The sequence below is a fragment of the Mesorhizobium sp. WSM4817 genome (assembly GCF_055811135.1).
The window spans coordinates 54,977-110,160 of sequence record NZ_JBVVQQ010000014.1; the positions used below are offsets into that span (position 1 = coordinate 54,977).

Genomic DNA, 55,184 nt, shown 5'->3' on the forward strand with positions numbered 1-55,184 from the left:
ATGCCCATCCGGTTGAGATGGTTGAAGATGTGCTCGGAAATGCGATTGTTGAGCACGCCCTTGCCATCGACGATTTCGTGCTTCTTCTTGTTGAAAGCGGTCGCGTCGTCCTTGAAGAACTGGATCAGTGTTCCCGGCTCAGGGCCCTCATAGAGGATCTTGGCCTTGCCTTCATAAATGCGGCGGCGATTTTTCATCTGATCTTTTCTCTGGATTTCCGGGCAGGCGGCAAGCGACCAGTTCCTGTCCGTACGCCTAAATTAGTGCGGCAACGGTGGGGGTTCAATGCCGGTGTCTATCCCAATCGCAGTGTTTGCTCAATCGGCAAATCCTTTCAATCACCGCTTTCCGGAATGAAATGCCGCAGCGCAGCAAGTGATGTAGCATATTGACCGGCCCGCGGCCTTTTGGTTTGTGCTGGGCAATACACATATTTCGACTGCCAACCAAATCGGATTTGACCGGAGGGATGCCATGAGCAGCATGAAAGATCGCGAGGAGGGCTTCGAGCGCAAGTTCGTCATCGACGAGGAACTCCGGTTCAAGGCTGCGGCCCGCCGCAACAAGGCGCTCGGCCTGTGGGCCGCCGAAAAGCTCGGCAAGGCCGGGGCCGACGCCGAAGCCTATGCCAGCCAGGTCGTCCTCGCCGATATCGAGGAAGCCGGCGACCACGACGTTTTCCGCAAGATCCGCAAGGATTTCGACGAAGCTGGAGTCGCCCAGTCGGATCATCAGATTCGCCGCACCATGGACGATCTGATGGCGCAGGCAATCGAGCAGATCAAGAACACCTGACCCTTGCTCTGAGCCAATCGACACGCTGGACCAATCGACCGCCTCGCCCCTCCGGGCGGTTTTTCTTTGCCTTTGCAGCTGTTTCCGGCTGAACTGCATTAGAGCGACGTGCATCCATTCGGAAAGTACGAGGTACGCTCAACTTTGACTCCTCGCATCGGGCTTGCCGATTTTGGGCCGATGCGAGGTCGAATAAGGAAGGCGCCCATGTCCCTCAAGTCACGCCTTGTGGCCGATGAAACCTTGTGCACCGCATGGTCCGGCGTGCCTGATGCCCTGACGGTCGAGATTCTTGCCAGACAGGGTTTCGATGCCGTCACGCTCGACATGCAGCATGGCGGACATCATGAGGACAGCGTGCTGCGCGGCCTTGCGCCGGTGCTGGCCGCCAGCAAACCGGCGCTGGTGCGCATTCCGGTCGGCCGCTTCGACATGGCCAGCCGCGCGCTCGATTTCGGCGCCGAGGCGGTGATTGCGCCGATGGTGAATTCGGTGGCGGACGCCAGGCTATTCGCTGCCGCCATGAAGTATCCGCCGCTCGGCGAGCGTTCCTGGGGCCCGACTTACGCCTTTCCGCGTCATGGCAAGGGCGACTATGCCGACTGGCTGTGCGACAGCAACGCGCGCACCATGGCCTTCGCCATGGTCGAGACGCGCGCCGCGCTCGATGCACTCGACGGCATCCTCGACACGCCGGGTATCGACGGCATCTTCCTAGGCCCATCGGATTTTTCGATTGCCTGGTCGAACGGCGCCGCCGTCAACTCGACGCTCGAAAGCATGATGGAAACAGTCGCCTCGATCGCCGAGCGGACGCGCAAGGCCGGCAAGCATGCCGCGATCTACGTCATCGAGCCGGCCATCGCCGGCCGTGTGGTGTCGATGGGCTACCGGCTGCTGGCGATGGGCTCCGAGCATGCGCTGATCGGCCTGGGGGCAAAGACCCTGCTGAAGAGCGTGAGGGACTCGATCAGCGCCTAAAGCGCGTCGCATTGAAGGGAATGTAACGCGCTTAAAGTCTTTGTTTTATGCATGTCGTCCCAAAACCGCTTCGCACCCTCGGGTCAGGCCCGAGGGCATGCTTTTGGGCGACATGCACTAAAGGTCGGTCAGGAATTTCGCAAAAGTCATCGAGCCTTCCGGCCACGGGCCGAAGCCGGCATCGGCGTTGAGATGTCCGGCCTCGCCGGCGTCGATGAACAGCGAGCCCCAGGCGCCGGCAATGTCCTCGGCCACCTCGAAGGTGCAGAACGGGTCGTTGCGGCTGGCGATCACCACCGAGGGAAATGCCAGCGGCTCGCGCGGATAAGGTCCGAAGGTCATCAGGTGCCTGGGTTTTATCTCTGGGTTGGCGACGTCGGGCGGCGCCACGAAGAAGGCTCCGGCGACCGGACGCTGGAACTGCGGCATTGCCTGGATCACGGCAGCGACGCCGAGTGAGTGCGCGACGATGACGACCGGTCGCTCGGCCTCGTTGACCGCCTTCGCCACGCTCGCCGTCCAGTCTTCGCGCACTGGCTTCGACCATTCCGCCTGCTCGACGCGCCGCGCCGTCGACAATTTCGATTGCCAGCGGCTCTGCCAATGGTCGGGACCGGAATTGGTGTAGCCCGGCACGATGAGAATGTCTGCATCCCTGACTTTCATGGCGCGCATGTAGCGAGGGACACGGTTTCGTGCAACCGCGCATGATCCCAAAAAGTGTGAAGCGGTTTTTGAACAAGATCATGCGCAACTGGGTCTGATCATTTTGCGATTGCTCATAATTGTGAACACCATGTTCGCTTCTTGACGTCTTGTGTGAACGATCAAGAACGACGATCTGTCATCGGGAAAAGAAACAGCCGTGTACATGAGACCCAGGATTTGGAACTGACACGACGTACGATGGTAGGTGGCGCGGGCTCCTGGTTTTGGGGATCTCGTCGAAGGCCGGCCAAACGGAGACTTTGATGAGCGAATTGCCTTTTGCCGCCACGACCCCGATCAGCGTTGCCCGCGTCGGGCTGCGGGCGCGAGATGCCGAAAGCTTGGCCGCTTACTATCGCGATGTCATCGGGCTGCAGGAACTGAGCCGCACCGGTGGCACGATCACGCTGGGCGCCGCCAATCGTCCCTTGCTCGACATCGAAGCGGATGCAGCGGCGAAGCCTGACGATCCGCGCAGCGCCGGCCTGTTTCACACTGCCTTCCTGCTGCCCAGCCGGGCCGACCTCGGGCGCTGGATCAACCACGCCATCGCCAACAATATCGGCATCGACGGCGCTTCCGACCATCTGGTCAGCGAGGCGCTCTACCTGACCGATCCCGAAGGCAACGGCATCGAGATCTATTCCGACCGCCGCCATGAGGACTGGAAGTGGAATGGTGACAAGATAGCGATGGCGACCGACCGGCTGAATATTTCGTCGGTCGTCGCCGACGTGCCCGCCGGCAATGCCGCCTGGCAGGGCATGCCGGACAACAGCATCATCGGCCATGTCCATCTGCGCGTCGGACGGCCGGAAGACGCCGAGGCCTGGTGGCACCAGGAATTCGGCTTCGATACCATGGCGAAATATGGTGGCGCGGCGGTGTTCCTGTCGTCAGGCGGCTACCACCACCACATAGGCGCCAATTCGTGGCAGAGCGCCGGCGCCGGCCGTCGCGATCCTTCCCGGTCCGGCCTCGCCTGGGTCGAAATGCGGTCCGACAATGTGACTGATGCAGCGACGCGCGAGGACCCGTGGGGAACGGTGATCAGGACCGTTCCCGGCAAGGCTTGATTATTCGAACCTGACGGTGCGGCGAGGTCGATGCCGTCTTACCTTCTCCCCTTGTTTGTGGGAGAAGGTGGCCGCCCACGGGTCTTGCCTTCGGCAAGCCCGAGGATAGGCTCCGCGGTCCGATGAGGGTGCTCCAGCTTGGAACCGCCGGCTGGGACCGGTCAAAACCGCGTGGCCTCACGCTTCTCCGAACACCCGCTTGAAGATCGTGTCGACATGCTTGGTATGATAGCCAAGGTCGAATTTTTCACGAATTTCGGCCTCGGGCAAGGCTGCGGTGACCTCCTTGTCGGCCAAAAGTTCCTCAAGGAAATCAGCGCCTTGCTCCCATACCTTCATGGCGTTTCGCTGCACCAGCCGGTAGGCGTCCTCACGGCTGACGCCGGCCTGGGTCAGCGCCAGCAGCACACGCTGCGAATGCACGAGGCCGCGGAACTTGTTCATGTTCTTCAGCATGTTGTCGGGATAGACGAGCAATCTGTCGATGACACTGGTCAGCCGCGATAGCGCGAAATCGAGCGTCACAGTCGCATCCGGGCCGATCATGCGCTCGACCGACGAATGCGAAATGTCGCGCTCGTGCCAGAGCGCCACGTTCTCCATCGCCGGCAGCGCGAACGAACGCACCATGCGCGCAAGCCCGGTGAGGTTTTCGGTCAGCACCGGGTTACGCTTGTGCGGCATCGCTGACGAGCCCTTTTGCCCGGGCGAAAAATACTCTTCGGCCTCCAGCACCTCGGTGCGCTGCAGATGGCGGATTTCCGTCGCCAGCCGTTCGATCGACGAGGCGATGACAGCGAGCGTCGCAAAGAACATCGCATGGCGGTCGCGCGGGATCACCTGCGTCGACACCGGCTCCGGCTTCAATCCGAGTTGCTTCGCCACATGTTCTTCGACATAGGGATCGATATTGGCGAAGGTGCCGACTGCACCTGATATGGCGCATGTCCCAATATCCTCGCGCGCGTGCACCAGCCGCTCGCGGCAGCGCGAGAATTCGGCATAAGCCTGCGCCAGCTTGACGCCGAAGGTGGTCGGCTCGGCATGGATGCCGTGGCTGCGACCGATGGTGACGGTGTCCTTGTGTTCGAAGGCGCGGCGCTTGAGCGCCGCAAGCAGGCCGTCGATGTCGGCCAGAAGGATGTCGCTGGCGCGGGTGAGCTGCACGGCAAAGCAGGTGTCGAGAACGTCCGAGGAGGTCATGCCCTGATGAATGAAGCGGGCGTCCGGCCCGACGAATTCGCTGAGGTGGGTGAGGAAGGCGATGACGTCGTGCTTGGTGACGCGCTCGATCTCGTCGATCGCATCGACGTCGAACTTGGCGGCCCCGCCTTTTTCCCAGATGGTTTTGGCGGCCTCCTTCGGGATCACGCCGAGCTCGGCCAGCGCGTCGCAAGCGTGGGCCTCGATCTCGAACCAGATGCGGAACCGGTTTTCGGGCGACCAGATGGCCACCATTTCCGGCCGGGAGTAGCGAGGGATCATCGGTCAGTCCTGACTTGCGAGGGCGTTCGCCCGCGTCGTAACAGAGGCAGACAAAATGCTCAACGCTGCTGCCGTGCAAACCAGATGCTGGCGAGAGCAAGCGCGATGAAACCGAGCGGAAAATAAAGCCGGATGCCCAGCACGATGAATTGATAGAACGCCGTTGCCATGGTGTGCACGAACTGGATGGACCAGCCAATGGTCAGTGCAGGTTCATGCCATTGGGCATAGTAGGAACGGTATTGCAGCGCAAATAGCCCACCGGTGAAGCCGATCGTGGTGGCAAGAAGGCAGACAAAGGCGGCCGCCAAGGCTACTTGCCAATGCCGCCCGAGCGAGACGAGCCGCGCCAGGAACAGGCCAACCGGAAAGGCGAGCGCACCGCCCGCCGCATAGAGCAACGAGACGAAGCGGATATTTGCCGGGGTCACCCAGTCGTCCAGCAGCAGATTGACAAGTGCGCTGGCGCCCATCGCGGCGGCCCACAGCAGGGCGCCGCAAACTGCGGCGGACGGCGACGGCAAGGCCTTGCGGATGCGATCCAGGACGCCGCTGCGTATGGCGGGGAGCGACGTCACAGCCGGCCGGTCACCGCGATCCAGCGATAGTCAGGTCCTTCGAAGCCGTACTGGCGCACCGCGATCAGCACGGCATAGGCGCTGAGGCCCTGCATGGAAAATGTCTGCACCGCGCCGATTCGATAGCCGTTCGGGCAGCCTCTGCTTTTGGGGATCGACTTGTCTTCGTGCAGGAGTTCAGTCTTGCCGCCGCCTTTCGCCTCGATGCGCAACAGGCGAAAGCCGTTGATCTCGCCAAGGTTTTGGCAGGTTTCGGTATCGTTCATGCCGATCTCGTCGAGTCGGAACTCGAGCGGATCATCGACCGGCGAAAAGATCGGCCGCGGGTTGACCACCATGCGGAACGGATCGGCCGAAAGCTCGGTCACCGGGTTGGAGCCGGCGGTGATGCCGCGATTCGCCGTCAATTCCGCCTGTTTGATGATAGCTTCACCTTTCTGCCGGGCTGCAAGACGCGCCGCGTCGAGCGTTGCGTTCTCGTCGTCAAGCCGCACCCTGATCGGTGTGCCCTTGAGAAAACTGTCGTCGGCGGTGTTGATGTAATAGCGATTGGCATAGGGAAACCCCGACCCGTCCTGGACACCGTACTCCTCGAAGGCGAAGGCGCCGCCATCCCCGGTGAAGCCGAGGATTTCAAGCTCGGCAACATCGCCGGCATGCGCGGCGAGCGAAGTTGCAAACTGGGCAAGGAGGGACACAGCAAACAGGACGAGAATTCGCATCGGATTTCCGTTTGAGCAGCCAGCGTTGTTTCGATCACTATCACGACATCGTCAAAACGTCGTGCCCTCTGAGACGCAACCCGATGCATCCAATCGTGCCGTCATTTGTTTATGTTGGCAGCTTCACCGCATCGACCCGAAAATCGGAATCGATTTTCGGAAAGTACGATGCGTTGATTTAAAGTGTTAGAGCGTCCTTTGCGCGTCCAAAAGGACGCGCGGCGCTCTAATGGAGAACCCACAATGACCGATGCAGCCAGCATTCGCGAACATATGGAAGTGATCGGCGCCGACGGCGTCCATGTCGGCACTGTCGACAAAGTTGAGGGACAACGAATCAAGCTGACCAAGCGCGACAGCGGCGAGGGCGCCCACAGGGGGCATCACCACTTCATTCCGCTCAGCCTCGTAGCCGAAGTCGAGGGCCAGAAAGTCCGGCTGTCGGCAAATTCGGATGTCGCGGTCACGTTCGAGGAGGAAAAATCCGACCCCACCTGATGACGGGCCACGGCAGCCCGCATTCAGCGCGACGACCAGACCGGAAACAGGTCGCCATCGGCGGGCGTTGCGGCAAAGACGCCGCGGCTGATGGCGCGCGCCATGGTGGCGCCGGCCACGGCGTAAAGCTCGATGGCGTCGTTGGGCGCGAGCTCGATGCCGCTCTTGCCGGTCGCCACCGCGAAAACCAGATCGCCGTCGGCCGGCGTATGTGTCGGCCAAATGGCGCGCACGAAGCCGTCATGCGCTGATATCGCCAGGCGTTTTGCGGCGGCCTTGGTGAGAAGGGCGTCCGTGGCGATGACGGCGATGGTCGTGTTGCCTCCGACATGCTTGTCGCGAAATTTCAGCAGGATCCTTTTCGCGTCCTCCGGCATCGGCGCGGGATAACCAAGCCCGCCGAACTCGTCGCCGATCTCGAAGGGCGCTGCCCAGAAGTGCCTGCTTCGGGCGATCGTCACCGAGCCGGTCGGATTGACGGCGACGAGTGCGCCGATGGTGACGCCGCTGTCGAGCATCGTCGAGGCCGATCCGAGGCCGCCCTTGAGGCCGGAACTCAGGGCACCGGTGCCCGCGCCGACCGTGCCGAGCGGAAAATCGATGCCGACTGCCTGTGCCGCCTCATAGCCGAGATCGCGGTAGGGCGGATAGCGACCCCAGTCCTTGTCGCCGCCGTTGCGCAGGTCGAACAGGATCGCCGCCGGCACGATCGGCACGCGAAAGCCGCCGACCTCCACGCCGATGCCGTTCTCGCGCAGTGCCGCCTGTACGCCGGAGGCGGCATCGAGGCCGTAAGCCGAGCCACCCGAAAGCACCACGGCATGGATCGCCTCGATCGAATTGTGCGGCTCGAGCAGGTCGGTCTCGCGGGTGCCCGGGGCACCGCCCAGGATCTGCACACCGGCCACTGCCGGCTCGTCGCAGACGATGGTGGTCACCCCGGACTTCAGCCTCACATCGGAAGCGTTGCCGACACGCAGGCCGGCGACATCGGTGATGAGATTGCGCGGCCCGGTGCGAAACATCATTTGGCCTCCGCCGGCACGAAATTTGCGCCGTTGAAACGGAAGACCCGATAAACGTTTTCGGTCAAGTCGCCCTTGCCGTCAAAGCGGATCGGTCCGATCGCGGTGCTGAAGTCATGCGCGGCGAGCGCATCGGCCAGTGGCCTGCCGGGGGGGTCCGCCAGGGCTGTCGCCGCCTTGGCGATCTCGACCGCTGCATAGGCCGGCAGCGTGTAGCCCTCCGGCACGATCGTTTGTGCGGCAAAGCTTTCGAGCACCCTGGAGTCGGCGACATCGGCCCATTCGGGCGGCGCAAACATCAGCGTGCCCGTGGCATAAGGCACGTCGCCGGGCGCTGTGCGCAGCGCTTCGCCGCCGGCAAAAATGATGCCGGCGTCGAGCTGGCCGGCGTCGCGGCCCATGATGGCGATGTCTTCGCCGTCGCCGCCGGCAAAGACATGCGTTGCGCCGGCCTTCCTTAGCCGCCCGAGCAGCCCGATCTGGTTGTCGAGCTGCGGCCTGAATGTGTCGACGAACACCGGTTTCAGCGCCGCCTGCTCGGCTGCCGCCCGAAGCGTCTCGGCGATTTCGCGGCCGTAAATCGTGCCGTCGTCGATGATGGCGAACAGCTCGTTCTGCCATTGGCGGGTGAGATTGAAGGCGACGGCGTTCCGCTCGTCATCGCCGCGCGGCCCGAGCCGAAAGATCGGCCAGCCGGTCTTGGCGCGCCGGTCGGTCAGACTTTCGGTGCGCACGCCAACAGTGATGACCGGTATGTCGGCGTCCTTCAGGATCGGCAGTGCCGCCTCGATCGCCTCGGTGCAGAGGAAGCCGACGACCACGCCGACTTTCGACGCAACGAATTCCCTCGCCGCGGCAGCCCCGCCATCGGCCGTGCAGGCGTCGTCGACAACCTTGAGTTGAGCACCGTTCGCCGCTGCTGCCAGGCCGGCGCCCGCCTCGATCTGCTTGCCGAGGGTCGCCGACGGCCCGGACAGTGGTGCCGCGACACCGACCAGCAGCGTCTCAGCGTTCGCATCACCGGCGAGAGACAGCCAGGCCAGCACCGCTATTGTCGTTGTCGTGCCTATTGTCCGGGGTCGCATGCGAGCGAAGAATTCCTCCGCGCCGGTCGCGTGTTTGCCGGCGCCACTTCCTGCCAAGACCTAAAGGCTGGTCAGCTTTCACGCAACACGCGAAATTCAGGATGCGTGTCAACCACTTCGCTTGTGGCATGCAATATGCCGCCATATATAACGGTTGGGTTCATCTCGCTTCAAACCAATGGAAATCGCCGGTGCTGAAGAAGAACGACATAGGGCCGCAGGCCTATCGCGACGCGATGGCCCATTTTGCCGGCCACGTCCATGTGGTCACCACCGATGGTTCCGCCGGCAGGCGCGGTGCGACTGTCATTGCAGCCTGTTCGGTGTCGGACACGCCGCCGACCATCCTGGTCTGCCTCGATCGCGAAAATCCCAAGAACGAGCCGTTCGTGAAGAATGGCAGGTTCGCCTTGAACGCGCTGGCTTCGGACCAGGAGGCGCTGTCGGTGGGCTTTTCCGGCCTCACCGGCCTGCCCGTCGAGGAACGCTTCGCGCTCGCCGAGTGGGATATGATCTCGACCGGCGCGCCGACACTGAAGGGCGCGCTTGCCGTGTTCGACTGCGAACTGATCGATACCAAGGATCTGGCCACCCACCGTGTGCTTTTTGGCAAGGTGACAGGCCTGCGTATCGGCGATAATTTGCGGCCGCTAATCTATCACGACCGCGGCTATCACGCTCTGTAGAGGCTCTGGATGGGCCGCACGCACGGAGAGAGAATGACCGGGTTGAAACCACGCCCTACGCCGCGGACGATCGATGAGACGCTCGATCTCCTGACCGGCGCGGACTATGTGGCGGACCGGTCGCTGGCGACCGTGCTGTTCTTGTCTCTGCGCATGAATCGGCCGCTGTTCCTTGAGGGCGAGGCCGGCGTCGGCAAGACCGAGATCGCCAAGGTGCTGGCGCAAGCGCTCGGCCGCCGGCTGATCCGCCTGCAATGCTATGAAGGCCTTGATGTCTCTTCGGCCGTCTACGAGTGGAATTACGCCGCGCAGATGATCGAGATCCGCATGGAGGAGGCGGCCGGCAAGGTTGACCGCTCCGACATGGAGCGCAACGTCTTTTCCGAAAAATACCTGATCCGCCGCCCGGTGCTCGACGCGCTGACCGGCAAGGCGGGCGCCGCCCCGGTCTTTCTGATCGACGAGCTCGACCGCACCGACGAGGCCTTCGAGGCATTCCTGCTCGAAATTCTCTCCGACTTCCAGGTCACGGTGCCCGAGCTCGGCACGATCAAGGCGGAGGAGCCGCCGATCGTCATCATCACCACCAACCGCACCCGCGAGATCCATGACGCGCTGAAGCGCCGCTGCCTCTATCACTGGGTAGACTACCCGAATGCCGAGCGCGAGCTGGAGATCGTGCGCAGAAAAGTACCGCAGGCCAACAGCCGGCTGTCGGCAGAGGTGGTTTCGTTCATACAGAAGCTGCGCCAGATCGAGCTGTTCAAGGTGCCGGGGGTTGCCGAGACCATCGACTGGGCCAGCGCGCTGACCGAACTCGACAAGGTGGCGCTCGATCCGGAAACCGTTTCCGACACGATCGGCGTGCTGCTGAAATACCAAGACGACATTGCCCGTATAGAACAGGGCGAAGGCCGGCGCATCCTCAACGAGGTGAAGGCCGAGCTTTCGGCGGCGGAGTAGGCGATGGCAACGCCGCATCCCGAACCGAAAGAGGCCACGCCCGATGGGAGGATCGCCGATAACATCGTCTATTTCGCCCGCACCCTACGCAAGGCCGGCATGCGGGTCGGCCCGGCCTCGGTAAAGGATGCGATCGAGGCGGTGCTTGCCGCCGGTATCGGCTCTCGCGACGATTTCTACTGGACGCTGCACGCCGTACTGGTGTCGCGGCACGAAGATCACCCTACCTTCGACGAGACTTTCCGGCTGTTCTGGAAATCGCACGAGCTGATCGAAAAGATGCTGGCGATGTTTTCGCCGGTGGCGCCTGATATCAGAGAGAAGCAAAAGCCGCGGGCTGCGGAAAACCGCGTCAGCCAGGCAATGTTCGAGGGCCACCAGAAGAACCAGCCGGTGCAGGAAATCCCCGAGATCGAGGTCGACGCTCGCTTCACGTTTTCCGGCAACGAGGTGCTGAGGGGCAAGGATTTTGCCCAGATGAACGCCGCCGAGATGACTGACGCCAAGAAGGCGATCGCCGAGTTGCGGCTGCCCTTCGACATGGTCAGGACACGGCGTTTCAAATCCAACGCGCATGGCCGACGTATCGATCCGCGCGCCATGATGCGTTCGGCCGCGCGGACAGGCGGCGAACTGATCCTGCCGAAATTCCGGTCGCCGCGCGAGGTTCACCCGCCGCTGGTCGTGCTTGCCGATATTTCCGGTTCGATGAGCCAGTACACGCGCATTTTCCTGCATTTCCTGCATGCGCTGACGGAAAAGCGCCGGCGCGTGCACGCCTTCGTCTTCGGCACCAGGCTGACAAATCTGACGCGGCAGATGCGCCATCGCGATCCTGACGCGGCACTCGCCGATTGTTCGGCGGCGGTGATGGACTGGTCGGGCGGCACCCGCATCGGCGATACGCTGGCCGAATTCAACCGGTTGTGGTCGCGGCGTGTGCTGGGGCAGGGTGCGGTGGTTCTCCTGATCACCGACGGGCTGGAGCGCGACGACGTTGCCGGCCTGTCGGAGGAAATGGAGCGCCTGCGCAAATCCTGCCGGCGGCTGATCTGGCTGAACCCGCTGCTGCGCTTCGACGGCTTCGAGGCGCGCGCCCGCGGCGTCAAGGCGATGCTGCCGCATGTCGACGAATTCCGCTCGGTGCACAATCTCGATGCGCTCGCCGACCTGTGCGCGTCGCTGGACAAGACTTCGGCGCGCTCCGTCGACCCACGCAGATGGATTGAGGGTGGCGCGAGAGACGCCGCATAGTCATATGTTTTCTCCGGGAGAAACGGTGATGGAAAACAGCATTTATCTCGATGAGGCCCGCGATCCGCTGATCATCGCGGAAGGCTGGATGAAAGACGGCAAGGATGTCGCCATTGCCACCGTGGTCGAGACCTGGGGCTCGGCGCCGCGCCCGGTCGGCAGCCACCTTGTCATCGACGCGGACGGCAATTTCCACGGCTCCGTCTCTGGTGGCTGCGTCGAAGGCGCGGTGGTCACCGAGGCGGTCGACGTCATCGACAGCGGCAAGGCCAAGATGCTGGAGTTCGGCGTCGCCGACGAGACCGCCTGGCAGGTCGGCCTGTCCTGCGGTGGCCGCATCAAGGTCTATGTCGAGCGGTTGGGTTAGAAGCATGATCCCGCAAAGTGGGAACCGGTTTGCCGACAAGAATCATGCTTAAACAAGAGATATTTCGATGGATCCCTACGCGCTGAAAACGCTGAACGCCGAACGCCGCGCCCGCCGCGCGGTGATCCTGGTCACCGATCTCGGCGATGGCCGCGATCGCATCGTGAGGGAGGGCGATCAGGTCGCCGGCGAATTGGGCGCTGCGATCGCCAAGGCGTTTCGCTCAGGCAATTCCGGGTCCGTCGAGGCGGAAGGGCGAAGCTTCTTCCTCAACGCCTACCTGCCGCAGCCGCGCCTGGTGGTGATCGGCGCAGTCCATATCAGCCAGGCACTGGCGCCGATGGCCAGGATCGCCGGCTACCCCGTGGAGATCGTCGATCCGCGCACGGCCTTTGCCACCGCAGACCGCTTTCCCGATGTCGCGCTGCATGCCGAATGGCCGGAGGATATCCTGAAGCGCCAGCCGCTCGACAGCTTTACGGCGCTGGCCGCCGTCACCCATGATCCGAAGATCGACGATTTCGCGCTGAAGGCGGCGCTCGACGCCAACTGCTTCTTTGTCGGTGCGCTTGGCAGCCGCAAGACCCATGCGAAGCGGGTTGAGCGCCTGCTGGCGATGGGCGCGACCGCCGACCAGATCGCCCGCATCCACGCGCCGATCGGGCTCGACATCGGTGGGGCGAGCCCGGCCGAAATAGCTGTGGCGGTGTTGGCGCAAGCGATCCAGGCCTTTCGTTCGCGTGGCCTCGAATCCAAGGACGCGGTGGCGTGAAGTTCGGGCCAATCCCCATAGATACGGCCGAAGGCGCAGTGCTGGCGCATGCCACCACGGCCGGAGAACGGCGCTTGCGCAAGGCACACAGGCTGAGCGCCGAGGATGTGTCTTTGCTCAAGTCAGCAGGGATTTCGGAGGTTGTCGCGGCTGTTCTTGCTCCCGATGATTTGAGCGAGGACGCCGCCGCCGAAAAGATCGCCGAAAGCATGTTCCATCGCAATATCGAGGCGAAGCCCGCCGCGACCGGCCGGGTTAATCTGCACGCCCGGGCGGCCGGTATCTTCACGGTCGATGCCGCGATGATCAACGCGATCAACGCCGTCGATCCGACCATCACCATCGCCACGCTGGCGCAGCACGCACCGGTCGAAAATGGCCAGATGGTCGCAACCGTGAAGATCATTCCCTTCGCCGTTGCTTCCGCCCTGGTCGATGCGGTGGCAAGGATCTGCGCCAGCGGCGAGATCTTTGCCGTCAATGCCTATCAGCCGGTGCGTGTCGGCGTCATCCAGACGGTTCTGCCCGGCATCAAGCCGAGTGTGCTCGACAAGACGTTGCGGGTCACCGAAGCCCGTCTGGCGCGCTCGGGTGGCCGGCTGACGGCCGAGCGCCGCACGCCGCACGAAATTGGCGCCGTTGCGGAGGCTGCGGGCTCGCTGGCGCGTGACAACGATATTGTGGTGATCTTCGGCGCATCGGCGATGAGCGATTTTGGCGACGTCATCCCGGCAGCGATCGAGAAGGCCGGCGGCACCGTCACTCGCGCCGGCATGCCGGTCGATCCCGGAAATCTCCTGGTGCTCGGCGCGCTTGCCGGCAAGCGCGTCATCGGCGCGCCGGGCTGCGCCCGCAGCCCCAAGGAGAACGGCTTCGACTGGGTTCTCGACAGGTTGATCGCCGGTCTCGACGTGACGGCCAAGGATATTGCCGGCATGGGTGTCGGCGGTCTGTTGATGGAAATCCCGACTAGGCCCCAGCCGCGCGAGCGGCTGCCGGCTCCAACGTCTGAGAGCGCCGAGTTGAAGGTCGATATCGTGCTGCTGGCCGCCGGCCGCTCCAGCCGCATGGGCGGCCCGAACAAGCTGCTGGCACTGTTCGACGGCCTGCCGCTGGTGCGCCGCAGCGCCGAGCGCGCGCTCGGCTCAAAAGCTTCGGGCACCGTCGTCGTCACCGGCCATCAGCGCGAGCGTGTGCGCGCCGCGTTGTCGGGACTGGATGTGACTTTCGCCGATAATCCGGATTTCGCCGAGGGCCTGTCTTCATCGCTGAAGGCCGGCATCGCGCGGGTCAGAGCCGATGCTGCCGGCGCCATGATCGTGCTTGGCGACATGCCTGGCATCGCGTCAGCCGACCTCGACAGGCTGATCGATGCATTCCGCAAATCCGAGGGCCGATCGGTCGTGCGCGCCTCGCATGAGGGAAAGCGAGGCAACCCTGTGTTGCTGCCGCGTTCGCTGTTTGCGGCGATCGCTCATCTGGAAGGCGATACCGGCGCGCGCCATCTGGTCGAGGCCGAGGGGCTCGATGTCATCGATGTCGAGATCGGCAGGGCAGCGTCCATCGATGTCGACACCCCCGAGGCGCTGGAAGGCGCCGGCGGCGTGCTGCAGGATTGACAAACCGGGGCCGAAAAACGCATGCCTGAGGGATGGCTATTCGAACCGTCCTATGCGCTCTACTGACTTCAATATTTTTCCTCTTTTCTTGCGCTGCTTACGCTGACGTTCTCAAGCCCTTCAAAGACGATCTGTTCGCCTATCCGGCCATCCTCTCTTCCGAGGGCGCCTATACAGTCGTCGACTATCGCGAACTGCGCGATATCAACGCCCGCGACAAAGTGCCGGAGCGCCGCGCGCAGGCGCAGTATGTCGACACCGGTGTGCGCAAGGTGCAGCAGGATCTGCTGCTGAAGACCGACGCCGGCAATATCCGCCACGTCGCCGTCGGTCGCACGCAAGGCGCCGGCATCATCGTGCTCTATCTCCACGGGCAGGGCGGCAGCCGTAAGCAGGGCGTCGACGATTTCACCTTCGGCGGCAATTTCAACCGCATCAAGAACCTGATGGCCGGCAATGGCGGCCTCTATCTGTCACCGGACTTTTCCGATTTCGGCGACACAGGTGCTGCCCAGATCGCCGCGCTGATCGGCCACTATGCCGAACGGTCGCCGGGCGCGAAGATCTTTGTTGCCTGCGGATCGATGGGCGGCGCACTGTGCTGGAAGCTGGCCGCCCGCAAGAATACTGCCGGCCGCATCGCCGGGCTGCTGCTGCTCGGTTCGCTATGGGATGAAAGTTTCTTCTCGAGCCCGGCCTTCAAGCGCCGTGTTCCGGTCTTCTTTGGCCAGGGCAGCAAGGACCCTGTGTTTCCAGTCGAGAAACAGGAAGCCTTCTTCCGTTCGATCCTGGCCAAATCGAAGACCTATCCGGCCCGCTTTGTCCGCTTCGAGACCGGCACGCACGGCACGCCGATCCGCATGACCGACTGGCGCGGCGCGCTCAACTGGATGCTGTCGGAGGCCCCTTAAGGCGGTGTGTTGTAGTCCACTACCGTCTGCGGGTTGATCTCACCGTCGTAGGAGGCGTCGACATCGTACTGCACCAGCGAGAAATTGCCGTTGCGAAACAGATAGGTCCCGGCCGACACGGCATCGCCGAGGCCGCGCCACTTGTTGAGCGACGAGATCGTCTTGGTGGCGTCGTCATACTCGGAATTGACCAGCTGGTCGTCGGTCTGGAAGCCGGTGACGTTGATCGCCTCGACCTTGCCTTCGCTATCGTTGTTCTCATAGTGGATATCGAGTTCCGGCGAGGCGAACTGCAGCTGCCGGACGCCTGACACATCGTCGTAGACATAGTAGACGGCACTCTCATTGTAGGCAGCCATCGAGCAGAAGAAGCGAAACAGCCGCGTCTCGCGTTCGGGCTGATCGGCCTCGGCGCCGGCATCCTTGTAGCGCAGGGAGTAGGCGTCCGGCTCTGCCAAGGGCTCGCCGCCAGGCATTTCCTTGTCGCACTGGTCGCCATAAGTGGCCGCAAACGCCTTCTTGGCCTGCTCCAGCGCCGCATCCTTCTTCGGCGGCGGCGGTGCGTCGCCGCAGCTTGCCGGCACGGCGTCCTCGAATTCGGCCTTGGACGGTTTCAGCGCGCCCTTGTCGATGAAGATCGGGCGGAATGGCGGTTCCTGGATCGAGGCGTTGACCTGGCGCAGGGTGTAGCAGCCGGCAAAGACATTTTCGCTGCCGTCCTTGGCTGTCGCCCGGATGGCGACCGGAACATTGTAATAGATGCTGCCGGCCGCACCGTCTTCGGACACGCCACCGGTTTTGACCTCGACCCTTTCGGTGCCGTCATAGCCCTTGACGAAGGCGTCGAAATCCTGGACCGGCTTGGTTTCGCCGAAATAGTCCCAGGCGCGCGCGAATTCTTGCCGGTTGATGGCGCTGTAGAACGAGCGGATGACCGCTTCGGCGTCCGATCTGTCGTCGACATAAGGCGCTTCGGCGGCGAGCACCGATTGGCCTGTCACGGCAAGGGAGAAAAAAGCGGTCGCTGCAAAAAGGGCGCTTCTCATCGGGAATCTCCACCGGATGGGAAATCCTATCATAGCGATTGCGGCGACGTGGTGACGCTTGAAGAATCGCCTGCGCAGGCGCTAGGTGCCGCCGTCGGCGTTCCCGCCGGGATAGGAGAGTCACGTGACCATATCGATGTACGAAGCGTCCGTGCCGGTGTTTTCGGCCAGGTTGAAGGCGCTATCCAACGTGCTGAACATTGCCGAGCAGAATGCGCTCGACCGCAAGATCGATCCGCAGGTGTTTTTGACGTCGAGGCTGGCGCCGGACATGTATGCGTTGACCCGACAGGTGCAGATCGCCACCGACCACGCCAAGGGCGCGCCGTCGCGGCTTGCCGGTCGCGAGGTGCCGAAATACGAAGACAACGAGGCGAGCTTTGCCGATCTCCAGGCGCGCATCGCCAAGACCGTCGACCTTCTGGCGACATTCGCGGCTGCCGATATGGACGGCTCCGATGACAGAATGATCGAGCTGAAGCTTGGCCAGCGCGAATTCTCGATGGCCGGCATGCAGTATCTGCTGCATCTCGCCATGCCCAATTTCTATTTCCACGTGACCACCGCCTACGACATCCTGCGCCACAATGGCGTGCCGCTGAGCAAGGCGATTTTCATGGGTTCACGTTGAAGAAGGGCGAGGGAGATATCCCGGTCGAGCCGGGATATCCGTGACTAACGTGAGGACATTTCGCGGGCGACGCGCGGAAAATCGGCTGGTTTGATGCCGATGTCGGCCCGGTCGGCATTGCTCATCGAATGAAGCAGCGCCAGAGCGGCGCGGTAGCGCAGATGTTCCTGCGGACGCGGACGGGCGAACATTTCAGTGAGGAAACCCATGATTCAAGCCCCTGGTTGGCCCTCCCAAGCCCCAATATAGGCAAACCGTGACAATTGTGCAGTGCAGCATTAGCATGGCAGCCATGCCGCACTGATTTTTTGACGTCGCCGAGCGCCCCTGCTTCGGCCTCTCGGAAAAGTCGCTGGCCACTGGCGGCAGGGTTGGAGACAGCCCGCGCATTCCTGTATGCTGCGGCTTCCTTCCCGCGCAGCCGCGCAAAAGAGTTCCCGCCGGAGAAATTACCATGCAAAAACGCCGCCTTGGTCGGACCGATCTTCTTGTTTCCCAGATTTGCCTGGGATCGATGACCTGGGGCCAGCAGAACACTCAAGCGGATGGCCACGCCCAGATGGATCTGGCATTTTCGCGCGGCGTCAACTTTATCGACACCGCCGAGCTCTACCCGATCCCGCCCAAGGCGGAGACGCAAGGCTGGACCGAGAAGATCATCGGCAGCTGGATGAGGGCAAAGGGCAATCGCGACCAGGTGATCCTCGCCTCGAAGGTGGTTGGCCGCACCGCCAACACATGGTTTCGCGGCGATCGCCCGTCGAAGCTGGTGCGCGCCGACATCTTCGATGCCGTCGAAAAATCGCTGACCAGGCTCAACACCGATTATCTCGACCTTTACCAGATCCATTGGCCGGAACGGGACGTGCCATGGGGCGCCAATCCGAACCGCGTCGGCGCCGTGCCGCTGCGGGCAGACTCCGCCGGTGCACCGGGCGGCGAGACGCCGATCTCCGAGACGCTCGCCGTCTTCGACGAATTGGTGAAGGCCGGAAAAATCCGCCATTTCGGCCTGTCGAACGAGAGTTCCTGGGGCGTCATGCGGTTCGTCGGCGAAGCCGACAAAGGCGTCGGCCCGCGCCTGGCGTCGCTGCAGAACGCCTATAATTTCGTCAACCGCGGCTTCGAGGTGAACCTTGCCGAGGTCTGCGAGCGTGAACAGGTTTCCCTGCTCGCCTATTCGCCGCTGGCGCAAGGCTACCTGACCGGCAAATACGACCATGGCGCGCGGCCGCAAGGCTCGCGTTCTCAGCTTTTCAACCGCGGCCAGCGCTACGAGACGCCCAATGCCGCGGAGGCGCAGCTCCAGTATAACGAACTGGCGCGCTCTTTCGGCATGGAGCCGGCATTGTTTGCCAACGCCTATGTCACCAGCCGGCCCTTCGTCACTTCGAGCATCATCGGCGCGACGACCCTTCCGCAGCTCGAAATGGCGCTGTCTTCCGCCGATGTCGTCTGGACCGAGGATATGCAGAAGGCGGTCGATGCAATCCACCAGCGTGTCGGCAACCCGTGTCCGTGAGCTGCTTACCGGCGCAGTAAGGTGCGATTGCCGAACGATTACAGAAGGGAGGGGGAAAAAGTGAATTTTCCGATTGAGGTCGTGCGCGAGAAATTTCCGGCACTGTCGGTGACCGACAAGGGCCGTCGCCGCATCTATCTCGACAACCCGGCCGGCACGCAGGTGCCGCAGGCGGTCGCCGACGCGGTGTCACGCTGCTTGCTGACCACAAACGCCAATCTCGGCGGCTTCTTCGAAACCACGATCGCGGCGCAACAGATCGTCGACGACGCCCATGCGGCGATGGCCGATTTCCTCGGTGCTGCAAGCCCGCAGGAAATCATCATCGGTGCGAACATGACGACGCTGACCTACCACATGTCGCGCACGCTCGGCCGCACGATGAAACCCGGTGACGAGATCATCCTCACCCGCATGGACCACGAGGGCAACGTATCGCCATGGCTGCAGCTCGCCGAAGATCTTGGCCTTGTCGTGCGCTGGCTGGCTTTCGACGAGCAGAGCTGGCGGATCGAGGAGGCGGCGCTTGCTGCGCTGCTCACCGACAGGACGCGGCTTGTCGCCTTGAACTACGCCAGCAATCTGACCGGCTCGATCAACCGGGTGAGGGCGCTGACCGGCATCGCCAAGCAGGCTGGCGCGCTGGTCTATGTCGACGCCGTGCAGTTCGCGCCGCACGGCCTGATCGACGTGCAGGATATCGACTGCGATTTCCTTGTCTGCTCGGCCTATAAATTCTTCGGGCCGCACATGGGCATCGTGTGGGGCAGGCTGGATGTCATCGACGCGCTGACACCGTACAAATGCCGCTGTTCGTCCAACGCTCTGCCGGAGCGGTTCGAACTCGGCACGCCGCAGATCGAGCTGATGGCCGGCCTGAGCGCCGCGGTCGATTATTTTGCGGAACTGGGCGCCGCCGCCGGTGAGGATGGTTCGCGACGTGCAAGGATAGTCAAGGCGTTTGAAATTTCAATTGCTTACGAGAACAGGCTGACGCAAAGATTGATCGACGGCCTGTCGGCCATTTCGGGCCTGACCATCCACGGCATCACCGATACGGCGCGGGTCGGCGAGCGCGTGCCGACGGTTTCGTTCACCGTCGACGGCATCGTGCCGGAGACGATCGTGCGGCAGATGAATGCGGAAAACATCTTCCTGTGGTCCGGCCACAACTACGCCTGGGAGATCGTCCACCAGCTTGGCATTCCGGCCGAGCAGGGTGTCGTGCGCATCGGCATCGCCCATTACAACACGGCGGCCGAAATCGACGACACGCTGGAGAGCGTGCATCGGGTTATCGCGATGCTGCGACACGAGCGATCCCGAAGCGGCTGATATCACGGCTTCTTGCCGCCGCCGAACCCGGTGAGGAACGCAGTAAGATTGTCGCCGAGTTCGTCGCAGAGATAGCCGCCTTCCTGGACGATGACCGTCGGCAGGCCGCGACCGGCGATAGCCTCGCCGATGCGCGAGAAGCCCTGCGTCGTCACCGATAGTCCGCCGAACGGATCGCCCTCGAAGGCGTCAAGCCCAAGCGCCACGACAAGCGCCTCCGGCGCAAATGCGCGGATGCGCTGGAACGCCACGTCGAGTGCTTCCAGGAACGCGACATCGCCGGATTTGCGCGCCAGCGGCAGGTTAAGATTGTAGCCGAGACCAGGCCCTTCGCCGCGCTCGTCGGCATGACCCCAGAAGAACGGATAGAAGCGCACCGGATCGGCATGCAGCGAGACGGTGAGCACGTCCGGCCGCGCATAGAAAATGCCTTGCGTGCCGTTGCCGTGATGCAGGTCGACGTCGAGGATCGCCACCCGCGCAGCTTGCTTGCGCAGCACCTGTGCCGCGACCGCCGAATTGTTGATGAAGCAGAAGCCGCCGGCGACGTCGGCAAAGGCGTGGTGGCCGGGCGGACGGCAGAGCGCATAGGCAGCCGGCGCGCCTGACATCACGCCCTCAGCGGCCTCGACCGCGCTCCAGGCGCTCCACAGCACGCTCCGCCACGTCTCGCCGGAGATCGGGCAAGCGGTGTCGGCCATGTGGTAGCCGGCCTGGCCGACCGCCGAGGCCGGATAGGAGCCGCCCCGGGCGATCGGATGGATGTTGGGGATCACTTCGGCCGAAGCGCCTTCGATTCGCTGCCAGCGCGCGAAGATGTGCTCGAGAAAATCGAGATATTCGGGCGTATGCACAGCGGCAACCGGACCAAGCCCGTGATCTCTCGGCCGTTCGATCGTGCAGCCGGCAGCCTCGGCGCCGGCGAGCAGCCGTTCGACGCGCTCCGGCTTTTCCGGATTGGGCTTTTGGGCGCCGCTGGAGAGGAACGCCTTGGGATCGTGGCGCTTCTGCTCTTCGGCATAAAAGGCTTTCATGATTTCCCTCATTCCTCTGGTGCATCGGCGAAGGCAAAGAACGCGTCGCCGACGATCTTCTGCACCTGCTCGTAGCTCGACCAGGCAATGCCCAGCCTTTCGTAAAAGGCCTTGGCGGTTTCATTGTCGCTGTCGACGGACAGTCTGAGATAGGCGCCGCCGTTCTTCCGGCATTCTCGGGCGACACGCCGCAGCAGGCGTTCGCCGATCCTGCGGCCGCGAAACCGATCTTCGACATAGAGATCCTGCACATAGACGCCGGGCCGCCCCATCCAGGTCGAGAAGATCGGGAAATGCAGGCACAGGCCGGCAAACTCGCCGTCGACTTCGGCGATCAGAGTCGAGAAGGCAGGTTTTTCGCCAAAGCCACAGGTGCGCAGGTCTTCGGGCGTAGAAGTGATTTCCTGGTGTGCGCCGGTATGCGCGCCAAGCCGCAGGATCGCGGCATGGATGGTTTCGACGTCCTCGATGCGGCCGGGGCGGATGATGATTTTGGGCAAATCGGCAGTCACTGGAGGTTCGGCGCCCAGGCACCCCACTCTGGCCTGCCGGCCATCTCCCCCTCAAGGGGGGAGATTGGCAGCTTCGGTCTTGTCGCCAATACTGCAATGTCGGCAATTGGCGAAAGCCGCAGTGATGTCCAATCTCCCCCCTTGAGGGGGAGATGCCAAGTGGTGGCAAAGAGGGCAGGACAGAGGGGGGTGGGACGGAACGCAAGCATCTCAGGCCATAACCATCTCAGAACGCCACCCGGTCACCGCCCTTGAGCGCCAGCATCTCGCGCGCCTCGGTGGGCGTGGCGACGTCCAGCGACAGCCCGTCGAGCACGCTGCGGATGCGGCGCACCTGGTCGGCATTAGACTTTGCCAGCTGGCGGCCGTCGTAAAGGCTGTCCTCCAGCCCGACGCGGACATTGCCGCCCATCGCCGCCGCAATCGCAATCATCGGCATCTGGTGGCGCCCGGCGGCCAGCACCGAAAACTGGTAGCTGTCGCCGAACAGTTTGTCGGCGATGCGCTTCATATGGACCAGATTGTCGGGATCGGCGCCGATACCGCCGAGAATGCCGAACACGAACTGGATGAACAGAGGTCCCGACACCAGACCTCGATCGCGAAAATGCGCCAGTGAATAGAGGTGGCCGACATCGTAGCATTCAAATTCGAAGCGTGTGCCGCAGCCCTTTCCAAGTCTTTCGAGCACGGTCTCCATATCGGCAAAGGTGTTTTTGAAGATCGTGTCGCGGGTCGCGTCCAGCAGTTTCGGCTCCCACTCGTGCTGCCACTCCCTTGACCGGTCGAGCATCGGGAACAGCGCGAAATTCATCGAGCCCATGTTGAGCGAGCACATTTCGGGCTCGGCCCTGAGTGGTGCGGCCAGCCGCTGGTCGAGCGTCATCAGCGAGGAGCCGCCAGTGGTGATGTTGATCACCGCTGATGTCGCCTGCTTGATGCACGGCAGGAACTGCATGAACACATCAGGATCGGCGGTCGGCCGCCCGTCCTTCGGATCACGGGCGTGAAGATGCAGGATCGAGGCGCCGGCTTCGGCAGCCGCGATCGCCTCTGCGGCGATCTGGTCCGGCGTCACCGGCAGATGCGGTGACATCGACGGCGTGTGCACCGACCCGGTGACGGCGCAGGTGATGATGACTTTTCGCGGCGCCATGGCTCAGCCTTCGACCGGCAGGTCGAGTTCGCCGGCCAGGACCTGCAGCGAGTCACCGATGATGGCGACGATCTCGCCGATCTGCTCGGCCGTGACGATCATCGGCGGCGCCACCATGAAATTGTCGCCGTCGACCCCGCCCTTGACCTTTCGCCCATAGATGATCAGGCCGCGCTCATAGGCGAGGTCGAGCAGGCGCTGGGTGGCCTTCTTCGCCGGTGCGATCGGCCGCAGCGTATCGGGGTCGGCGACCATCTCGGCGCCTAGCAGCAGTCCCTTGCCGCGCACGTCGGCGACGAACGGAAACCGCTTGGCCAGGCCCTTCAACTCAGCCATCAAAAGATCGCCCATGCCAGCCGCATTGGCGATCAGGTCGAGACGGTCCATTTCGCCAAGCACGGCGAGCCCGGCGGCGCAGGCGAGCGGATTGCCGGCATAGGTATGGCCATGCTGGAAGCCGCCGGAGGCGAGCAGCGGCTGCACCAGCCGCATGGATGCCGCCAGCGCGCCGAGCGGCGCATAGCCCGAGCCCAGCCCCTTCGACAGCGCGACGATGTCGGGCTTGCAGTCAAAATGGTCGCCGCCGAGGAATTTGCCGGTGCGGCCGGCACCGCTCATCACTTCATCATGGATGAGCAGGATGCCGTAGCGGTCGCAGATTTCGCGGATGCGCGGATAATAGCTGTCCGGCGCCACCAGCGCCGCGGTGGCAGCGCCGCCGACCGGCTCCATGATGAAGGCGAGCACGCTTTGCGGCCCCTCAGCGAGGATCTTCTCCTCCAGCATGTCGGCGTAGCGGACGCCGCGCTGTTCCATCGAGAGATTGTCGCGGTCGCGCCAGGCGGCCGGCGCCGGCACGGTCGGCATGACCTGCATCATCGGCGCAAAGGTTTCGGCCAGCGCATCATCGCCGGTGACGGCGAGCGCCCCGAGCGTGCCGCCATGATAGGATGGAAAGCGCGTGATCACCTTCCAGCGGCTGGCCTGTCCGGTGGCGACAGCCCATTGCCGCGCCAGCTTGACGCAGGATTCCGTCGCTTCCGAACCGCCCGAGACAAAGAAGATCCGGTCCAGGCCTTCGGGCAGCTTTCCGGCCAACTCCCGTGCCAGGTCCTCGGCCGGCTCGTTCTCGAAATGCAGCCGGTAGGCGAAGGTGGCGCGATCCATCTGCCGCTTCATCGCATCGAGCACGTTGCGGTTGGAATGACCGATATTGGCGACCATCGGTCCGCTCGACCCGTCGATGAAGCGGCGGCCGTCCTGCGTCCAGATGTAGATGCCTTCGGCGCGGTCGACCAGCGGCCGGCGCAGGCTGGACAGATAGAACAGATGCGACGGCAGGCGCGTCTCGGTATCCGGGGCAGGGGTCTGGGACTTCAGCATGTCAGGACTTTCCGAGATAGCGGTCGAGTACATTCCTGGTGACGCGCTCGACCATCGCGTCCTGCCTTAGCAGGCCGGCGACCCATTCGCAGCTTCCGGCGTGGAACACCTCGCCCTTGCCTCGCCGGAAATTGACGATCATACCGTTGCCGCGCTTGACCTTGTCGAGATTGGCGTCGCTCGCCTCGCCGAACAGCGTTTCGGCGGTGAAGCGTCCATCCTCGTCGCCGAGAAACTGGTGTTCGAACGGGATGTCGGTGCTCTCCTCGACTTGCGCAGCCATGCCGACCGCAAGGATTTCCAGCCCATCCGGCGCGCCGCTGTCGGGCGCCGGGTAGGGTAGGCCGCCGTGGATCTCGTGGTCGAGCCCGTCGACCTCGTAGCCATAGACATGGCTGTCGGCGCCGAGCAGGTCGCCGTAATAGATGCCTGTGCCGGCGAACGCCCAATGCTCAGGCCGGTAGACCGGAAAGCCGCGCACGCCGCGCGGTGCGCAACCGCCCCAGCCGGCGTAGATGCCCCTGGTCGCATTGAGCCCGAAGGTCGTCGCACCCGGCCGGCCGATTTCCGGTGCTTCCCAGGAGTTGGTGGCGCGGGTCACGTCGCCGCCGCGATAGACCGGATCCTCGGCGCGGGCGCGGTATTTGTAGCAGACCTGACGGCGGCCCTCGTCCTCCAGTCTGGTCTGCCACATGAAATTGCCGGCGAAGCGCGCCGCATGGCCGCCGCGCTCGATGTAGGCGTCGACAGCGTCGCGCATCTCCCAGGTCCAGTATTCGTCATGGCCGACGAAGACGACGCAGTCATAGCCGTCGAGGATTTCGGGCGAGAAATGCAATTCGTGCTGGCTGGCAAGGTCGACCGGATAGGCGGCACGCTCTGCAAAACGAAAGAAGTGGCTGTCATAGCTTGCCCAGCCCGACGAGGCGTATTTCTTCGAATGGCCGGTGGCGAAGGCCCATTCCATATGCGGATAGCGCGGCACGGTTTTGGGCGCCACGGCGACCGCGAGCGGCACGCGCGGCGCCTCCTTCGGCAGGACAACAAAGCCGCGGCACCATGGCCGCTTCGTCGACACCATTGGGGCATACTGGTCGCGGTTCGGGCCGGTGATGCCTTCGTAATGATTGGAGCCGCCCCAAGTGTTGTAGGCAAGCCAGGTGCCGGTGGCGGCGACCTGCAGCACACGACCCCGTTTCTTGCCGGGCTGCGGGGTAACGATGAAAAGATGGTGGCAGCGGACCGGCTTGCCATCGCGGCCATCCGCCGTCAGCGTGACGCGATAGGCCCCGGACGGCCAGTCGTCGCCGACGCGGAATTCAAACGACGCGTCCCAGCCGCAGCCTAGGACCGAACATTGGTCGGGTGTATCCTGCCAGCGTGCCGCGATCCCGGCCTTCTCGAACATTTTCGTCTCGATGCCGCCGTCGCGGACGATCGCCATGCTGAAGCTGGAGGCCGTCGAGCTGACATGCAGCGTCACCGTCTCGCCCCGACGGTATGAGAAACGGTCGCTGTAGCACCAGATCTCGCCATGTTCGCCGTCCATGCCCGGCCACTCCCAGTAGTGGCCGCGCACCGCTTGCCGGCGCTGGTGGGGCGTCAGTCCGAAATCGGGGAATTCGGTCGGCAAGTCAGTCATGGCTACCGGCATGATCGAAGATCGCCATTTCGGCCATCTGCTCGGCAAGCGTCAATCGGAAACGATCGGGCCAGCGATAGCTGACAGCCGGCCTTGGCCTTGCCTGTCAAACCGACTATCTCTCAAAAGGCGGCCTTTTCCGCCGCGGGAGCCGACATGCTGAGAGTGCAAAAGGTCAGGGTGGACGACATCTACGTGCCGACCGCGCGCAGGAAGACGCTGCATCCCGAGACCGTTCGGCATCTGGCCGAGGACATTCTGGAAAACGGCATGAAGACGCCGATCCAGGTGCGCCACGACGGCAAGCGCCATATCCTGGTTGAAGGCCTGCACCGGCTGGAAGCGGCAAAGTGGCTCGGCGAGACCGAGATCGAAGCCTATCTGGTGCAAGCCAAGCGCCACTAGGTTTACGCGGCCGCCCGCCTAAATCGGTCTAGCGAGATTTTTCGCGAGACCGTGTCGGGCTGTGCGTTGCCCGCTCGTCCTTGAGACGGAAACCGGCATTCAAGCAACCCTTTTGCAAGCAAGTGAGGAGACCATCATGACGACCAAGCTCGACATCGCCCCCAGCTCCGACCGTGAACTGGTTCTCGCCCGCATCATCGATGCGCCGCGCGAGAACGTCTATCGCTGCTGGACCGAGCCGAAGCTCGTGACGCAATGGTTCGCGCCAAAGCCGTGGACGACGCCGCGCGCCGAAATGGACGTACGCACCGGCGGCTCCAGCCTGGTTGTGATGGCCGGTCCCGACGGCAACGAATTCCCGAACCCCGGGGTCTTCCTCGAAGTCGTGCCGGGCAAAAAGATCGTTCTCACCGACGCCTACACAAAGGCCTGGGAGCCGTCCGAAAAGCCGTTCATGACGGTCGTGCTGACCTTTGAGGATGAGGGCGAGGGCAAGACCCGCTACATCGCCCGGGTTGCGCATTGGTCGGTCACTGACCGCGAAGAGCACGAGAAGATGGGCTTTCACGAGGGCTGGGGCCAGTGCGCCGACCAGCTCGAAGAAGTCGCCAGGCGGCTTTGATATCGGCGGGACGCAAGGAGACCGACATGTCCAGATCGATGTTTTTCGCCATTTTCGCCTCGGCCGCGGCGTTGTTCGCCGCGCCGGGCGCCAGCAATGCCGAGGACGTAAAGCCGTCCATGACCAGCGAAACGAAAGCCATGCCGAAGCCGGCGAAATCCGGCCTGCTGCCGATCAACGGCCTGAATTATTATTACGCCGTCTATGGCCGGGGCGAGCCGCTGCTTCTGCTGCATGGTGGTCTCGGCACCACCGATATGTTCGCGCCGATCCTGCCGAAGCTTGCCGAAAGCCGCACCGTCATCGGCGTCGACCTGCATGGTCACGGCCGCACCGCGCTCGGCGATCGGCCGTTGAGCCTTGAGGCGATGGGTGACGACATGGCGGCGATCGTCAAGGCGCTCGGCTACGACAAAGTCGACGTCATGGGTTACTCGCTGGGCGGCGGCGTCGCCTTCCGCATGGCCGTCCAGCATCCCGAGACAGTGCGCCGGCTGGTGCTGGTCTCGACCGGCTATGCCTCGGACGGCTTCTATGCCGACATGCGTACTCAGCAGGCGCAGATCGGCGCGGCGATGGCCGACATGATGAAGGACACGCCGATGTACAAATCCTACGTGGCGGTCGCGCCGCACCCGCAGGATTTTCCAAAACTGCTCGACCAGCTGGGCACCCATATGCGCAAGGACTACGACTACTCCGCCGACGTGGCGAAGCTGAAGATGCCGGTCATGCTGATATTTGGCGACAGCGACATGTACCGGCCCGAGCATGAGATCAAGTTCTATCAGATGCTCGGCGGCGGGCTGAAGGACGCCGGCTGGATGCGCGAGGACCTGTCGCAGAACCGCTTGGCCATCCTGCCGAACCGCACCCACTACGACGTGTTTTTCGCGCCGGAACTGGTGGCCGCCGCATTGCCCTTCCTCAATGGCGAGACCAACGTCAAGACCTGGGACGAGATCGTCAGAGAAACGCACTGACCGCCTGACAACTGCCTGCCGGCCGTCCTCCCGCGAGATGGCCGGCGACGCTCGTTGCGCATCGCGCCTGATCGTACATTCGGCCTGCCGCATCACGCCAACAGATGGCGCCATCAAAGCTTTTCAATTGACGCTCCTATCCCGGCAGCTACCTTCCTGCCAATCTTCAGAAAGACGGGCTAAGGCAATGGCGAAATATCAGGGTGGCTGCCTGTGCGGGGCAGTGCGCTACCGCACTGAGGCCGCGCCGATCAACGAGCGCGTCTGCCATTGCCGGCTTTGCCAGAAGGCGCTGGGCGCGGCCTTCAACGCCCGCGTGCTGTTCCGTATCGACGATGTGACCATTGACGGGCCGGTGGCGACGGTGAATTCCTCGCCCGATCTCAAGCGCGGCTTCTGCCCGGGCTGCGGCACGACGATGTTTTCCCGGCGCGACTCCGCCGGCATCATCGGCATCACCTCCGGCTCGCTCGACGATCCTTCCATGTTCAAACCGCAGATGCATATCTGGACCGCCTCGAAGCAGCCCTGGGTGCAACTCGACGACGAACTGCCGCAATATGAAGGCGCGCCCCCGCCCAACTGAGGCGCAGGGCGTGCCCAAATTTTTTCGTCCGAGACACGAGATAGCCGGCAAAGCGTCATTGGCGAGCCATCATTGCCGCCTATCTATTGCCTGCGGGTCGGCAGTCGAAGGAGGCGACAGATGAACGACAGAATTAACACCCTGGATGAGCTTTTGAGCGATCCGATGATCAAGCTGGTGATGGAGCGTGACCACGTGCAGCCGGCCGAGCTTCGCTCGCTGCTCGAAGAAAAGGTTCGCCGGGATGACGATGCGTCGGTCAATCCCGTCACCGATCGCCCAAACTCCGATCGCCTTGGCACCGACCGCTCCGTCCCGCCCGCTCATATGGTAGCCGAGAGCTGCCACAATCTATGGTTGTGCGGCTAAGCAGCGGCCTGGCGTCGGCGATCCTTCGCGCGCCTTCGGTCCTGCGGCGTTTCCAGGCTCTCACCGCTACGGTGATAGAGCGAGCGCCTTGCCCAGCCCCTCTGCCCTAACAATTTGATTCAAACTTTGTTGGTAATTTCTTGTTAGTAATCCGGACTGGTTTGTCCGGCGGCGTTGTCTTGCCATCGGTCTGTTGTGTTCTGCGTACAGGTCCAGATGCGGTTATCAGGCGTCGTCATCTTCTCGATCGCGTCACTTTGCCTTGCCGGCTGCACGTCCACGTCCGGCGTCGACGCGCTGCAAGTGCCGTCCAGCGAGACGACCAGCTCGGTTGTGCGGCCGCCCGCGCCGGTGGCGTCGGTCGGCGCTGCCGATGCTGAACCCGACTTCGCGCCGGAGGAGGCGACGGAGCAGACTGTGGCGATGGCCACTCCGGAGCCTGCCGAAAGCATCGAGCCACCCGTCGAGCCGATTGCCTTGGTGGCGCCGAAGCGGCTGGCACGGGCAGCACCGATCCTTGCCGAGCCGGTCCAGCGCCATCGTTTTCGTGACGCCAAGCCGATCAATTTCGGCAGGGCATCGCCCAGGCACCTGGCCGTTCACGGCGTCGACGTCTCGCGCTGGCAGGGCAACGTGAACTGGGCGAAGCTGCGCGCGCAGGGCGCGAACTTCGCCTACATCAAGGCGACCGACGGCGGCGATCACCTCGACCCGATGTTCAGGAAGAACTGGCGCAATGCCGACGCCGCCGGCCTCAAGCGCGGCGCCTATCACTTCTTCTACTGGTGCCGCACCGCTGGTGAGCAGGCCGACTGGTTCATCCGCAACGTGCCGAGGGTCGAGGGCGCCTTGCCGCCGGTGATCGATGTCGAGTGGAACGGCGAATCCAGCTGCAAGCGGCGGCCGTCGCGGCAGAAGGTGCTGGAGAAGATGCAGGTCTTCATGGACAAGCTCGAGCGCCACTACGGCCAGCGGCCCATCATCTACACCGCGCCTGATTTCTACCGCGACAATCTCAGAGGCGCATTTCTGGACTATCCATTCTGGCTGCGCGCGGTGGCGCAGCACCCGTCAAAGGTCTATCCCGGCCGCAAATGGGTGTTCTGGCAGTATTCCGGCTCCGGCCTGTCGCATGGGGTGAGGGGCCGCATCGACCTCAACGTCTTCCACGGCGACGAGAGAGCCTGGCGGAACTGGGTTGGTGGGCGGCAGATGGTGGCCGAGGCGGAGTAGGCGGCCGAACAAAGTGCCCATTTGCAGACCAGCATGAGGTGAATATCGACGGACCTGACCACCTGTCGCGGAAGTGTCGTCGATCCGTCATCGCATTGAAATGTCGTTCCCGCAAAGCAGGTGGCTTCCATTCGAACAGGAGACGCCACCCGTGCCCCGCCATTCCGCGCTTTTCGTCCTGACGGCAGCGCTTGCTGCCTCGGTTTCGCTGCCGGCCCATGCCGACATGATGTTCAACCGGGTCGCGAGCTTCGCAGTCGCCGGAAACCTGCCGGCGGACGTCGACAGGACCACGCCGACCTCGTCCGAGATCATCACGGCGAGCGAAGACGGCATGACGCTGGTTTATTCCGACAGCCCGCTCGGTGCGGTCGGCTTCATCGACATCGCCGATCCCAAGGCGCCCAAGGCCGGTGGCATCGTCAAGGTCGACGGCGAGCCGACCTCGGTTGTGGTCATCGGCGGCAAGGTGCTGGCCGGCGTCACCACGTCTCAGAGCAAAGCCCGGCCTTCGGGCAACCTCACCGTTATCGACCTTGCCTCCAAGGCGATCGAAAGCACCTGCGACCTCGGCGGCCAGCCGGACTCGCTGGCGTTCAGCAAGGACGGCAAGTTTTTGGCCATCGCCATCGAGAACGAGCGCGACGAGGAGCTGAACGACGGAGAAATTCCGCAGATGCCGGCCGGCGACCTCAGGATTTTCACGCTTGCAGAAGGCCAGCCTGATTGCGCGACGATGAAGACCGTCAACCTGGCGGGCATTGCCGAAGTCGCGGCGGAAGATCCGGAGCCGGAATTCGTCGCCTTCAACGAGGCCGGCGAGATCGCGGTCACGCTGCAGGAAAACAACTACATTGCCATCGTCAACGCCGAAACCGGCGCGATCGCCGCGCACTTTTCCGCAGGCTCCGCCACGCTGGACAAGATCGACACCAGGAAGAACGGCGCCTTGTCCTTCGATGGCAAGATCGAAAACGTCGCGCGCGAGCCCGACGCCGTGAAATGGCTCGACAATGACCGCCTCGCCGTCGCCAACGAAGGCGACTACAAGGGCGGCACGCGCAGCTTCACGATCTTCAGCAAGAAGGGCGAGGTCCTCTACGATTCCGGTCCGTCCTTCGAGTACCAGGTCGCCAATGCAGGCCATTATCCCGACGACCGCAACAAGAAGGGCGTCGAGCCGGAAGGTCTTGAGACCGGCACGTTCGACGAGGACAGGCTGCTGTTCGTCGCGTCCGAGCGTGGCTCCGTTGTCGGCGTCTACAAGGACACGGGTGCGGAGCCTCAGTTTGTGCAGATCCTGCCGTCCGGCATCGGCCCCGAAGGCCTGGTCGCGATCCCGTCGCGCAATCTCCTGGTCACCGCCAACGAGGCCGACCTGGTCGAGGACGGGCTCGCCCGCTCGCACGTGATGATCTACGACCGCTCCGAAGGCCCCGCCACTTACCCGATGATCACGGCAAAGCCCACGGCAGACGGCACGCCGCTCGGCTGGGGCGCGCTTTCGGCGCTCGCTGCCGGTGACACTGCCGGCAAGCTGTTCGCTGCCTCGGACTCGTTCTATGCCAACGCGCCATCGATCTTCGAGATCGATGCCACGCAGACGCCGGCGCTGATCACCGGCAAGACCATCGTCACGCGTGATGGCCATCCTGCACAGAAGCTCGACATCGAGGGTCTTGTCGCCGACGGTGAAGGCGGCTTCTGGCTGGCCAATGAAGGCGATCCGGCAAAGCTCGTCCCGCACGCCATCCTGCGCGTCGACGACAAGGGCGTGGTCAAGCAGGAAATTGGCTTCCCGATGGAACTGCTCGCCCACCAGAGCCGCTTCGGTCTCGAAGGCATCACCGCGATCGGCGAGGGCGACGACCTGACGCTGGTAATGGCCGTGCAGCGCGAATGGGTCGACGATCCGAAGGGCCAGGTCAAGCTTTTGGCCTACAAGCCGAAGGCCAAGGAATGGTCGGCGGTGCGCTATCCGCTCGAAGCGACCGAAGCCGGCTGGATGGGCCTGTCGGAGATCACCACGCATGACGGCAAGCTCTACATCCTCGAACGCGACAACCAGATCGGCGACCTGGCCAAGGTGAAGCGCATCTATTCGGTGGCGCTCGACGCCTTCAAGCCTGCCAAGCTCGGCGGCAAACTGCCGGTAGTCGAAAAGACGCTGGTGCGCGACATCATCGGGGACCTGAAATCAGCCACCAACGGCTATGTCATCGACAAGGTCGAAGGTTTCACCCTCGACAAGAACGGCGATATCTTCGTCGCCACGGACAATGACGGCGTCGATGATTCTTCCGGCGAAACGCTGTTTTTACGCCTGGGCAACATCAGCGCGGTGAACTGAGGCTGGAGCAGTTCTCCCTTCTCCCCTCGTGGGCCCACAAGGGGAGAAGGGAAGGCCCGGTTGTTACGCCTCTACATATTCCGCCAGGCTCACACCTTTGGGCACATCCAGCCCATCGGCACGCAAGCCTTCGATATGAAAGCGTATAGCGTCGCGAATTTCGGTTTCCACCTCAGGCACCGTCGCACCGGTCGCGATGCAGCCAGGCAGGTCCGGCACGTAAGCGGAAAAATTGTTTCCGGCTTTTTCGATCACCACCGCGTAACGCATGTCATCACTCCTTTAAACCGGACTGCTTGAGGATGCTATTCAGTGTTCCCGGTGCAACCTCGTCAGACGGCTTGCCGGCCACCGTGACGCGGCCGGCTTTGATTTCATGCTTATATTGGCGATGACTGCCTTTAGTTGCAACCAGATACCAGCCGTCGGTTTCCAGCAGGCGAATGACTTCGCGGACCGTAAGCCGAGGCGGCATCGGTCCTCAGCTACACCCGCTCGTCGAGCCACAGGTATCGCACTTCTCACACGTGCCGTTCCGCACCATCGTAAAATTGTGGCATTCGGAGCATTCGTTGCCGGTGTAGCCCTGCATCAGGGATTGCTGACGCCTTGTAGCGGCAAGCGCCTTGGCCTCGGCAGCTTCTTTTGCGGCATCGTCGGTGAACAGCCCAGTCGGGTCGGTTGCCTCCTCGTAGACGATGTCCTCGACCAGTTCCTTCGCCCGCTCCTCGTAGTCGCGCTTATAGGCGATCGCTTCGTCGCTGGCCGGCTTCAGCGCCAGCACGTTGGAGCCCGAGAACGCGGTCGGCACCGAGCGAGTGGGGGCGGGAGAGGGACTTGAACCGCCAAAGCCCTTGGGGTCGGCACCCATGCCCGACACCAGCTTGACCGGGGAGATGCCGCGGGTCAGCCCCTTCGAGAACGGCGTCGCCTTGCCTTCGTTGATGCCGCGGCCGAGTGCGGTCTTGTCGAAATCCGACTGGTCGACATGGGCGAGGTCGTGACGGGCAAGATAGGACACGGCAAGCTCACGGAACACGTAGTCGAGGATCGACGTGGCGTTCTTGATCGCGTCGTTGCCCTGCACCATGCCGGCCGGCTCGAATTTGGTGAAGGTGAAGGCTTCGACATATTCCTCGAGCGGCACGCCATATTGCAGGCCGAGCGAGATGGCGATGGCGAAGTTGTTCATCATCGCCCGGAAGGCCGCACCTTCCTTGTGCATGTCGATGAAGATCTCGCCGAGACGGCCGTCGTCGAATTCGCCGGTGCGCAGATAGACCTTGTGGCCGCCGACGACCGCTTTCTGGGTATAGCCCTTGCGGCGGTTCGGCAGCTTTTCGCGGTCGCGATAAAGGCGTTCGACGACGCGTTCGACGATCTTTTCGGTCACCTGCACGGCGCGCTGTGAAGCAGGTGCTGCGATCAGCTGCTCGACGGCATCGTCCTCGTCGTCTTCGACGTCGGCAAGCAGCGAGGCATTGAGCGGCTGCGAGAGTTTCGAGCCGTCGCGATAGAGCGCGTTGGCCTTCAGCGCCAGCTTCCACGACAGCATGTAGGCGCCCTTGGCGTCTTCCACCGTCGCGTCGTTCGGCATGTTGATGGTCTTGGAAATGGCGCCGGAGATGAACGGCTGCGCCGCCGCCATCATCTGGATGTGGCTGTTGATCGACAGTGAACGCTTACCGATCTTGCCGCACGGGCTGGCGCAGTCGAACACCGGCAGATGTTGGTCTTTCAGAAATGGTGCTCCCTCGAGGGTCATCGCCCCGCAGACATGGATGTTGGCGGCCTCGATGTCCTTCTTCGAGAAGCCGAGCGCCGGCAGCATCTCGAACGAGAAATCGTTGAGCTGCTCGTCGGTGAAGCCAAACGTCTCCTTCACCCAATCGGCACCCAGCGTCCACTGGTTGAAGACGAACTTGATGTCGAAGGCCGACTTCAACGCCGCATTGAGCGCTGCGATCTTGTCGTCGGTAAAACCCTTTGCCCTAAGCGAGCCTGGGTTGATGGCAGGCGCCTGGTTCAGATTGCCGTGGCCGACCGCATAGGCCTCGATCTCGGCGATCTGGCTTTCCAAATAGCCGAGCGTGCGCAGCGCTTCAGGGACGGCGCGGTTGATGATCTTGAAATAGCCGCCGCCGGCCAGCTTCTTGAATTTGACCAGCGCGAAGTCGGGCTCGATACCGGTGGTGTCGCAATCCATGACCAGGCCGATCGTGCCGGTCGGCGCGATCACGGTCGCCTGCGCATTGCGGTAGCCATGCTCCTCGCCGAGCTCGATGGCGCGGTCCCAGGCAGCCTTGGCATGGGCGGCAAGCTCCGGCTGCTTCAGGTCGGAGGCGACCAGCGGCACCGGGTTGACGGCGAGTTTCTCGTAGCCGTCCTTGTCGCCATAGGCGGCTCGGCGATGGTTGCGCATGACACGCAGCATGTTCTGGGCATTGCGGTCGTAATCGGGGAAGGCGCCGAGCTCGGCGGCCATTTCGGCCGAGGTGGCATAGGCGGTGCCGGTCATGATGGCGGTGAGTGCTGCGCAGATGGCGCGGCCCTCGTCGGAATCATAGGGAATGCCCGAGGTCATCAGCAGGCCGCCAATATTGGCGTAGCCGAGGCCGAGCGTGCGGTATTCGTAGGAGAGCTTGGCGATCTCCTTCGACGGGAACTGCGCCATCATGACGGAAATTTCCAGCACCATGGTCCACAGCCGAACCGTGTGCTCGTAGGCAGCGATGTCGATGGTGCCGTCGGCGTTGCGATAGGGCAGCAGGTTGATCGAGGCCAGGTTGCAGGCGGTGTCGTCGAGGAACATGTATTCCGAGCACGGGTTGGACGCCCGGATCGCACCGGCCGCGGCGCAGGTGTGCCAGTCGTTCATCGTCGTGTTGAAGTGCAGGCCCGGGTCGGCCGACGCCCAGGCGGCATAGCCGATCTTCTCCCACAGATCCCTGGCCTTCAGCGTCTTCATCACCTTGCCGTCCTTGCGGGCGGTGAGATGCCAGTCGCCGTCCTGCTCTACGGCGCGCAGGAAATCGTCCTTCAGCGAGACCGAATTGTTGGAGTTCTGACCCGAAACGGTGAGGTAGGCGTCCGAATCCCAGTCGGTGTCGTAGGTCTTGAACGACATCGAGGTGTAGCCCTGTCTGGCAAACTGGATGACGCGGTAGATATAGTTCTCCGGCACCCCGTCCTTCTTGGCCAGCTTGATCTCACGCTTCAGCGCGGTGTTGATCGCCGGGTCGAAGCAATCGTCGTCCTGGCCTTCGCAGTTGATGCAGGCCTTCATGATCGCTTCGAGGTGCTTCTTGACGATCTTCGAGCCGGTGACCAGCGAAGCGACCTTCTGCTCCTCATTGACCTTCCAGTCGATGAACTCCTCGATATCGGGATGGTCGGCGTCGACGATGACCATCTTTGCAGCGCGGCGCGTCGTGCCGCCCGACTTGATGGCGCCCGCCGCGCGGTCGCCGATCTTGAGGAAGCTCATCAGGCCGGACGAGCGGCCGCCGCCGGACAGTTTTTCGCCTTCGCCGCGCAGGAACGAGAAGTTGGAGCCGGTGCCGGAGCCGTATTTGAACAGCCGCGCTTCACGCACCCACAAATCCATGATGCCGCCTTCGTTGACGAGATCGTCCTGCACGCCCTGGATGAAGCAGGCATGCGGCTGCGGATGCTCGTAGGAAGACTTCGACTTGGTCAGCTTGCCGGTGAACGGGTCGACATAGAAGTGGCCCTGGCTCGGGCCGTCGATGCCGTAGGCCCAGTGCAGGCCGGTGTTGAACCATTGCGGCGAATTCGGCGCAACGCGCTGGGTGGCCAGCATATAGGCGATCTCGTCGCGGAAGGCGCGCGCGTCTTCCTCCGACTTGAAGTAGCCGCCCTTCCACCCCCAATAGGTCCAGGTGCCGGCGAGGCGGTCGAAGACCTGGCGGGCGTCGATCTCGGAGCCGTAGCGCTCGGCCTCCGGCAGCTTTGCCAACTCGGCCTCGTCGGCGACGGAGCGCCACAGGAAGGAGGGAACGTCGTTCTCCTCGACCTTCTTCAGCCGTGCCGGCACGCCGGCCTTGCGGAAATACTTCTGCGCCAGGATGTCGGCGGCAACCTGGCTGAACTGCGCCGGCACATCGATATTGTCCAAGCGGAACACCACCGAGCCATCCGGATTCTTGATCTCCGAAAGCGCCTTGCGGAATTCGATCTCCGAATAAGCAGACTGCCCTTGCTTGGTGAAACGACGCTCGATGCGCATTGGTCCTATCCCTTTGTGTCTAGATATAGCGACTTTCCCAGAGGATTTCTGCCCCCATTGCGAAACGCGCATGTCCGCCGTCTGCCGGCGTTCGAAAACAGCCGGCTCCTTTTCACGAGGCTCCGCCCGCCCTGCTGGTCGAACTCCTTGCGAAGTAGTCGTCCAACGCGCCGACGGACCCTGCGGGTCCCTCAAGACTGAAACTTTTTTGCGACTCCCTCAATCGAGGGAACTTCACACTATCTAGCGTCGAACCTACCTGCAAACACTAAATATAGTATTAACAGACAATTTATTCCAGTCCGACATTTTTCCCTTTCGTCCCCAAAAAACCCCAAAATCCCGACGCCTCCGCCGGCCCCGTAGCCAGGGCGGAAATGCGGCCAAACGCACATAATCCGGGAAAAAAGACCGGGCTCAAAACTTTCCGGTCGCGCTCTCAACAGGAGCGCATGACCTATAAAAGGCGACTCGTTTTGCGCCGTCAAGGATTCGTTTGCGTAGCTTTTGTGACCCCAACATCTTGTGTGTCACATATGTGGATAACGGGGATAGAAGTGGGCGCAGGATTTTCGATTTTACCACGTTCAGGCCATCAGCCGGACAACGCATGCCAAAGCTGGAGTGGCCAAATCGATTTTCTTTGCCAAGAACATCGCCGGTGATGCGCGGCTTTGGCCGGTGAGTCTATGCTTGCTGCGGCTTTGGCCGGTGAGTCTATGCTTGCTCAGGAGAACTGGTGCGGGTCGGCACAGAAATAGGCGATGATCTGGCCAAGATCCGGCTCGTTGACCATGCGCACAGCCTCGGCGGGACTGACCCATTTTCGGATGCGCGAGCGCTTTTCCTTCCACCGGTCGGCGATCTTGTCGACCCGCAGCGGAAACACCAGGACTTCACAAGGCACTTCCTCGCCGGAAGCCAATGCCTTGGCATAGAAGTAGCGGCCGGCTTCGTGGTGGGAGACCGTGCCGCGCAGTCCGGCTTCCTCGCCGGCCTCGCGCGCCGCCGCTTCGCAAAGCAGTTCCTTGGCCTCAGGCCAGCCCTTGGGAAGCACCCAGCGACCGGTATCGCGGCTGGTGATCAGCATGATCTCGACGCCATGCCCGGTATCGCGCCAGGGCAATGCTGCAACCTGCAGGCGGCACGGCGCTGCGCCGAAGAGCCGCTGGACCCTTTCGGCCAAATGGTTGTGCGTTACTGGCCTCGTCAACATCGTAGAAGCTTGCCCCAGCCTCCAGAATCACTTGTCGTCTCGTGAATCTTACGGCTAATCATAAGCAATAAAAGTAAAAAACCTCATACGCACGAGTTAACCACACACGAGACGTCGATTCAGGAATATCGTGCGCCGCGGCACTCTTTCAAGAAGTGCTCGCCGGCAAGCAGTGCCCGCCGGCATGTCCCGGAAGAAAAAGCAGCTGCCGCGAATCAGCCGGCGTGGTCGTCGGCGATCGGCTTCTGATAGGTGAAGCCCATATCCCACGGGAAATAGATCCAGGTGTCCTGGCTGACCTCGGTGACGAAGGTGTCGACCAGCGGCCTGCCTTTCGGCTTGGCGTAGACGGTGGCGAAATGCGCCTTGGGCATCATGGCGCGGACGATGCCCGCGGTCTTGCCGGTGTCGGTGAGGTCGTCGATGATCAATACGCCGGCCCCGTCATCGGCGAGCAGTGCCGGCGTGACCTCCTTCAGCACCTGCAACTGCCCCTGGCTGGCATAGTCGTGATAGGAGGCGACGCAAACCGTCTCGATGACCCGGATGCCGAGTTCACGCGAGATGATGGCGGCCGGTACCAGGCCGCCGCGGGTGATGCAGACGATCGCCTTCCATTGGCCTTTGTTGGCGCCGGCAAGCCGCCAGGCGAGCGCACGCGCGTCGCGGTGGAACTGATCCCAGGAGACGGGAAAGGCCTTTTCGGGAAGGGACATTTTTCGCGCACTCCGCAGCGCGCGAAAACGCGCGCAGACACTTGAAGGAACGCGCGGAATTAACTGGAAAGCCTTGGCCCTGGCAAGGGCGGCGGCAGGCGATCCCTGTGGACTTGCCGCCTGTGGACTTGCCGCTTGTCGATTTACCGCGACAGGAAAGCTGCCACCGGCAGGGTGCGCAGCACCGTGCGGGTGACACCGCCGAACAGAAGCTGGCGCAGCCAGGAATGGCTGTAGGCGCCGAGCACGAGCAGGTCGGCGCCAGTTTCGGCAACCCTGGTCTGGAGCACCTCGTCGACCGAGTGGCCGGCCGATTGCAGCACCGAGACGCTGACCGTGGCGCCATGCCTGGACAGGGCGGCGGCGATTTCGGCGCCGGCCGCCTCCGGGGCCTCGTCGAGCGTGTCCGGCGGGTCGATAACGACAATATCGGTTTGTTCGGCCTCGATGATGAAGGGCAGGGCGTCGAACGCGGCGCGCGCCGCTTCCTTGCTGCCGTTCCAGGCGAGCAGCACATGCTTGAAGCTGGTGATCAGCGGGCCTGAGTGCGGCACGACCAGCACCGGCCGGCCGGCGTCATAGACCAGCGTGTCGACATCGGCGTTTTGATCGCCGCCCGTCTCGCGCTGCGCGGCGATGATCAGGTCCGCGGTGCGAACGGTCGGGATGCCGGTCAGCGCGCTGTCTCCTGAAAAGCTCTCGAGGCTGCGCCACTCGAAGGACAGGCCGGACTCTTCGACATGCCGGAGGAAAACCGCCCGCAATTTTTCAGCGCGTTCCTTGTTCATGTCGGCCGAAACCTGCAGGAACTCGGTGTCGGGAAAGCCGGTGGCCGAGGTGTAGGGGACCGGAAGCGCTTCGGCATGAATGCCGATGAGATGGCTCTCGAACTTGTCGGCAAGCGGGACGGCGCATTCGAGCACGCGCTCCGCGTCCTGTTCGTTCTGCAGTATGGCGACGATGGTCTTGAATCGCATGGCAACCCCTCAATTCGCGGGCGAGCGAACTCGCCCGCATGAAACGTTACAGCACTATGCTTGGTTCCGGTTAGCCCGGATATGGCCTAATGTATGTCGCCCAAAAGCATGCCCTCGGGCGCGTGGTGCGCAGCGGTTTGGGGCACCATGAGACAAGAAGGCGCGTCGCATGAATCCTCTCAGGCGCGACGCGCTTTGGATCAGTTGGCCGCGCTGGCGAGCCCTGCGACCATCGCTTCGACGTCGGCGCGGGCGGCGTCCAGCGCTTGCTGGCTGCGGGCACGGACGACCAGCTCGGTCCAGAACTTGCCGTCGCTGTATTTCGGGTAGGAGCCGATGATTGTGTCCGGATGCGCCCTCTGGATCTCGCCCAGCGGTCCGCCGACCAGGCCTTCGCCGAACGGACAGTGCACCGTGGCCGACAGCATTTTGGTGCCGGCCTGCAGCGTCGGCACGACATTGTCGAGCATCGCCTGGAAAATCGCCGGCACGCCGGCCATGACATGGACGTTGCCGATGCGAAAGCCCGGCGCGATCGACACCGGATTGTCGATATGGTCGGCACCGCGCGGCATCCGCGCCATGCGCTTGCGCGCCTCGGTGTATTCGATGCCGCGCGCGGCGTAGCTCGCTTCCAGCATCGCATAGGCTTTGGCGTCGTATTCGCAGGGCACGCCGAAGGCCTTGGCAATGGCATCCGCGGTGATGTCGTCATGCGTCGGACCGATGCCGCCGGTGGTGAAGAGGTAGGTATAGCGGGCACGCAAGGCATTCACCGCGGCGACGATCTCGTCTTCCTCGTCGGCAACGATGCGCACCTCCTTCAGGTCGATGCCGATCGCCGTCATGATGTCGGCGAGGTGGCCGATATTCTTGTCCTTGGTGCGGCCGGACAGAATCTCGTCGCCGATGACGAGCATGGCAGCGGTGACGATTTCGGGCATCGGGAGGCTCCGCAGAAGGTCAGTTGAGGCAGGCAGGTCGCCTGAGATAACGCGGCGGATGGTTGGCGGCAATGCGCCTCTTCTTCCTTCTCCCCTTGTGGGAGAAGGTGGATTGGCGCGCAGCGCCAAGACGGTTGAGGGGTGTTGGACGGAACGCTGTTGGTGCCAAGCTGGAACACCCCTCATCCGACCTCGCTTCGCGAGGCCACCTTCTCCCACAAGGGGAGAAGGGAGAAGGCGCCCCGCAGGGCGCTATTCCTTCACCGCTCCGGTCATCGAGGAAACGTAGTGCTCGACGAAGAACGAATAGAGCACCACCACCGGCAGCGAGCCGATCAGGGCTCCGGCCATCAGCGCTCCCCATTCATAGACGTCGGAGCGGACAAGCTCGGTGAGCACCCCGACCGGCACAGTTTTGTTTTCCGACGACTGGATGAACGTCAGCGCATAGATGAATTCGTTCCATGACAGGGTGAATGCGAAGATGCCGGCCGAAATCAGGCCGGGCACCGACAGCGGCAGCACGATCTTCATGAGGATCTGCCAGCGGCTCGCCCCGTCGATGAGCGCGCATTCTTCCAGTTCGAACGGGATCGAGCGGAAGTAACCCATCAGCAGCCAGGTGCAGAAAGGGATCAGGAAGGTCGGGTAGGTCAGGATGAGCGCGAACGGGGTGTCGAAAAGCCCAAGGTTGAACACCATCACCGACAGCGGGATGAACAGGATCGAGGGCGGCACGAGATAGGCGAGGAAGATCGCGAGCCCGACGTGCCGCGCTCCCGAAAACCGCAGCCGTTCGATCGCATAGGCCGCGAACACCGCAGCCAGCAGCGACAGGAATGTGGCGGCGGTGGAGATGATGATCGTGTTGAGCAGCCAGCCCGGATAGGACGTGTCGAACAAGAGATAGCGGATGTGCTCGAATGTCGGATGCACGACCCAGAACGGATTGAAATTGGCGTAGTCGGTCATCTCGTGATTGGGCTTGATCGCCGTGATCGTCATCCAGTAGAACGGGAACAACAGCACGATGACGAACACCAGCAACGGCAGATAGACTGTCACCACGCGCCGCGGCAGGCTCTGAAGATAGCCCATGCCGCCTTCGTCGAGTTCCTGCCGTTTCGTTTTCTTGATCGCGGTCTCAGCCATGTCAGTCTCCTCCGCCCTGCTGCCATTTGCGGCGTTGCAGGCCGAAATAGCTGAACAGGATCGCCGCAAGCAGGAACGGGATCATGGCGACCGCGATGGCGGCGCCCTCGCCAAGCTGGCCTCCCGAAATGCCGCGCTGAAACGACAATGTCGCCATCAGATGGGTGGCATTGACCGGTCCGCCGCGGGTCAGCACATAGATCAGCTGGAAATCGGTGAAGGTGAACAGCACCGAAAACGTCATGGTGATGGCGATGATCGGCGTCAGCAGCGGCAGCGTCACAAAACGGAACAATTGCCAGCGACTGGCGCCGTCGAGCGTGGCGGCCTCGTAAAGCGACTGCGGTATCGTTTGCAAGCCGGCAAGCAGCGTGATGGCGACGAACGGAATGCCGCGCCAGACATTGGCGGCGATGACCGAAGCGCGCGCGTTCTCCGGATCGCCGAGGAAATTGATGCGATGGTCGATCAGGCCCATTTCCATAAGTGCCCAGGACAGGATGGAGAACTGCGAATCGTAGATCCACCAGAAGGCGATGGCCGACAGCACCGTCGGCACCACAAACGGCAGCAGGATGATCGCGCGGAAGAACGATTTGATGGGAAGGTTCTGATTGAGAATGAGCGCCAGCCAGAGACCGAGCGCGAACTTCAGGATCGAGGCGCTTATCGTGTAGAGCAAGGTGTTGAAGACGGAGAGCCAGAAGACGGCGTCATCCGACAGATATTGGTAGTTTTCGATGCCTATGAAGATACCGGGGCGACCGATGCGGGTATCCGTGAAGCCGAGCCAGACCCCGAGCCCGAGCGGATAGGTGAGGAAGACCAGCAGCAGCGCTGCCGCCGGCAGCATGAAGCCGAAGCTAAGCGCGTTCCGGCTGTCGGCCAGGAGCGACAGGCTCCGCGACAGGATCGACGGACGCGGCTGAACGGCAGCGGACGACACGGCCATGGGACGGCTCCTCATAGGGTCTAGTGGCATGGTGGCCTGAGTGGCGGCCACGCGATTTCAGAAACCAGACCGGGCAGCGCGGTCGCGGCTGCCCGGCTGCGCTGCGATCAAACGCGATAGTAGCGGTTGGCGCGTTTCTCCGCCTCTTCCATCGCCTCCTGCGGCGTCGCCTGGCCCGTCACCGCCTTGGCGAACATGTCGACCAGGACATAGTCGGCCATGGTCGCCGCCGAAGCGTAGCCGAGCGGCCCGGCATAACCGTTGGGACGCAGCGTCGCAGAGGCCTTGGCGTAAGCGGCATTGTTCGGGTCGGCCGTCCACACAGGATTGTTCTCGAAGGCTTTGAGTGTCTGGCAGCAATAGCCGGCGGAGGAGGTGATCCACTCTGCCATTTGCTGTTCCTCGAACATGAACTGCAGATAGGCCTTGGCCGCGTTGGGGTAGGGCGTGTAGTCGAAGATCACGGCCGTGGTCACCTGGAACAGCTCGACCGATTTTCCGACAGGACCGATCGGCAGGCTGGTCGTGCGCATGTCCTTGGCGATTTCAGCCAGTTTCGGATCATTGTCCTTGTTGGTCTTGGCCGTGTTATACACGGAAATGCCGTTGGCGATGACGCCCAGTTCGCCGGCCAGGAAGGCGCGGTTGTTGTTCACGTCGAGCCAGCTTTCGGTGCCGGGGATGAAGGTCTTGTAGAGTTCCTGGGCGTATTCGATCGCCTTGAGCGTCTCGGGGCTGTTGATCGTCACCTTTCCGCTCTCGTCGACCATCTGGCCGCCATGGCTCCAAAGCAGCCAGTGAGCATAGTTGTTGCCGTCGCCGACGCCATGGCCGTGCGTGAAGCCGGCCGGATGGCCCTTCGCCTGCAAGGCCTTGCAAAGCTCGAGGAAGCCCGCCGTGTCCTTCGGAAACTCCGAGAAGCCGGCCTCCTTCACCCAGCTTTCCCGATAGACGATGGCATTGCCGATGGTGGCCAGGGGCAGGCCGAGGAATTTTCCCTCCCGCGTCGCATATTGCTTTGGTCCGTCGTGCCAGCCGCCATATTTCGTGCCGAGATACTCACCCAGTTCCGACACGTCGTGCAGCTTGTCGGGGTACTGGTGCGGGTCGTCGAACCAGACCAGCATCAGATCTGGACCGGAGCCGACATTGGCGGCAACCGCCGCCTTGGGGCGAATGTCCTCCCAGCTTTCCTTGTCGACGCGGACCTCGACGCCTGTCGCCTCGGAGAACCGCTTGGTGTTGGCCAGCCATTGGTCTTCATCGCCCTGAACGAACGGCGACCAGCGCAGCATGCGCAGCTTTGCGCCATCTTCGGGCTTGTACGTCAACCCCTCCTGGGCAAAGGCGGAAGAGCCGACGAAGCGGCTTCCCAAGGCTCCCGCCGCCACGCCGGCGGTCGTGCGAATCACGTCACGTCTGGTGAATTTCATGCTCGTTTCCTCCTGTTTATTGTCCTTGCCTTATGGATCTTACTGCCGGGCGCGCATGTCGAAGCGCTGCCCGGTTTCGCCATGAAAGAGATGGATGAGCCCCGGCTCGGCCGTGAGCCGTACGGTCTCGCCCGGCGTGAAGGCATGGCGCTCGCGGAAATTGGCGACGATCTCGTCGCCGCCGGCCGTCCGGCCGATGAGCTGCACTTCCGACCCGGTCGGCTCGACCACCACGACAGTGACTGGAATGCCGTCGTCCTGGGATAGCTGCAGATGCTCGGGTCGTATCCCCAGCACCACCTGCTCGCCGCTGCCGGTCGACGGTACTGCGGCCAGCGGAAGGCAAATCCCGCCGGAGCCGCGAAAAGACGGTGAGCCGCCATCAGTTGCGATTTCGCCCCTCAGCATGTTCATGGCGGGTGAGCCGATAAAGCTGGCGACAAAAAGGTTGTTGGGCCGGTCGTAGAGTTCCAATGGCGGCCCGATCTGCTCGACGATGCCGTCATGCATGACCACGATCTTGTCGGCCATGGTCATGGCCTCGATCTGGTCGTGGGTGACATAGACCGTCGTGGTTTTCAAGCGCTGGTGCAGTTCCTTGATCTCGGCGCGCATCTGCACCCTGAGCTTGGCGTCGAGATTGGACAGCGGCTCGTCGAACAGGAAGACCGCCGGATCGCGCACGATCGCCCGGCCCATGGCGACGCGCTGGCGCTGGCCGCCGGAAAGCTGCCGGGGATAGCGCTCCAGCAATGGCACCAGCCCCAGGATTTCGGCGGCGCGCTTGACGCTGGCAGCGCTTTCGGCTTTCGCAACACCCTTGAGCATCAGCGAGAACGCCATGTTCTCGGCGACGGTCATGTGCGGGTAGAGCGCGTAGTTCTGGAACACCATGGCGACGTCGCGTTCTTTTGGCGCAACGTTGTTGACGACGCGCTCGCCAATCGCGATCTGGCCGCGCGAGATCTTTTCCAGGCCGGCGATCATCCTGAGAAGGGTCGATTTTCCGCAGCCCGACGGCCCGACCAGCGTGACGAACTCGCCATCCTCTATATCGACGCTGACACCGTGGAGAATCTCGACGGTTCCGAATGATTTGTAGACATCGCCAATCGCGACAGACGCCATCGATTTCCTCCCGAATGCTTCCTGCGACGTCTTCGAAGGAAACCGCTTTCCTGACTGGCCGCGGCAGTTCCCAAAGCTCCTCCCTGGTCACGCGCGATGATGAAACGGTAGCGCTACCAGACTGCCCTGTAAAGCCGCTGCGTGGCAAGCGCCCTTCTTCGTCGCGCCTGATCGTGAGCGTTCCCAGCGGGACTGAAATTCGCCATGGCCGGGATCATAGCAAGAGCATGGCTTGTCTAGCCCCAGCTCTTGAAACCGGAGGTGCGAGAGCCATCAGTAACGACACCAGCCTAATCGGAAACTTCGGTTTGCGGGCGGTCGCGGCCGTCGGCGAGCTCGTCGTGCCATTTGCCTTCGGCGTCCTCGTACTGGATGCCGTCGGTGGTGCCGGCGACCTGCTGTTCGGCCGAAGCGATCTCGGCGGCGCGCAGCGCGTCCTCGTGAGTAGGAAACGTCTCCGAAAATGTCTCGCCGACCTTATAGGCCCAGCCCCCGTCATGCTCGACGATCTTGTAGGTCAGCTTGGCCATGAAATCCTCCAGTGGAAAAAGCTCGGGTTGCTCAATGCGGTTTGCGGTCGGGCAGTTTGCCTTCGGGCAATCTCTCTTCGGGAACCAGCACGTCCGATTCCACGGCGGCCTCTACCAATGCCCGGCGCGCATCCGCTGTCGAACGATAACCTTCCAGCACTTTTAGGCAAGTGTCGAGAGCATCGCGATGCCGAGGGCCACGATTGAGCGGCCAGACGGTCATCAGGCACTCCGCAGCTTCCTGGGTGCTGCGGATCTCACGGTATTTGCCGACACGGCCAAGTTCGACCACGACCGGCTTTTCAAAAGGCTTGCTGTCCATCATCGCCGCCAACGCGGAGCCGCTGATTTGGTTGCACGCCCCTCGGCGTGCGCAAATGTCTCGGGGTAACGGTCGTTGCGGCGGCGGCCCTGCAATCGGGCCGGTCAGCCGGCCGCCTTCATCCAGTGCTGCATCGTCGTCACCGAGCGGGCAAGCTGCGGCGCCGGCTGGATTTTTTCGCCGAAGGTGGCCGCGGCGCGCCACGCCCACCGCGGATCGGCGAGGAAGGCGCGGGCCAGGGCCACCATGTCGGCACGGCCCTCGGCGACGATCGCCTCGGCCTGCTTCGGATCGTCGATCAGGCCGACGGCCCTTGTCGGGATTCCGGCGCCGTTGCGAACGGCCTCCGCCAGGTGCACTTGGTAGCCGCGACCTGCCGGCAGCTTCTGCAGGGGCGAATTGCCGCCGCTCGAGCAGCATTGATAGGCGACGCCCGTTGCCTTCAGCGCCTTGGCCACTTCGATTGCGTCGTCGACGTCGAAGCCGCCATCGACCCATTCCTTGACCGACAGACGCGCCCCGAGCATCAGCCCGGGCACTGCCTTTCTCACTGCCTTGGCGATCTCGACGACAAAACGCATGCGGTTTTCCAGCGAGCCGCCCCAGCGGTCGGTGCGCTGGTTGGAAAGCGGCGACAGGAACTGGAAGATCAGATAGCCGTGCGCGGCGTGCAATTCGATGAAATCGAAGCCGGCACGTTCGGCCCGCCTTGCCGCCTCGGCGAAGCGTTCGATGATCTGCAGGATCTCCTCATCCTCCAGCGCCCTCGGCACCTGCCAGCCCGTGTCGTAGGCGATTGCCGAGGCCGACACGATCGGCCAAGGGTCCTGATCGGCGTTCAGCGGCCCGCCGCCTTCCCAAGGTTTCTGGTTGGAGGCCTTGCGGCCGGCATGGGCAAGCTGCGTGCCGAACCTGGTGCCGGGAGCAGCGACGCGCTTGGCCGCATCCAGCGCGCGCCGGGCGGCCGCCTCGTTGTCGTCGGAATAAAGGCCGAGGCAGCCATGCGAGATGCGGCCGCGCCGCTCGACGTCGGTCATCTCGACGGTGACCATGCCGGCGCCGGACATCGCCAGGTTCATCCAGTGGTACAGGTGCCAGTCGCTGGCCGAGCCGTCTTCGGCGGAATACTGGCACATCGGCGCCACCGCAATGCGGTTGGGAAAGGTCAGGCCGTCAAGCGTGATCGGCTGGAAAAGAGAAGGGGTCATCAGGAAACTCCGGGGAGGGGCTGTCGCTATTTAGGCAATGGATTGCGCCCGCGCCATACACGAGGCGGTGAAGCGCCAGCCGGGCACTTCAAACGCTCCGCAGCAGGCGCCGTCGGCCAAGCTGCCGATCTCCCCCCGTGTGGGGGAGATCGGACGGCACGCCGGCCTTCGCCAATCTCAAGGCAGGATTGCGCAAAGGCTGGATCACCGCTACGCCTCGCCGGCAACACGGAGTTCACCATGGAAGACCGCATTCGCATCCGTTCGGAGGAAGTCCTTTCCGATGACTGGGCCGTCCTGAAAAAGACCGTCCTCGACTATCGCCGGCGCGACGGGCAATGGGAGACGCAGACCCGCCAGACTTACGATCGCGGCGACGGCGCGGTGATCCTGCCTTACGACCCCGAGCGCTCGACGGTTCTGCTCGTGCGGCAGTTCCGCTACGCGGCCTACGCCACCGGCCACCGCGAGCCGCTGATCGAGGCCTGCGCCGGCCTGCTCGATGAACACGATCCCGAAACCTGCATCCGCAAGGAGGCGGAAGAGGAACTCGGCTATAGGCTGAAGGACGTCGAACGGCTGTTTTCGCCCTTCATGAGCCCCGGCAGCGTGACCGAACGGCTCTGGTTTTTCGTCGCCCGCTATTCGCCGACCGACCGCATCTCCGACGGCGGCGGCGCGCCGGACGAAGGCGAAGACATCGAGGTCCTGGAAATGCCGCTCGACGAGGCGCTGGCCGGCATCCACGACGGCAGCATCATCGACGCCAAGACCATCATCCTGATCCAGCATCTGAAGCTGAACCCGATCCGGGTGTGATCCAAGCCGGAACCTGCATGCGCCAGCGCGGTGGCGCCGGCGTTGCTGGTGCGGACGACGGGAATCGAACCCGTACGATCAGAGATCGAGGGATTTAAGTCCGATGTGAGGTGGTGCGAGCGACGGGGATCGAACCCGTAAGCCATTGTAGTGGCGGCAGATTTTAAGTCTGCTGAGTTTACCAGTTTCTCCACGCTCGCTGGCACAGTTGGCCCTGTTTGGCACAGCCGTGGCACTGTGTCACGAAGGTTTCTCAGCAGGATTGGCACGGGCAAACTTGGTGCGCTGCTGCGGTGCAGAACCTTTTGATGGCGGAGCGAGGCGCCCCCCTCTGTCCTGCCGGACATCTCCCCCACTTGGGGGGGAGATCGGCAGCTTCGCGGACAGCGTCCTTTTTTGCCAGGTTGGTGTTGGCGAAATCAGTGATGAAGGCCGATCTCCCCCCTCGTGGGGGAGATGTCCGGCAGGACAGAGGGGGGCGCGAAGGATCGCTACGGAGCGCTTTTTCTGAGCCGCTGCGATCTTCGGCTGATGTCACGGAATGGATCCCAGGGTCTGCGCCGCGTCGCTTCGCTCCTTGCTTGCCCTAGGATGACGAAGGCGCGGGAGCTTACGGCTAATCGCAGACGTTGGAGATTGGCGGCTGCGGGCCGGTCGGCAGCGACTTGGTAAGAAAGCCACCTTGGCGGCAGTCCGTGGCGCAAATCAGCGCCGTGCCGAAATGCACGGCCTAGCTGCCGCGACCTGGCCAGTGGCAATCCCCTTCCGGCGCGGGCATTCAAACAAGATCGCCGGAACCATTTCGGAGCGGCTGAGTTTCGGGCTAAAGCTACTGGAACCCCTGACATGGCAGAGTTTGACGCAGGACAAGGGAAGTCTGTTGCCAACGCGGTACGGCAATTGCTGCGTTCCGAAGACTATCGCCGGCATTTACACGGCGTGCTGAATCTTGCCGTCGACCCACGACTGCCCAGCACCTTTGTCCCATTGCTTGAGGCGCTTGATCAGGCCGGGCGGGAACTGTTTTCGCATTCCCGGAGCCCAAACGAGCGATAACCGAGAAAACGCGCCAATCTTCTCCTGCACCCGCTAATCTCTCCTGCACCCCATGACTCAACGCTACGACACTGAGAAGACACCTGAAGGCACATGGGACATCATCGATGTGTTCACGGGGCAGCCGGTTGTCGAGGTTGGCGTCCCGTTGATCGACATGCCGATCGAAGAGGCCGACGATCTGGTCGAGCTTCTCAACTGCCGCGACAGGGAACAACGGGGCTATACTTGAGCGCCCGTTTTCCTGATCGAAACTCCCGAACAAGCTGATTTGCCGCAACCGGACTCGTCTTCCGGTTGAGGCATTTTGTCGTGGATGGCGCCTCGCAGCTCCGCCGAGGGCGCCTCCTGCATCGAGAGGGAAGACCGCGTAGCCGCACACGACCCACAAGTTCCCCGCTGGTCAAAATCCGCGCGGCTTGGCACAGTCGGGAAAACAGGAGTCCTCCTCATGGCGAAGACCGCGCGCGCGACGAAACCAAAACCCTGGGCCGAGGCGGCGACGCATCTGGTCGACGTCGCCATGGGCAGGAGGCCCGCCGATCTCGTCATCCGCAACGGGCGCTGGGTCAACGTGCATTCCGGCGAGATCATCGCCGGCACAGACATTGCCATTGCCGGCGGCCGTTTCGCCTATTGCGGGCCGAATGCCGGCCATGCCATCGGCCAGGGCACCAAGGTGGTCGACGCCGGCGGGCGCTATCTGGTGCCGGGCCTTTGCGACGCGCACATGCATGTCGAGAGCGGCATGGTGACGGTGACGGAGTTTTGCCGCGCCGTCATCCCGCATGGCACCACCTCGATGTTCATCGACCCGCACGAGATCGCCAATGTGCTCGGCCTGCCGGGTGTGCGGCTGATGCATGACGAGGCCGTCGCCATGCCGATCAACGTGCTTGTGCAGATGCCGTCCTGCGTGCCTTCCGCACCTGGGCTGGAGCATGCCGGCGCCGAGCTGACGGTCGCCGATGTCACCGAGGCGATGGGCTGGGAAAACATCATCGGACTTGGCGAGGTGATGAACTTTCCCGGTGTCGCTGCCAACGATCCGGTGATGGCCGGCGAGATCGCCGCGACGGTGAGGGCGGGCAAGACCGTCGGCGGCCATTATGCCTCGCGCGATCTTGGCCTGCCGTTCCACGGCTATGTCGCCGGCGGCCCCGAGGACGATCACGAAGGCACGCGCGCCGAGGACGCCATCGCTCGCGTCCGTCAGGGCATGAAGGCAATGCTAAGGCTGGGCTCGGCATGGTACGACGTCGCCTCGCAGATCAAGGCGGTGACGGAGAGCGGGCTCGATCCGCGCAACTTCATCCTGTGCACCGACGACAGCCATTCCGGGACGCTCGTCCATGAAGGCCATATGGACCGGGTGGTCCGCCACGCCATCAGCCAGGGGGTGAAGCCGGTGACCGCGATCCAGATGGCGACGCTCAACACCGCCCAGCATTTCAGGCTGGAGCGCGAGCTGGGGTCGATCGCGCCGGGGCGGCTCGCCGATCTGCTGATCGTCTCCGATCTGGCCGCAATGACCATCGACGAAGTCTATGGCCGCGGCGTCAGGCTGGCCAAGGGCGGCAAGCTCGACATCGACATTCCGGCATATGACTATCCGAAGACGGCAAAGAACACCGTCAAGCTCGGCAAGAAGCTCAAACCGGGGGATTTCGACATCGTGGCGCCTGTCGGCGCCAACGAAATTCGGGTGCGGGTCATCGGCGTGATCGAGAACCAGGCGCCGACGCGGGCGCTCGAGGCCGATCTTCCGGTGGAGGACGGGCTGGTCGCCATGGACCGTCGCAACGACGTCTGCCAGATCGCGCTGGTCGAGCGCCACCGCGGCACGGGAGGCGTCACCAACGCCTTTGTCTCCGGCTTCGGCTATATGAGCGACTGCGCCATGGCCTCCAGCGTGGCGCATGATGCGCACCACATCATCGTCGTCGGCACCAGCAAGCAGGACATGGCATTGGCGGTCAACCGGCTGGGCGAGGTCGGCGGTGGCGTCGTGCTGTTCTCCAGGGGCAAGGAACTGGCGCTGGTCGAAATGCCGATCGCCGGCCTGATGTCGGACGAGCGCGCCGAAATCGTCGCCGCCAAGGCCGACAAGCTGACCGAGGCAATGCGCAAGATGGGCTGTTCGCTGAACAACGCCTACATGCAGCACTCGCTGCTGGCGCTGGTCGTCATCCCGGAACTGAGGATTTCCGATGTCGGCTTGATCAATGTGACGACGTTCCAGAAGGTCGACCTGTTCGTCTGACAATGACCCAGGGCGTGTCCACGTCTCTCATCCGCCGGTGGCGATGGTCAGCACCTTGAACGGCGTGGTGATGACGATCTCGGCGACGGAGCCGACCGCCTTGCCGATGCCCTGGCCGAGATTGTCGATCGGCCGCGCCGGATCGACCTCGTCTGATGCCAGGCCGGCCGGGGCGCGCAGCCGGTCGCCGAGCAGTTGCACCAGGAACGGGTTGTCGGCGAATTTGGCGTGGTTCAGGCGGTCGCCGCCTTTGGTCTTGCTCAGGTCGACCACCGACACGCCATAGCTGGCGAGGTCGGCCGCGTCGCCATAGTCGCCGACGCGCGGCTTGTCGCCGGAGATCAGCGAGGACAGCCTCAGGGCGCGATCGTCGCCCGAAAGCAGGATGGCGAAAGGCTTGTCGGGCTTGCCGTAACGGATCATCTGCTTCTTGAATACATCGACATCGATGTCGGGCGAGGCCAGGATGACATAGCCGAGCTTGTCGCCGAGATCACGGTCGCCGGTGATGGCAAGCTGGCGCAGCGCCTCCATCGTCACCCAGGTGCCCATCGAATGGGCGATGATGTCGATGCTCTTGGCCTTGGTCTTGGCCAGCATACGCAACGTCTCTTCGAGATCGTCGCGCGCTGCGTTGGCGCTCTCCTTGTCGTAGATATAGCCCGTGGTCTTGCCGCTCGACGCCCATGAGAACAGCACCGGCGTGCCGGAGTATTTGGTGTCGTGCGCGATCTGCGTCAGCCGGTAGATGCCGTCGTCGAAACCGTTGTTGAAGCCGTGCACGAAAACCAGAGCGCGGTCGCCGCGCATGGCGATGTCGGCGCCGACCGCCTTGGCGAATTGCGGGGCGCCTTCGTAGAATTCGACCTCGGTTGCCGTGAAGTCCTTCGCCGGGTTGCTGTTGGCGGAACCCCTGACCCGCTCGATGGCGCCGACCTGATGGGTTTTCGGGACGGTGACTTCGACACTGGCAAAACTGGTGGTCGGTGAACGGTCACCGTCGAACACCTGCCGCGGGTCCTTCGTCGCCTTTTTTCGGGTGGTGGCGACGAAGATCTCATGCGTGGCGGCGATGTCGGAGGCAGGCACCGTCACGGTCGTCGTGTTGAGAAGGTCGTGGGTCTTGCGGCCGGCGCAGCCGGTTACCGCGAGCGCAAACGCTACGACGAGAAAAGTCTTCGAACGCACCTCACTGCCCGAGCAGACTGATGCGGTCGGTCACCTCGCGGTCGCTGGCAAATCCGTCATCCTCGCGCAGCCGCTGGCCGATCATCTTCACCAGCTCGGGGTTGTCGGCAAATTTGGTGTGGTTGAAGCGATCCGATCCCTTGACGCTGGAGAGATCGACGACGCTCACGCCATAGTCGGCGAGGTCGGCCGCGTCCTTGTAATCGCCGACGCGCGGCCGCGAGCCGGCGATCAGGCCGGAGAGCCGCAGCGCCCGGTCGTCGTCGGACAGTAGAAGGATGAATGGCTTGTTCGGCTTGCCGTAGCGGCGCATCTGGCTCTTGAACACGTCGACATCGATGTCGGGCGAGGCCAGCACGACGTCGCCGAGCTTGCCGCTGAGATCGCGGTCGCCATTGATGGCGAGCTGGCGCAGCGCTTCCATGGTAACCCAGGTCCCCAGCGAGTGGGCGACGATGTCGATGCGCCGCGCGCCGGTCTGCGAGAGCATTCTCAGCGTGACTTCCAGTTGGTCGCGGGCAGCACTGGCGCTTTCTCTGTCGTAGACATAGTCCCGGGTCTTGGCGCCCGATGCCCAGGAAAACAGCACCGGCGTGCCCGGGTAGCCGGAATCATGGGCGATCTGGGTGACGCGGTAGACGGCGGCGTCGAAGCCGGTGTTGTAGCCATGGACGAAAAGCATGACGCGGCCGCCGCGCGCGGCAATGTCGGCACTGAGCGCGTTGGAGAATTTCGGCGCGGTGTCGTAGCCGACGACGTCGGAGGCCATGAAATATTTGGCAGGGTCGTTCGACTTGCCGCGTGAGCGCCGCTCGATCTGACCGGCTTCGTGGGTCCCCGGCACGGTGACGTTGACGCGGGCATAGTTCAGCGTGGCCGAGCGCTCGCGGTCGAAAACCTTGCTGGGATCGTCGGAGCGCTTGCGCGTCGTGGCGATGAAGATGCTGTGGTTGCCGGCGATATCGGTCACCGGCGCCGACACCATGGCGCTGCCGAGCAGTTCCTCGGTCTGCCGGCCGCCACAGCCGGCAACGAGCAAGGCAAGGACAAGGATACAAATCTTCTTCAACTCTAGAATTCCACTCCGGCCGAAAGGCTTGATCCAACCTCCGCGACCCCTCCCGGACAGCCGAAGTGCGGCAGAAGTAAGTCGTTTCCTGCCGAAATGCCCTCAGCGGCTTGCGACAGTCATCGCACTGTTGCGCGAAAGCCAAAATGGCGGCAGGCGCCACTATTCAGGGTTGCGCTGCCCCTCATTGCCCTGCCGGGCATTTCTCCCCGTATAGTGACGGGGAGAAAGACGCCTTCGCAAAGGATTTCGCCAATTTCTAGCGTTGCAGGAAGGGTGCGCAGGTTGCGGCCAGCCCCTTCTCCCCGTCCCTATACGGGGAGAAGATGCCGGCAGGCAGATGATGGGCAGTGCCGACATCGACGATTGGCCTTTCCAGCATGAGTTTATCCTAAGCGATTGCCCTGATCAAACACGTACGGCGTGTGCTAGCTTCGCGAACACCACAGACGATCCGGGGTAATTTTTTCGATGACCAGTTTCTCTTCCCGCGTCGCAGTCGCCGCTGCCGCGATCCGCCAGATCTTCCCGGAAACACCGCTGCAGGAAAACGATTATCTGTCGAAGAAGACCGGGGCGCGCGTGCTGCTGAAGCGCGAGGACCTGTCACCGGTGCGCTCCTACAAGATCAGGGGCGCCTTCAATTTCTTCCGCAAGGCGCTCGCCGCCGGCAACGATGCCGAGCTGTTCGTCTGCGCTTCGGCCGGCAACCATGCCCAGGGCTTTGCCTTCGTCTGCCGTCATTTCGGCAAGCGAGGCGTGGTGTTCATGCCGGTGACGACGCCGCAGCAGAAGATCGACAAGACGCGGCTGTTCGGTGGCGAATTCGTCGAGATCAGGCTGGTCGGCGACTTTTTCGACGACTGCTACCGCGCCGCCTCCGAATTCACGGAAAGCGCCGGCGCACACATGGTGCCGCCGTTCGACCACAAGGACATCATCGAGGGGCAGGCGACGGTCGCCTACGAGATATCAGGCCAGATGCCGGGCGCCCGCATGCCAGACATCATCATGCTGCCGGTTGGCGGCGGCGGACTGGCGGCGGGTGTGACGCATTATTTCGCCGACCAGCGCCGCGACACGCGCTTCGTCTTCTGCGAGCCGGCTGGCGCGCCAAGCCTGAGCGAGAGCCTTGCCACCGGCAAGCGTATCAAGCTCGCCAGGGTCGACAATTTCGTCGATGGCGCCGCGGTGGCCGAGATCGGCCGCGAGCCGTTGCGGCATCTCAGGGCGTTTGCCACCGAGGCGGTGCGGCTGATCCCGGAAAACCGGCTCTGCGCGACGATGATCGAGATGCTGAACGTCGAAGGCGTGGTGCTGGAGCCGGCCGGCGCACTGGCGATCGACGCGTTGAAGGATTTTTCGAAGAAGGAAATCAGGGGCAAAACCATCGTCGCGGTGGTTTCGGGCGGCAATTTCGATTTTGAGCGGCTGCCGGACGTGAAGGAAAGGGCGCTGCGCTTCGAGGGGCTAAAAAAGTATTTCATCATCCGCTTTCCGCAGCGGCCGGGCGCGCTGCGCGACTTCCTCGAATTGCTCGGTCCCGACGACGACATTGCCCGCTTCGAATATCTGAAGAAATCGGCGCGCAATTTCGGCTCGGTGCTGATCGGCATCGAAACCAAGGA

At 63.0% G+C, this 55,184-nt stretch carries 57 protein-coding genes and 1 tRNA gene (2 of these 58 running past the window's edge); 26 read left to right on the forward strand and 32 right to left on the reverse strand.

The features are described 5' to 3' along the window. Positions 1-197: the start of a phosphoribosylaminoimidazolesuccinocarboxamide synthase gene (gene purC / locus AC0L2K_RS19690; RefSeq protein ID WP_023798245.1), read on the reverse strand. Its footprint begins 598 nt before the window's first position; the window shows 197 of its 795 coding nt (coding positions 1-197); its start codon is at positions 195-197; its stop codon lies beyond the left edge, outside the window. 277 nt (positions 198-474) lie between these two features. Here purC and AC0L2K_RS19695 point away from each other — a divergent pair, with 277 nt between their 5' ends. Both AC0L2K_RS19695 and AC0L2K_RS19700 read left to right on the forward strand, forming a co-directional pair. Continuing rightward, positions 475-795 (forward strand): DUF1476 domain-containing protein, encoded by a 321-nt coding sequence (locus tag AC0L2K_RS19695; protein ID WP_027154189.1) that lies wholly within the window; start codon positions 475-477, stop codon positions 793-795. A 207-nt stretch (positions 796-1,002) separates the two neighbouring features. Continuing rightward, positions 1,003-1,776 (forward strand): HpcH/HpaI aldolase family protein, encoded by a 774-nt coding sequence (locus AC0L2K_RS19700; protein WP_473532091.1) that lies wholly within the window; start codon positions 1,003-1,005, stop codon positions 1,774-1,776. A gap of 117 nt (positions 1,777-1,893) precedes the next feature. Here the strand turns inward: AC0L2K_RS19700 and AC0L2K_RS19705 are convergent, their stop codons facing one another. Continuing rightward, a complete protein-coding gene (locus tag AC0L2K_RS19705; RefSeq protein ID WP_023798242.1) occupies positions 1,894-2,442 on the reverse strand; it encodes an RBBP9/YdeN family alpha/beta hydrolase in 549 nt (182 codons plus the stop codon). Positions 2,443-2,747: 305 nt separating this feature from the next. Between AC0L2K_RS19705 and AC0L2K_RS19710 the strand changes: the two genes are divergently transcribed. Beyond that, a complete protein-coding gene (locus tag AC0L2K_RS19710) occupies positions 2,748-3,560 on the forward strand; it encodes a VOC family protein (protein WP_473532092.1) in 813 nt (270 codons plus the stop codon). Between the two features lie 177 nt (positions 3,561-3,737). On the opposite strand, the gene purB is transcribed toward AC0L2K_RS19710, so the two are convergent. From purB to AC0L2K_RS19725, 3 genes are read right to left on the reverse strand one after another with little or no spacing between them, the layout of a single operon-like run. After that, on the reverse strand, positions 3,738-5,045 hold the full coding sequence (purB, locus tag AC0L2K_RS19715; protein ID WP_473532093.1) for an adenylosuccinate lyase: 1,308 nt from the start codon (positions 5,043-5,045) through the stop codon (positions 3,738-3,740). Between the two features lie 59 nt (positions 5,046-5,104). Further along, entirely contained in the window at positions 5,105-5,623 is a 519-nt protein-coding gene (locus AC0L2K_RS19720; RefSeq protein ID WP_287171908.1) for a hypothetical protein, read from the reverse strand. Continuing rightward, complete coding sequence (locus AC0L2K_RS19725; protein ID WP_473481753.1) at positions 5,620-6,345, reverse strand: DUF2259 domain-containing protein; 726 nt, start codon at positions 6,343-6,345, stop codon at positions 5,620-5,622. The genes AC0L2K_RS19720 and AC0L2K_RS19725 overlap by 4 nt, the downstream gene beginning before the upstream one ends. A 243-nt stretch (positions 6,346-6,588) precedes the next feature. Here AC0L2K_RS19725 and AC0L2K_RS19730 point away from each other — a divergent pair, with 243 nt between their 5' ends. Then, a complete protein-coding gene (locus tag AC0L2K_RS19730) occupies positions 6,589-6,843 on the forward strand; it encodes a DUF2171 domain-containing protein (RefSeq protein WP_023798236.1) in 255 nt (84 codons plus the stop codon). 23 nt (positions 6,844-6,866) lie between these two features. On the opposite strand, the gene AC0L2K_RS19735 is transcribed toward AC0L2K_RS19730, so the two are convergent. Together AC0L2K_RS19735 and AC0L2K_RS19740 are read right to left on the reverse strand one after the other, a co-directional pair. Next, entirely contained in the window at positions 6,867-7,868 is a 1,002-nt protein-coding gene (locus tag AC0L2K_RS19735) for a P1 family peptidase (RefSeq protein WP_473532147.1), read from the reverse strand. Then, entirely contained in the window at positions 7,868-8,953 is a 1,086-nt protein-coding gene (locus AC0L2K_RS19740; protein WP_473532094.1) for a branched-chain amino acid ABC transporter substrate-binding protein, read from the reverse strand. The genes AC0L2K_RS19735 and AC0L2K_RS19740 overlap by 1 nt, the downstream gene beginning before the upstream one ends. Before the next feature lie 191 nt (positions 8,954-9,144). On the opposite strand from AC0L2K_RS19740, the gene AC0L2K_RS19745 reads away from it, so the two are divergent. The 7 genes from AC0L2K_RS19745 to AC0L2K_RS19775 all read left to right on the forward strand — a co-directional run bounded on the left by AC0L2K_RS19745 (position 9,145) and on the right by AC0L2K_RS19775 (position 15,525). Further along, a complete protein-coding gene (locus AC0L2K_RS19745) occupies positions 9,145-9,639 on the forward strand; it encodes a flavin reductase (RefSeq protein WP_027154198.1) in 495 nt (164 codons plus the stop codon). A gap of 33 nt (positions 9,640-9,672) precedes the next feature. Continuing rightward, positions 9,673-10,602, forward strand: a complete 930-nt coding sequence (locus AC0L2K_RS19750; RefSeq protein ID WP_473532095.1) for an AAA family ATPase — start codon at positions 9,673-9,675, stop codon at positions 10,600-10,602. Between the two features lie 3 nt (positions 10,603-10,605). After that, complete coding sequence (locus tag AC0L2K_RS19755) at positions 10,606-11,856, forward strand: vWA domain-containing protein (RefSeq protein WP_287237543.1); 1,251 nt, start codon at positions 10,606-10,608, stop codon at positions 11,854-11,856. 28 nt (positions 11,857-11,884) lie between these two features. Next, the gene (locus AC0L2K_RS19760; protein ID WP_027154201.1) at positions 11,885-12,223 is read left to right on the forward strand and encodes an XdhC family protein; all 339 of its coding nucleotides are present in this window, start codon (positions 11,885-11,887) and stop codon (positions 12,221-12,223) included. Positions 12,224-12,290: 67 nt separating this feature from the next. Further along, positions 12,291-12,995 carry an XdhC family protein gene (locus AC0L2K_RS19765; protein ID WP_473532096.1) on the forward strand — a complete coding sequence of 235 codons (705 nt, stop codon included), beginning with the start codon at positions 12,291-12,293 and terminating at the stop codon, positions 12,993-12,995. Then, entirely contained in the window at positions 12,992-14,614 is a 1,623-nt protein-coding gene (locus tag AC0L2K_RS19770; protein ID WP_473532097.1) for an NTP transferase domain-containing protein, read from the forward strand. The genes AC0L2K_RS19765 and AC0L2K_RS19770 overlap by 4 nt, the downstream gene beginning before the upstream one ends. A 32-nt stretch (positions 14,615-14,646) precedes the next feature. After that, a complete protein-coding gene (locus AC0L2K_RS19775) occupies positions 14,647-15,525 on the forward strand; it encodes an alpha/beta hydrolase (RefSeq protein WP_473532098.1) in 879 nt (292 codons plus the stop codon). On the opposite strand, the gene AC0L2K_RS19780 is transcribed toward AC0L2K_RS19775, so the two are convergent. Then, positions 15,522-16,571 (reverse strand): DUF1176 domain-containing protein, encoded by a 1,050-nt coding sequence (locus tag AC0L2K_RS19780; protein ID WP_473532099.1) that lies wholly within the window; start codon positions 16,569-16,571, stop codon positions 15,522-15,524. The two genes, AC0L2K_RS19775 and AC0L2K_RS19780, sit on opposite strands and share 4 nt — an antisense overlap. A gap of 124 nt (positions 16,572-16,695) precedes the next feature. On the opposite strand from AC0L2K_RS19780, the gene AC0L2K_RS19785 reads away from it, so the two are divergent. Beyond that, positions 16,696-17,202, forward strand: coding sequence for a DUF1993 domain-containing protein (locus AC0L2K_RS19785; protein WP_287221147.1), 507 nt, complete (start codon positions 16,696-16,698; stop codon positions 17,200-17,202). 44 nt (positions 17,203-17,246) lie between these two features. Here AC0L2K_RS19785 and AC0L2K_RS19790 read toward each other — a convergent pair whose 3' ends face one another. Continuing rightward, positions 17,247-17,411: a hypothetical protein gene (locus AC0L2K_RS19790; RefSeq protein ID WP_023798224.1), complete on the reverse strand. Its 165-nt coding sequence runs from the start codon at positions 17,409-17,411 to the stop codon at positions 17,247-17,249. 245 nt (positions 17,412-17,656) lie between these two features. Between AC0L2K_RS19790 and AC0L2K_RS19795 the strand changes: the two genes are divergently transcribed. Next, entirely contained in the window at positions 17,657-18,724 is a 1,068-nt protein-coding gene (locus AC0L2K_RS19795; RefSeq protein ID WP_473532100.1) for an aldo/keto reductase, read from the forward strand. 60 nt (positions 18,725-18,784) lie between these two features. After that, entirely contained in the window at positions 18,785-20,059 is a 1,275-nt protein-coding gene (locus tag AC0L2K_RS19800; RefSeq protein ID WP_473532101.1) for a cysteine desulfurase-like protein, read from the forward strand. A 2-nt stretch (positions 20,060-20,061) separates the two neighbouring features. Here the strand turns inward: AC0L2K_RS19800 and AC0L2K_RS19805 are convergent, their stop codons facing one another. From AC0L2K_RS19805 to AC0L2K_RS19825, 5 genes are all read right to left on the reverse strand, one after another. Next, the gene (locus AC0L2K_RS19805; protein WP_473532102.1) at positions 20,062-21,093 is read right to left on the reverse strand and encodes a histone deacetylase family protein; all 1,032 of its coding nucleotides are present in this window, start codon (positions 21,091-21,093) and stop codon (positions 20,062-20,064) included. 8 nt (positions 21,094-21,101) lie between these two features. Further along, the gene (locus AC0L2K_RS19810; protein ID WP_473532103.1) at positions 21,102-21,605 is read right to left on the reverse strand and encodes a GNAT family N-acetyltransferase; all 504 of its coding nucleotides are present in this window, start codon (positions 21,603-21,605) and stop codon (positions 21,102-21,104) included. 226 nt (positions 21,606-21,831) lie between these two features. Beyond that, on the reverse strand, positions 21,832-22,761 hold the full coding sequence (kce, locus tag AC0L2K_RS19815; protein WP_473532104.1) for a 3,5-dioxohexanoate:acetyl-CoA acetone transferase: 930 nt from the start codon (positions 22,759-22,761) through the stop codon (positions 21,832-21,834). 3 nt (positions 22,762-22,764) lie between these two features. Then, positions 22,765-24,144 (reverse strand): aminotransferase family protein, encoded by a 1,380-nt coding sequence (locus AC0L2K_RS19820; RefSeq protein WP_287237561.1) that lies wholly within the window; start codon positions 24,142-24,144, stop codon positions 22,765-22,767. A 1-nt stretch (position 24,145) separates the two neighbouring features. Further along, on the reverse strand, positions 24,146-25,786 hold the full coding sequence (locus tag AC0L2K_RS19825) for a N,N-dimethylformamidase beta subunit family domain-containing protein (RefSeq protein ID WP_473532105.1): 1,641 nt from the start codon (positions 25,784-25,786) through the stop codon (positions 24,146-24,148). A 156-nt stretch (positions 25,787-25,942) separates the two neighbouring features. Here AC0L2K_RS19825 and AC0L2K_RS19830 point away from each other — a divergent pair, with 156 nt between their 5' ends. The 7 genes from AC0L2K_RS19830 (at position 25,943) to AC0L2K_RS19860 (ending at position 32,334) form a co-directional block, all read left to right on the forward strand. Further along, positions 25,943-26,191 carry a ParB N-terminal domain-containing protein gene (locus AC0L2K_RS19830; RefSeq protein WP_023798216.1) on the forward strand — a complete coding sequence of 83 codons (249 nt, stop codon included), beginning with the start codon at positions 25,943-25,945 and terminating at the stop codon, positions 26,189-26,191. 136 nt (positions 26,192-26,327) lie between these two features. Next, positions 26,328-26,813, forward strand: coding sequence for an SRPBCC family protein (locus AC0L2K_RS19835; protein ID WP_128168485.1), 486 nt, complete (start codon positions 26,328-26,330; stop codon positions 26,811-26,813). A gap of 26 nt (positions 26,814-26,839) precedes the next feature. Then, positions 26,840-27,796: an alpha/beta fold hydrolase gene (locus AC0L2K_RS19840; RefSeq protein WP_473532106.1), complete on the forward strand. Its 957-nt coding sequence runs from the start codon at positions 26,840-26,842 to the stop codon at positions 27,794-27,796. 187 nt (positions 27,797-27,983) lie between these two features. After that, positions 27,984-28,382 carry a GFA family protein gene (locus AC0L2K_RS19845; RefSeq protein WP_128168487.1) on the forward strand — a complete coding sequence of 133 codons (399 nt, stop codon included), beginning with the start codon at positions 27,984-27,986 and terminating at the stop codon, positions 28,380-28,382. 120 nt (positions 28,383-28,502) lie between these two features. Beyond that, positions 28,503-28,751, forward strand: coding sequence for a hypothetical protein (locus AC0L2K_RS19850; RefSeq protein WP_473532107.1), 249 nt, complete (start codon positions 28,503-28,505; stop codon positions 28,749-28,751). Positions 28,752-28,967: 216 nt separating this feature from the next. Then, complete coding sequence (locus tag AC0L2K_RS19855) at positions 28,968-29,984, forward strand: glycoside hydrolase family 25 protein (protein ID WP_473532108.1); 1,017 nt, start codon at positions 28,968-28,970, stop codon at positions 29,982-29,984. 151 nt (positions 29,985-30,135) lie between these two features. Beyond that, positions 30,136-32,334: an esterase-like activity of phytase family protein gene (locus AC0L2K_RS19860; protein ID WP_473532109.1), complete on the forward strand. Its 2,199-nt coding sequence runs from the start codon at positions 30,136-30,138 to the stop codon at positions 32,332-32,334. A gap of 63 nt (positions 32,335-32,397) precedes the next feature. Here AC0L2K_RS19860 and AC0L2K_RS19865 read toward each other — a convergent pair whose 3' ends face one another. From AC0L2K_RS19865 to AC0L2K_RS19930, 14 genes are all read right to left on the reverse strand, one after another. Next, positions 32,398-32,604 carry a type II toxin-antitoxin system HicB family antitoxin gene (locus AC0L2K_RS19865; RefSeq protein WP_024504399.1) on the reverse strand — a complete coding sequence of 69 codons (207 nt, stop codon included), beginning with the start codon at positions 32,602-32,604 and terminating at the stop codon, positions 32,398-32,400. 4 nt (positions 32,605-32,608) lie between these two features. Next, entirely contained in the window at positions 32,609-32,809 is a 201-nt protein-coding gene (locus AC0L2K_RS19870) for a type II toxin-antitoxin system HicA family toxin (protein ID WP_473516233.1), read from the reverse strand. A gap of 6 nt (positions 32,810-32,815) precedes the next feature. Further along, positions 32,816-36,583, reverse strand: a complete 3,768-nt coding sequence (locus tag AC0L2K_RS19875) for a vitamin B12-dependent ribonucleotide reductase (RefSeq protein ID WP_473532110.1) — start codon at positions 36,581-36,583, stop codon at positions 32,816-32,818. Between the two features lie 727 nt (positions 36,584-37,310). Continuing rightward, on the reverse strand, positions 37,311-37,799 hold the full coding sequence (locus AC0L2K_RS19880; protein WP_128168492.1) for an NUDIX hydrolase: 489 nt from the start codon (positions 37,797-37,799) through the stop codon (positions 37,311-37,313). 215 nt (positions 37,800-38,014) lie between these two features. After that, a complete protein-coding gene (gpt, locus tag AC0L2K_RS19885) occupies positions 38,015-38,515 on the reverse strand; it encodes a xanthine phosphoribosyltransferase (protein WP_023798205.1) in 501 nt (166 codons plus the stop codon). 143 nt (positions 38,516-38,658) lie between these two features. Then, positions 38,659-39,492, reverse strand: coding sequence for a universal stress protein (locus tag AC0L2K_RS19890; protein WP_128168493.1), 834 nt, complete (start codon positions 39,490-39,492; stop codon positions 38,659-38,661). 200 nt (positions 39,493-39,692) lie between these two features. Continuing rightward, positions 39,693-40,436 carry a competence/damage-inducible protein A gene (locus AC0L2K_RS19895; RefSeq protein WP_473532111.1) on the reverse strand — a complete coding sequence of 248 codons (744 nt, stop codon included), beginning with the start codon at positions 40,434-40,436 and terminating at the stop codon, positions 39,693-39,695. A 252-nt stretch (positions 40,437-40,688) separates the two neighbouring features. Further along, complete coding sequence (locus AC0L2K_RS19900) at positions 40,689-41,588, reverse strand: carbohydrate ABC transporter permease (RefSeq protein ID WP_128168495.1); 900 nt, start codon at positions 41,586-41,588, stop codon at positions 40,689-40,691. Between the two features lies 1 nt (position 41,589). Then, the gene (locus tag AC0L2K_RS19905; RefSeq protein ID WP_287062084.1) at positions 41,590-42,441 is read right to left on the reverse strand and encodes a carbohydrate ABC transporter permease; all 852 of its coding nucleotides are present in this window, start codon (positions 42,439-42,441) and stop codon (positions 41,590-41,592) included. A gap of 206 nt (positions 42,442-42,647) precedes the next feature. Then, positions 42,648-43,973 carry an ABC transporter substrate-binding protein gene (locus tag AC0L2K_RS19910; protein ID WP_128168497.1) on the reverse strand — a complete coding sequence of 442 codons (1,326 nt, stop codon included), beginning with the start codon at positions 43,971-43,973 and terminating at the stop codon, positions 42,648-42,650. Between the two features lie 39 nt (positions 43,974-44,012). Then, positions 44,013-45,101, reverse strand: coding sequence for an ABC transporter ATP-binding protein (locus AC0L2K_RS19915; RefSeq protein ID WP_473532112.1), 1,089 nt, complete (start codon positions 45,099-45,101; stop codon positions 44,013-44,015). A 290-nt stretch (positions 45,102-45,391) separates the two neighbouring features. Then, the gene (locus AC0L2K_RS19920; RefSeq protein WP_023798198.1) at positions 45,392-45,631 is read right to left on the reverse strand and encodes a DUF2188 domain-containing protein; all 240 of its coding nucleotides are present in this window, start codon (positions 45,629-45,631) and stop codon (positions 45,392-45,394) included. A 31-nt stretch (positions 45,632-45,662) separates the two neighbouring features. Next, complete coding sequence (locus tag AC0L2K_RS19925; protein ID WP_473532148.1) at positions 45,663-45,956, reverse strand: DUF982 domain-containing protein; 294 nt, start codon at positions 45,954-45,956, stop codon at positions 45,663-45,665. Positions 45,957-46,057: 101 nt separating this feature from the next. Continuing rightward, the gene (locus AC0L2K_RS19930; RefSeq protein WP_473532113.1) at positions 46,058-47,161 is read right to left on the reverse strand and encodes an NADH:flavin oxidoreductase/NADH oxidase; all 1,104 of its coding nucleotides are present in this window, start codon (positions 47,159-47,161) and stop codon (positions 46,058-46,060) included. A gap of 240 nt (positions 47,162-47,401) precedes the next feature. Here AC0L2K_RS19930 and AC0L2K_RS19935 point away from each other — a divergent pair, with 240 nt between their 5' ends. Further along, the gene (locus tag AC0L2K_RS19935; RefSeq protein WP_023798195.1) at positions 47,402-47,980 is read left to right on the forward strand and encodes an NUDIX domain-containing protein; all 579 of its coding nucleotides are present in this window, start codon (positions 47,402-47,404) and stop codon (positions 47,978-47,980) included. 111 nt (positions 47,981-48,091) lie between these two features. Here the strand turns inward: AC0L2K_RS19935 and AC0L2K_RS19940 are convergent. Further along, positions 48,092-48,180, reverse strand: a tRNA-Leu gene (locus AC0L2K_RS19940). 646 nt (positions 48,181-48,826) lie between these two features. Here AC0L2K_RS19940 and AC0L2K_RS19945 point away from each other — a divergent pair. The 3 genes from AC0L2K_RS19945 (at position 48,827) to ade (ending at position 51,299) form a co-directional block, all read left to right on the forward strand. Continuing rightward, complete coding sequence (locus AC0L2K_RS19945) at positions 48,827-49,036, forward strand: hypothetical protein (protein ID WP_473532114.1); 210 nt, start codon at positions 48,827-48,829, stop codon at positions 49,034-49,036. A gap of 52 nt (positions 49,037-49,088) precedes the next feature. Continuing rightward, complete coding sequence (locus AC0L2K_RS19950) at positions 49,089-49,268, forward strand: hypothetical protein (protein WP_473532115.1); 180 nt, start codon at positions 49,089-49,091, stop codon at positions 49,266-49,268. A gap of 219 nt (positions 49,269-49,487) precedes the next feature. Continuing rightward, the gene (gene ade / locus AC0L2K_RS19955) at positions 49,488-51,299 is read left to right on the forward strand and encodes an adenine deaminase (protein ID WP_473532116.1); all 1,812 of its coding nucleotides are present in this window, start codon (positions 49,488-49,490) and stop codon (positions 51,297-51,299) included. A gap of 27 nt (positions 51,300-51,326) precedes the next feature. Here ade and AC0L2K_RS19960 read toward each other — a convergent pair whose 3' ends face one another. From AC0L2K_RS19960 to AC0L2K_RS19970, 3 genes are all read right to left on the reverse strand, one after another. Then, on the reverse strand, positions 51,327-52,487 hold the full coding sequence (locus AC0L2K_RS19960) for an alpha/beta hydrolase (RefSeq protein ID WP_287342223.1): 1,161 nt from the start codon (positions 52,485-52,487) through the stop codon (positions 51,327-51,329). Position 52,488: 1 nt separating this feature from the next. Beyond that, positions 52,489-53,556, reverse strand: a complete 1,068-nt coding sequence (locus AC0L2K_RS19965) for an alpha/beta hydrolase (RefSeq protein ID WP_023798191.1) — start codon at positions 53,554-53,556, stop codon at positions 52,489-52,491. Between the two features lie 259 nt (positions 53,557-53,815). Next, entirely contained in the window at positions 53,816-53,938 is a 123-nt protein-coding gene (locus tag AC0L2K_RS19970) for a hypothetical protein (RefSeq protein WP_473532117.1), read from the reverse strand. Positions 53,939-54,027: 89 nt separating this feature from the next. Here AC0L2K_RS19970 and ilvA point away from each other — a divergent pair, with 89 nt between their 5' ends. Next, positions 54,028-55,184: the 5' portion of a threonine ammonia-lyase IlvA gene (gene ilvA / locus AC0L2K_RS19975; protein ID WP_027156051.1), read on the forward strand. The gene runs 100 nt beyond the window's last position; only the first 1,157 of its 1,257 coding nucleotides appear in the window; it begins with the start codon at positions 54,028-54,030; its stop codon lies off the right edge, out of view.

Bases quoted from the DNA above. Each gene is read 5' to 3' on its own strand.
- AC0L2K_RS19740 (WP_473532094.1), bottom strand. From the start codon at position 8,953: ATGCGACCCCGGACAATAGGCACGACAACGACAATAGCGGTGCTGGCC.
- AC0L2K_RS19875 (WP_473532110.1), bottom strand. From the start codon at position 36,583: ATGCGCATCGAGCGTCGTTTCACCAAGCAAGGGCAGTCTGCTTATTCG.
- AC0L2K_RS19780 (WP_473532099.1), bottom strand. From the start codon at position 16,571: ATGAGAAGCGCCCTTTTTGCAGCGACCGCTTTTTTCTCCCTTGCCGTG.
- AC0L2K_RS19765 (WP_473532096.1), top strand. From the start codon at position 12,291: ATGGATCCCTACGCGCTGAAAACGCTGAACGCCGAACGCCGCGCCCGC.
- AC0L2K_RS19970 (WP_473532117.1), bottom strand. From the start codon at position 53,938: ATGCTGGAAAGGCCAATCGTCGATGTCGGCACTGCCCATCATCTGCCT.
- AC0L2K_RS19835 (WP_128168485.1), top strand. From the start codon at position 26,328: ATGACGACCAAGCTCGACATCGCCCCCAGCTCCGACCGTGAACTGGTT.
- AC0L2K_RS19910 (WP_128168497.1), bottom strand. From the start codon at position 43,973: ATGAAATTCACCAGACGTGACGTGATTCGCACGACCGCCGGCGTGGCG.
- AC0L2K_RS19735 (WP_473532147.1), bottom strand. From the start codon at position 7,868: ATGTTTCGCACCGGGCCGCGCAATCTCATCACCGATGTCGCCGGCCTG.
- AC0L2K_RS19890 (WP_128168493.1), bottom strand. From the start codon at position 39,492: ATGCGATTCAAGACCATCGTCGCCATACTGCAGAACGAACAGGACGCG.
- AC0L2K_RS19710 (WP_473532092.1), top strand. From the start codon at position 2,748: ATGAGCGAATTGCCTTTTGCCGCCACGACCCCGATCAGCGTTGCCCGC.
- ade (WP_473532116.1), top strand. From the start codon at position 49,488: ATGGCGAAGACCGCGCGCGCGACGAAACCAAAACCCTGGGCCGAGGCG.
- AC0L2K_RS19705 (WP_023798242.1), bottom strand. From the start codon at position 2,442: ATGAAAGTCAGGGATGCAGACATTCTCATCGTGCCGGGCTACACCAAT.
- AC0L2K_RS19750 (WP_473532095.1), top strand. From the start codon at position 9,673: ATGACCGGGTTGAAACCACGCCCTACGCCGCGGACGATCGATGAGACG.
- AC0L2K_RS19730 (WP_023798236.1), top strand. From the start codon at position 6,589: ATGACCGATGCAGCCAGCATTCGCGAACATATGGAAGTGATCGGCGCC.
- AC0L2K_RS19830 (WP_023798216.1), top strand. From the start codon at position 25,943: ATGCTGAGAGTGCAAAAGGTCAGGGTGGACGACATCTACGTGCCGACC.
- AC0L2K_RS19865 (WP_024504399.1), bottom strand. From the start codon at position 32,604: ATGCGTTACGCGGTGGTGATCGAAAAAGCCGGAAACAATTTTTCCGCT.
- AC0L2K_RS19945 (WP_473532114.1), top strand. From the start codon at position 48,827: ATGGCAGAGTTTGACGCAGGACAAGGGAAGTCTGTTGCCAACGCGGTA.
- AC0L2K_RS19895 (WP_473532111.1), bottom strand. From the start codon at position 40,436: ATGCCCGAAATCGTCACCGCTGCCATGCTCGTCATCGGCGACGAGATT.
- kce (WP_473532104.1), bottom strand. From the start codon at position 22,761: ATGGCGCCGCGAAAAGTCATCATCACCTGCGCCGTCACCGGGTCGGTG.
- AC0L2K_RS19930 (WP_473532113.1), bottom strand. From the start codon at position 47,161: ATGACCCCTTCTCTTTTCCAGCCGATCACGCTTGACGGCCTGACCTTT.
- AC0L2K_RS19950 (WP_473532115.1), top strand. From the start codon at position 49,089: ATGACTCAACGCTACGACACTGAGAAGACACCTGAAGGCACATGGGAC.
- AC0L2K_RS19845 (WP_128168487.1), top strand. From the start codon at position 27,984: ATGGCGAAATATCAGGGTGGCTGCCTGTGCGGGGCAGTGCGCTACCGC.
- AC0L2K_RS19920 (WP_023798198.1), bottom strand. From the start codon at position 45,631: ATGGCCAAGCTGACCTACAAGATCGTCGAGCATGACGGGGGCTGGGCC.
- AC0L2K_RS19880 (WP_128168492.1), bottom strand. From the start codon at position 37,799: ATGTTGACGAGGCCAGTAACGCACAACCATTTGGCCGAAAGGGTCCAG.
- AC0L2K_RS19695 (WP_027154189.1), top strand. From the start codon at position 475: ATGAGCAGCATGAAAGATCGCGAGGAGGGCTTCGAGCGCAAGTTCGTC.
- AC0L2K_RS19725 (WP_473481753.1), bottom strand. From the start codon at position 6,345: ATGCGAATTCTCGTCCTGTTTGCTGTGTCCCTCCTTGCCCAGTTTGCA.
- AC0L2K_RS19700 (WP_473532091.1), top strand. From the start codon at position 1,003: ATGTCCCTCAAGTCACGCCTTGTGGCCGATGAAACCTTGTGCACCGCA.
- AC0L2K_RS19775 (WP_473532098.1), top strand. From the start codon at position 14,647: ATGGCTATTCGAACCGTCCTATGCGCTCTACTGACTTCAATATTTTTC.
- AC0L2K_RS19850 (WP_473532107.1), top strand. From the start codon at position 28,503: ATGAACGACAGAATTAACACCCTGGATGAGCTTTTGAGCGATCCGATG.
- AC0L2K_RS19870 (WP_473516233.1), bottom strand. From the start codon at position 32,809: ATGCCGCCTCGGCTTACGGTCCGCGAAGTCATTCGCCTGCTGGAAACC.
- AC0L2K_RS19820 (WP_287237561.1), bottom strand. From the start codon at position 24,144: ATGCTGAAGTCCCAGACCCCTGCCCCGGATACCGAGACGCGCCTGCCG.
- AC0L2K_RS19790 (WP_023798224.1), bottom strand. From the start codon at position 17,411: ATGGGTTTCCTCACTGAAATGTTCGCCCGTCCGCGTCCGCAGGAACAT.
- AC0L2K_RS19915 (WP_473532112.1), bottom strand. From the start codon at position 45,101: ATGGCGTCTGTCGCGATTGGCGATGTCTACAAATCATTCGGAACCGTC.
- AC0L2K_RS19760 (WP_027154201.1), top strand. From the start codon at position 11,885: ATGGAAAACAGCATTTATCTCGATGAGGCCCGCGATCCGCTGATCATC.
- gpt (WP_023798205.1), bottom strand. From the start codon at position 38,515: ATGTCCCTTCCCGAAAAGGCCTTTCCCGTCTCCTGGGATCAGTTCCAC.
- AC0L2K_RS19900 (WP_128168495.1), bottom strand. From the start codon at position 41,588: ATGGCTGAGACCGCGATCAAGAAAACGAAACGGCAGGAACTCGACGAA.
- AC0L2K_RS19855 (WP_473532108.1), top strand. From the start codon at position 28,968: ATGCGGTTATCAGGCGTCGTCATCTTCTCGATCGCGTCACTTTGCCTT.
- AC0L2K_RS19935 (WP_023798195.1), top strand. From the start codon at position 47,402: ATGGAAGACCGCATTCGCATCCGTTCGGAGGAAGTCCTTTCCGATGAC.
- AC0L2K_RS19805 (WP_473532102.1), bottom strand. From the start codon at position 21,093: ATGAAAGCCTTTTATGCCGAAGAGCAGAAGCGCCACGATCCCAAGGCG.
- AC0L2K_RS19905 (WP_287062084.1), bottom strand. From the start codon at position 42,441: ATGCTGCCGGCGGCAGCGCTGCTGCTGGTCTTCCTCACCTATCCGCTC.
- AC0L2K_RS19840 (WP_473532106.1), top strand. From the start codon at position 26,840: ATGTCCAGATCGATGTTTTTCGCCATTTTCGCCTCGGCCGCGGCGTTG.
- AC0L2K_RS19825 (WP_473532105.1), bottom strand. From the start codon at position 25,786: ATGACTGACTTGCCGACCGAATTCCCCGATTTCGGACTGACGCCCCAC.
- AC0L2K_RS19795 (WP_473532100.1), top strand. From the start codon at position 17,657: ATGCAAAAACGCCGCCTTGGTCGGACCGATCTTCTTGTTTCCCAGATT.
- AC0L2K_RS19755 (WP_287237543.1), top strand. From the start codon at position 10,606: ATGGCAACGCCGCATCCCGAACCGAAAGAGGCCACGCCCGATGGGAGG.
- AC0L2K_RS19925 (WP_473532148.1), bottom strand. From the start codon at position 45,956: ATGATGGACAGCAAGCCTTTTGAAAAGCCGGTCGTGGTCGAACTTGGC.
- purB (WP_473532093.1), bottom strand. From the start codon at position 5,045: ATGATCCCTCGCTACTCCCGGCCGGAAATGGTGGCCATCTGGTCGCCC.